Source organism: Cellulomonas chitinilytica, from assembly GCF_016862675.1.
GTDB classification, from domain to species: Bacteria; Actinomycetota; Actinomycetes; order Actinomycetales; family Cellulomonadaceae; genus Cellulomonas; species Cellulomonas chitinilytica.
The window spans coordinates 1-54546 of the sequence record NZ_BONK01000013.1; the positions used below are offsets into that span (position 1 = coordinate 1).

Here is a 54546-nt window from a genome sequence, read left to right on the forward strand (position 1 = left end):
CCGCCCTCTCCGAGCGGGACGGGCAGGCCGTCCGTGACCTGCAGCGGCGGTACGTCGAGGTGTGGGTCGACGTGCTGTCCCGCCTCAGCCCGGCCGTCGACCGCGCCGAGCTCCGGCTGCGCGCCCAGGCGACGTTCGGCCTGATGAACTCGACCCCGCACTCCGCCCGGTCCCTGACCGCAGCGCGCACCCGGACGGTGCTGGAGGACATGGCGCTCGCGGCCCTCGGCCGCTGAGGCTGCGCCGGGCATCGCCGGACCTTGACCGTGCACGGCGGCACGAGGAACGTCGAACGGGACGGCGCGGTCGAGCTCGCAGTGACTCACAGGGGGCCATCTCCTCGCGCCGGTCCCGGGCTGGAGCAGACCATGACGATGCGTCACCTCTCCCGCGCGCTGGTGCTCGGCACCGCGCTCCTCCTCGCGACGGGCCCCGTCGCCGGGTCCGCCCAGGCGCAGACCCGACCGGACGGCCGACGACCGTCGCCGTCGGTCGACTGGGTGCCGTGCCCAGGGTCGGACGTCGCCCTCTGCGGGACCCTTGCCGTGCCCCTCGACTGGTCCAGGCCGCGCGGCGAGCGCATCTCGCTGGCCGTCGCGCGGCGGCCGGCCGACGACCCGCAGCACCGCGTCGGCACGCTCTTCTACAACCCCGGCGGACCGGGGGACGGCGGGGTGGCGTACGTCGTCGCCGCGGAGCAGATCTTCTCGGCGACGCTGCGCGCACGGTTCGACATCGTCGCGATGGACCCCCGGGGCGTCGGCGAGAGCACGCCCGTCTCCTGCGCCGAGCCGGTGGTCACCCCCGAGTTCACGCTCTGGCCGCGCACCGAGCAGCAGTTCGACGACCTCGTGGCGCACAGCCGCGCCGTCGGCGAGAGCTGCCTGCAGGACGTGGGCCCCCTGCTGGGTCACCTCGACACGGTGAGCGTCGCGCGCGACCACGAGGCCCTGCGGCAGGCGCTGCGGGTGCGACAGGTGAGCTGGCTCGGCATCTCGTACGGCACCCAGCTCGCCCCGAACTACGCCGAGCTGTTCCCGCGGCGGACGCGCGCGATGGTCCTGGACGCGGCGCTGGAGCACAGCCTGCCCGAGGTCCTGCAGGTCGCCGGGGAGATCCGGACCGTCGAAGACTCGTTCAACCGCTTCGCCCGGTGGTGCGACACGGATGCGACGTGCGCGCTGCAGGGCCAGGACGTCGGTGCCGTGTTCGACGCGCTCGTGGCGGCGGCCGACGAGTCGCCCCTCCCCGTCGAGGGGGCGGTGCGCGCCGTCACCGGCGAGGACATCCGGATGGGCACGATCGGTCGGCTCACGTTCCCGGAGCCCTCGATCTACGGGCCGGACGTGTCCTGGGCAGGACTCTCCCGAGCGCTCCAGGCCGCCCTCGCCGGGGACGCCGCAGCGTTCGCCTTCCCGGCCGGCGTGCCGCAGAGCGGGCTCCAGGCGCGGGCCGGGATCGGGTGCATGGAGTACGTGCCGCAGGTGCGCACGTGGGAGCAGATGCGCCAGCGCATCGAGATGGGCCGGCAGCTCGCCCCGCACCTCCAGGGTGCCTCGGAGACGTGGTGGGTCAACGCGTGCATCGGCTGGCCGCTCGAGGCGGCGAACCCGCCGCGGCTCCTCGACGTGCGGGACGTGCCGGCGCTCGTCGTGCACGCGACGCACGACCCGTCGCTGCCGTACGAGTGGGCGCACAGCCTGGCCGCCCAGATCCAGGGCAGCCATGTGCTGACCCGCGAGGGCGACGGGCACACGTCGTACTACACGTCGCAGTGCGCCCGCGAGGCGATCGACGCGTTCCTCGTGGACCTCGTCGTCCCGCAGCAGGAGGTCTGCGGCTGAGGTGCGTGCACCGAGGTCGCAACGGGCGTCTGACGTGCCATGATGCACGGCCAGACCGAAGGAGCGACCTGTGCCGGACCTGATGCCGCTGCTGCTCGAACGGCTCCGCGCGGCGGGGATCACCGACGCCGTCGACGTGGAGCCCGCGACCGGGGGCCTCGCCGCGACCGCGGGCCTCGCGCGCCGCGGCGACGGCTCGACGGTGTTCGTGAAGGCGTTCGACGACGCACCCTCGGACGACGCCTTCGCCGCCGAGGCGGAAGGGCTGGCCGCGCTGCGGACGCTCGGCGGAATCGCGACACCGGAGGTGGTCGTGGCGAGCCCGGAGCTGCTCGTCCTCGAGGTGCTGCACCCCCGGCCGCGCGACGAGACCTTCTGGGAGCAGCTCGCCCACGTGCTGGCCCACCTGCACACGACCACGACCCACCCCCGGTTCGGGTGGCACCGCGACAACTGGCTCGGCCGCCGCCGGCAGGTCAACACCTGGGAGGACGACGGGTTCGAGTTCTTCGCGCGGCACCGCCTGCTGCGCTGGCTGGACGAGCCCCGCGTCGAGGCCGCGCTCGACCCCGCGGACCGCGCGGCGCTCGAACGGCTCTGCTCCCGGCTCCCGGACCTCCTGCCGGACCGACCGGCCTGCCTCGCGCACGGCGACCTGTGGGCGCAGAACGTCCTGGCCACCGCCGACGGGCGGCCCGCGCTGATCGACCCCGCCGTGTCGTACACCTGGGCGGAGGTCGACCTCGCGCACCTGTGGACCACGGCGCCACCGCCGGAGGCGCGCACGTTCTTCGACCTGTACGCCGAGCTCACCGGCCTCGACGACGGCTGGCGCGAGCGGATGCCGGTCGTGCAGCTGCGCCAGCACCTGGCCGTGATCGCCCAGTTCGACGACGACTGGGGCGCCGCCGAGCTGGTGCGCGCCACGCTCGCCCCGTTCCGTCAGCGGTCCTGAGCCCACCGCGCCGCACGGGTCGTAGGGTCGGCACGTGAGCGTGAACGACACGGACAGCGTGGTCGACGTCGACGTCTTCGAGTCGCTCCGGCCCCGGCTCGGTGCCATCGCCTACCGCCTGCTCGGCTCCGCGCAGGAGGCCGAGGACGTCGTCCAGGAGGCCTACCTGCGGTGGCAGGCCGCGGACCGCGAGCAGGTCCGGGTGCCGGCGGCGTGGCTGACCAGGGTGGTGACGAACCTCTGCCTGACGCAGCTCGGGTCCGCCCGGGCGCGTCGCGAGGTCTACGTCGGCGAGTGGCTCCCGGAGCCGCTGCTCGACGGCGACCCGATGCTCGGTCCGGCGGACACGGCCGAGCAGCGTGAGTCGGTCTCGATGGCCGTCCTGGTGCTGATGGAGCGCCTCACCCCGAGCGAGCGGGCGGTCTACGTGCTGCGGGAGGCGTTCTCGTACTCGCACGCGGAGATCGCCGAGCTGCTGGACGTCACCGAGGCGGGCAGCCAGCAGATCCTGCACCGGGCCAAGCAGCACCTCGCCGTGCCGAAGGCCCGGACCGACGTGGACCGGCGGGCCGCCCGCGAGGTCGTCCAGGAGTTCCTGGCGGCGGCGACGAGCGGTCGCACCGAGCCGCTGCTGCGCCTGCTCACCGCCGACGCGATGGGCGTGGGCGACGGCGGCGGCCACGTCCCGGCGCGCGCGAAGCCGTTCTTCGGCGCCCCGGCGGTCGCGCAGTTCCTGCGCGGCCTGTTCCGGCCCGCGGCCGCGAAGCGCGCGCTCGTCGGCGGCAGCCCCGACTTCTACGCCGGGACCGCGAACGGCAGCCCGGCCCTCCTGGCGGTGGTGGGGGACCGGCTCGTGGGCGTCATGAGCCTCGAGGTCACCGACGACGGGATCGCTGCCGTCCGCTCGCAGGTCAACCCGGACAAGCTCGGCCGCGCCGCACGCCGGTGGACGGCCTCGGACCAAGGGGAGCCGCTGCTCCGCGGCTGGTGAGTGATCGAGGTCACACCTCGCGACCGTCAGGGATCGGGGAGCCGTCCGGTTCAGGAGGCACCACCGATCCACGACAGGAGCGAGCCATGAAGCACCGCATCGTCATCCTCGGAGCCGGGTACGCCGGGGCGTCCGCCGCCGGGCGTCTGGCGCGACGCCTGCACACCGACGACGTCGACGTCACGCTCGTCAACGCCGAGCCCGACTTCGTCGAGCGGGTCCGGATGCACCAGCTCGCGACGGGCCAGGAGCTCGAGCCGCGGCCGCTCGAGGAGATGCTGGCAGGGACGGGTGCCGCGTCTCCGGGTGGGGCGGGTCGTCTCGCTCGACGTCGACCGCAAGACCGTCGCGCTCGCGGACGGCGACGAGCTGCCGTACGACACGCTCGTCTACGCCCTGGGCAGCGCACGGGACGACCACGGCGTGCCCGGAGTGCGCGAGCACGCGGAGGAGGTCGCGAGCCGGGACGGCGCGCTCCGCCTGCGCGACCGGCTGCGTGCGCTCGCCCCCGGTGGGCGCGTGGTCGTCGTCGGCGGAGGGCTGACCGGGATCGAGGCGGCCACCGAGATCGCCGAGTCGTTCCCGCACCTCGACGTCGCGAGCGCCGTGCGCGGCGGCCTCGGCGACTGGCTCTCCCCGGCGGGCCGGCGACACCTGCGCGGCACGTTCGAGCGTCTCGGCATCACCGTGCACGAGCGCACCGCGGTCGTGAGCGTCGGCGCGACGGAGGTCCGCACGGAGGCCGGCACCGACCTGGCGGCCGACGTGACCGTGTGGGCCGGTGGGTTCGCCGTCCACCCGATCGCGGCGGCGACCTCCCTCGCCGTGACCGACCGCGGGCAGATCCTCGTCGACGAGACGATGCGGTCCGTGTCGCACCCCGACGTCTACGCGGTGGGTGACGCGGCGCTCGCCCACGGCCCGGTCGGCAACTCGCTGCGGATGTCGTGCGCGTCCGGCATGCCGATGGCCTGGCAGGCCGCCGACTCCCTCGTCGCACGGCTGACCGGTGGCAGGCTCCCGCACACGCCGCTCGGCTACGTGCACCAGTGCATCAGCCTGGGGCGGCGCGACGGCCTCATCCAGCTGGTCACGACCGACGACCGTGCCCGGTCGTTCGCACCGGGCGGACGGCTGGCCGCCCGGTACAAGGAGCTCGTCTGCGCGGGTGCGGCGTTCATGGTCGCCCACCCCGTCCCGTACCCGGCGCGGCGGCGGCACGTCCGCACCGGCTCGCGGGTGGAGGCGGCCCAGGCGCGGGCGTGAAGGTGAGCGCCCGGCGGTCTGCCCCGCCGGGCACGTCCCTCTCGACCGGCCCGGCGCCCGGACCAGGGCTGTCCGGCGGAAATCCGGTGGGCTCGAGTCCACCGGATCGGGAAGCCTGACGACCGTGCGCGCCGAGATGATCGACCCCCGAGATGCCACCGAGGAGGTCGATCGACCGACCTACCGCGCGATCTTCTACGCCTGTGCCACCGCCGAGGAGTGGCGGCTCTCGGACGCCGGCTCGGTGCTCGAGGCCCTCGCGTGGGTCCAGCAGCACGCGCGTGGACGGGGGCACGGGCTCTGGGCCGAGTACCCGGCGTCCCACGGTGGTGTCGGCCTCGCGCTCCTGGCGGGGCAGGACCCGTTCCTCCGGTCGGGCGACGTCGAGGCGCCGGTCGCAGGTTCCTAGACCATCCGCAGCACCGACCCCGGGTTGGCGAGGATCGCACCGAGGTCCGTGAGGAAGTGCGCAGCCTCCGCGCCGTCGACCAGGCGGTGGTCGAACGACAGGCTGAGCGTCATCACGTCACGCAGCGCGATCTCGTCCCGGTACTCCCACGGCCTGCGTCGCACGGCCCCCGTCGCGAGGATCGCGGCCTGGCCCGGCACGAGGATCGGGGTCCCGCTGTCGACGCCGAGGACGCCGATGTTGGTGATCGTGATGGTGCCCCCGGCCAGGTCGGACGGGGTCGTCGTGCCCTCGCGGGCGGCCGACGTCAGTGCGCTGATCGCGTCCGCCAGGTCGGCGAGCCCGAGCCGGTCGGCGTCCTTGATCGTCGGCACGAGCAGTCCGCGCGGGGTGGCGGCGGCGAGGCCGAGGTTCACGTAGCGGTGCTCGACGATCTCGCCGGCGTCCTCGTCCCAGCGGGCGTTGAGCGACGGGTTGCGACCGACGGCGATCGTGAGGGCCTTCGCGACGATCGCGAGCAAGGTGATCCGGTGCCCGTCGAGCGCCCGGTCCGACCGGAACTGCTCCAGCAGCTCCGTCGTCGGCGTGACGTCGACGGTCAGGGACGTCGACGCGTGCGGTGCCGTGAACGCGCTGGTCACCATCGCGGCCGCGGTCTGCTTGCGGACCCCGGCGACGGGGATGCGGACCTCGCGGGGATCCGTGGGGGTGGGCGTCGGCCGGCGTCGGTCGCCCGCAGCAGGCGCCAGGCGGGCGTGCGTCGGCGCCGAGTCCGGGCGGTGGACGGCCGGAGGGAAACCGTGCGACGGGCGCAGGGGCGCCGCGGCGGGCCGGTGCGCACCCGGGGCGGGGGCGGTGCTCGACACGACGTGCAGGACGTCCTCCCGCGTGATCGTCCCGTCGTGCCCGGTGCCCTCGACGCGGTTGAGGTCGACGCCGAGGTCGTGCGCGAGCTTGCGGACGGGTGGGAGCACCCGCGGCCCGACGGGGTGGGCGGCGAGCCCGATGCCGGAGGCGCGCGCCGCGCCGGCCTCGTGCTCGGCCACCACGTGGGCCGCGACCCACTCGGGCGACCGGGACCGCCGCTTCGGCCGGTCCGACCCCTCGACCAGCGGGCCGTACCCGACCAGCACCGACGTGCGCTCGGGCACCACGGGGACCTCACGGTCGACGGGGGCAGACGGCGCCGAGTGCTGGGGGGCGGGCTCGGCGCCGCTGCGGTCCTCGACGGCGATCGTCATGATCGGTGCCCCGACGGCGACGGTGGTGCCGGGCTCGACCTCGAGCGAGGACACGACCCCGGCGAACGGGCAGGGCAGCTGGACGAGCGCCTTCGCCGTCTCGACCTCCGCGACGACCTGGTTGAGCGTCACGGTGTCGCCGACGGCGACGGTCCACTCGACGAGGTCGGACTCGGTGAGTCCCTCGCCGAGATCGGGCATGGTCACCTGCTTGTCGACGGTCATCACGCGCTCCATCCGGTCAGGGAGTGCTGGCGGCCCAGGACCTGGTCGACGGCGTCGAGCAGCCGGTCGAGGTCGGGCAGGAAGTGCTCCTCGAGCTTCGCGGGCGGGTACGGCGTGTCGAAGCCGGTGACCCGCACGGGCGCCGCGCTCAGCACGGGGAAGCAGCGTTCGGTGATGCCCGCGGCGATCTCCGCGCCGAGGCCGCCGCTGCGCTGCGCCTCGTGGGTCACGACGAGCCGGCCGGTCTTGCGCACCGACTGCTCCACCGTGGACAGGTCCAGCGGCGACAGGGAGCGCAGGTCGACGACCTCGACGGACACCCCGTCGTCGGCTGCGGCGAGCGCCGCGTCGCGAGCGGTGACGACGAGCGGCCCGTACGCGACGAGCGTCACGTCGGTGCCCTCGACGACGACGCGCGCCCGGTCGAGCGGCAGCGCGTCGTCGAGGGCGACGTCGTCCACGTCGCCCTTGGTCCAGTACCGCCGTTTCGGCTCGAAGAACACCACGGGGTCGTCGCACGCGATCGCCTGACGGATCATCGTGTGCGCGTCCTGCGGGCTCGCGCAGGTGACCACCCGCAGGCCGGGGGTGTGCGCGAAGTACGCCTCGGGCGACTCCGAGTGGTGCTCGACGGCGCCGATGCCGCCCCCGTACGGGATGCGGATCGTGATCGGCATCCGCACCGTGCCGCCCGTCCGGTAGTGCAGGCGTCCGACCTGCGTGACCATCTGGTCGAGCGCCGGGTAGACGAAGCCGTCGAACTGGATCTCCACGACGGGCCGGAACCCGCGGTAGGCGAGCCCGACGGCGACGCCCATGATCCCCGCCTCGGCGAGCGGGGTGTCCATCACGCGGTCGAGCCCGAAGTCGCGCTGCAGCCCGTCGGTCACGCGGAACACCCCGCCGAGCCGGCCGATGTCCTCGCCGAGCAGCACGACCCGCGGGTCGTCCTCCAGCGCGCGGCGCAGCCCGGAGCCGAGCGCGGCCGCCATCGTCGTCGTGGCCATCAGCCCTCGCCCCCGAACATCGCGAGGTACGCGGCGTACTGGCTGCGCTGCCGTTCGAGCTCGGCCGACGGCTCCACGAGGACGTGGTCGAACACGGTCAGCGGTTCGGGTGCCGTCATGCCGTAGGTGGCCTCGCGCATCTGCATCGCGAACGCCTCGGCCTTCTCCTTGACCTCCTGGGTGCGCTCCTCGGACAGCGCCCCGCGCGCGTGCAGGTGCTGCTCGACGCGCACGATCGGGTCCTTCGCCGCCCACTGCGCACGGACCTCGGGGTCGGCGTAGCGGGTCGGGTCGTCGGACGTGGTGTGGGGGCCCATCCGGTACGTCACGGCCTCGACGAACGTCGGGCCCTCGCCACGCCGCGCCCGGTCCAGGGCGACGCGGGTCGCGGCCATGACGGCCAGCACGTCGTTCCCGTCGACGCGTACGCTCGGGATGCCGTACCCGGGTGCCCGGTCCGCGAGCGGGCGGTGCGCCTGCAGCCCGACGGGCTCGGAGATGGCCCACTGGTTGTTCTGGCAGAAGAACACCACGGGGGCGGCGAAGGTCGCGGCGAACACCATCGCCTCGTGCACGTCGCCCTTGCTCGTGGCTCCGTCGCCGAAGTACGCGACGGCCACCGAGTCGACGCCGTCCCGGACGCAGCCGAGCGCGTACCCGGTGGCGTGCAACGTCTGGGCGCCGATCATCACTTGCGGGGTCGCCATGCCGATCGCCCGCGGGTCCCAGCCGGCCAGGGCGTTGCCGCGCCACACGCGCACGAGGTCGACCGGGGACGCGCCGCGGCAGTAGGCGACACCGTTCTCGCGGTAGCTGGTGAAGACGAAGTCGTCGGGCCGCAGCGTGCGGGCGGAGCCGATCTGCGCGGCCTCCTGGCCCAGCAGCGGCGGCCACAGCCCGAGCTGCCCCTGACGCTGGAGCGCGACCGCCTCCACGTCGAACCGGCGCGACACGACCATGTCCTCGTAGAGGGCGAGGAGGGCGTCGTCGTCGACGTCCTCGACCCACGGGTCGTAGACGGGGTCGGGGTGGCGGGTGCCGTCGGGGGACAGCAGCTGGAGCATCTCGCCCCAGTCGGGCGCCGGGAGGGGGTCGTGCGGCGCCGGGTCGTGCTCCCGCACAGGGGCGCGGCCGTTCGACACATCTGAACGCAACATGTTTCGCTCCGTCGGTCGGCGGAGCCCGTCGCTCTCGTGAAGCTGAGGCCCCATTGCCTGATGTCCCGCCAATGTAAGTCCGCGAGGGACCTTGTGCCCATGCGCCCCCCGGGTGAGTCGTGCACACGGCGCCCCTTGACCGGTCGGCGCACAATGACCTCGTCGACAGGAGGCAGACGATGGACAAGGTTGTCCGTTCCGCCGTCGAGGCGGTCTCCGACATCCCCGACGGGGCGACCCTCGCGGTCGGTGGATTCGGTCTGTGCGGTATCCCGAGCGTGCTGATCCGCGCTCTGCTCGACTCCGGGGTCAAGGACCTGGAGGTGGTCAGCAACAACTGCGGCGTGGACGACTGGGGGCTCGGCCTGCTGCTGCAGGAGCGCCGGGTCCGGCGTGTCGTCGCGTCGTACGTGGGCGAGAACAAGGAGTTCGCCCGGCAGTACCTGGCCGGTGAGCTCGAGGTCGAGCTGACGCCGCAGGGCACGCTCGCCGAGCGGCTCCGTGCAGGTGGGAGCGGCATCGCCGCGTTCTACACGCGGACCGGTGTGGGCACCCAGGTCGCGGAGGGCGGCCTGCCGTGGCGGTACGACGCCGACGGGGGAGTCGCGGTCGCGTCACCGCCGAAGCCGGTCGAGACGTTCGTGATCCGGGGCGAGCCGCAGGAGTTCGTCCGCGAGGAGGCGATCACCGCCGACTTCTCGCTCGTGCGCGCCGCCGTGGGCGACCGTGCGGGCAACCTCGTGTTCCGCTCGTCGGCCCGGAACTTCAACCCGCTGTGCGCGGCGGCCGGTCGGGTCGCGGTCGCGGAGGTCGAGCGTCTCTTGGACGTCGGCGACCTGGACCCCGACGCGATCCACCTGCCCGGGATCTTCGTCGACCGGGTCGTCGAGCTGACGCCCGAGCAGGCCGCGGAGAAGCGCATCGAACGCCGCACGCTGCGGGTGGGGAGCGCGTCATGACCCTGACCCGTGAGCAGATGGCGGCCCGCGCCGCCCAGGAGCTGCCCGACGGCTCCTACGTCAACCTCGGCATCGGCCTGCCGACCCTCGTGCCGAACTACCTGCCGCCCGGCGTCGAGCTGGTGCTGCAGTCGGAGAACGGCGTGCTCGGCGTCGGCCCGTACCCGGACGACGAGGAGGTCGACCCCGACCTCATCAACGCCGGCAAGGAGACGATCACCGTCGGCCCCGGGGCGTCGTACTTCGACTCCGCCACGAGCTTCGCGATGATCCGCGGCGGCAAGGTCGACGTCGCCGTCCTCGGCGCCATGCAGGTCTCCGCCGGCGGGGACATCGCGAACTGGATGATCCCCGGGAAGATGGTCAAGGGCATGGGCGGCGCGATGGACCTCGTGCACGGCGCCCGCCGGATCGTCGTGCTCATGGAGCACGTCGCGCGCGACGGGTCCGCGAAGGTGCTGCCCGAGTGCACGCTGCCGCTGACCGGCAAGGGCGTCGTGCACCGCATCATCACGGACCTCGCGGTGATCGACGTGACCGGCGACGGGCTCGTGCTGCGCGAACGCGCGCCGGGGGTCACGGTCGACGAGATCGTGGCGGCGACGCCGGTCCCGCTCGGTGCGGGCGACGTGCCGGAGATGGTGCTCTCATGACCGAGCGCGAGGTGGTGCTGCTGTCCTTCGCCCGGACGCCGATGGCGCGGCTCAACGGCGCCCTGTCCGGCCTGCGGGCCGCCGAGCTGGGGGCCGCCGCGATCCGCGAGGCGCTCGTCCGCGCCGACGTGCCCGCCGGCCTGGTCGACCAGGTGGTCATGGGCCAGGTCGTGCAGGCCGGCGCCGGGCAGAACCCCGCCCGGCAGGCCGCGCACCTGGCCGGCCTGCCGTGGACGGTCCCGGCGACGACCGTCAACAAGGTGTGCCTCAGCGGCCTGACCGCGATCGTCGACGCCGCCCGGCTGATCCGCACCGGCGAGGCGGACGTCGTGGTCGCCGGCGGGCAGGAGTCGATGAGCCAGGCGCCGCACCTGCTGCCCGGCTCGCGCCGCGGCTGGACGTACGGCGACCTGCAGGCCGTCGACTCCCTCGCGTGGGACGGGCTCACCGACGCGTTCGACCACGAGTCGATGGGGGCGTCGACCGAGCGCGGCAACGCGTCGCTGGGGATCGGTCGGCGCGCGCAGGACGAGGTCGCCGTGGCGAGCCACCGGCGCGCGGCCGCCGCCGTCGCCTCCGGGGTGTTCGCCGCCGAGATCGTCGCCGTCGACGTGCCGCAGCGACGCGGCTCGCCGGTCCGGGTCGACGCCGACGAGGGGATCCGGCCCGACACGTCCGTCGAGTCGCTCGCGGCGCTGCGGCCGGCGTTCACGGCCGACGGGACCCTCACCGCGGGCAACGCGTCGCCGCTCACCGACGGGGCCGCGGCCGTCGTCGTCGCCGCCCGGGACGTCGCCGAGTCGCGCGGCCTGCCGTGGCTCGCCTCCGTGGGGGCGTCAGGACAGGTCGCCGGCCCGGACACCTCGCTGCACTCGCAGCCGTCCGCCGCGATCACCGCCGCCCTCAAGCGGGCGGGATGGTCGCTGTCGGACGTCGACCTCCTGGAGATCAACGAGGCGTTCGGGTCCGTCGTCGTGCAGTCCCTCGCCGACCTCGACTACCCGCTCGACCGGACGAACATCCACGGCGGAGCGATCGCCCTCGGGCACCCCATCGGGGCGTCCGGGGCCCGTCTGGCCGGGCACGCCGCCACGGAGCTCGCCCGGCGCGGGCACGGGCGGGCCGCCGTCGCGCTGTGCGGCGGGGGAGGGCAGGGCGAGGCGCTGCTGCTCTGGCGGGACGCCGACTGACGGGTGCGCGACGAACGGCGTCAGCGCTCCCGGGCATGGAGGCCGACGTCGTCGAGCGCCGACAGGGCCAGCGAGCCGTACGCCCGGCCCACGAGGCCCCGCCCCCGGGCGTCCGCGTCCGGCGCGGGGAGCGCGTCGGTCGGCAGCGCCCGGTCCCGCGCGACACGTCCGGCCATGCCCCCGGGCGTGACGAAGGCGAAGAACGGCACCCGCGGCGTCCGTCCGGCGAGCAGCTCGAGCTCGACGGCGATCCCGTCCATCCCCCCGACGAAGAACGCCGCGGCGAGGTCGTGAGCCCCGATCATCGCGGCCCGCATCGAGCCGAGGCTCGCGTCCCGACCGTCCTCGCCCGCGACCATGTGCAGGTGGGCACGGTGCTCCGTGACCAGGCGACGGACCTCGTCGGTGATGCTGGACGCGAAGACCTCGGACTGCCACACGTGCACCTGCTCCCCAGCGTCGAGCAGCGCCGCGAGCTGCAGCACGACCGGGCTGATCGTCGGGTGCCCGCCGAAGACGAGGTCGGCGCCGCTGCGCAGGACGGCCTCGACGGTGGACGAGGTCGCGGCGAGGATGTCGCCCGGGTAGAACGGGCGGACGGCGTCGCCGCGCGCGTCGGCGCTCGGGATGCCGGCGGAGAGCAGGACGGCGCTCATCCCCGCAGCCTCTTGGACAGCAGCATCACGGGCGTCGACCGCACCGCACGATGCCGGCTGAGCCACCGCATCAGCCGGGCGCGTTCCTCGTCGGCGTCCTTCGTCGGGTGGACCACCCAGCCACGGGGCCTGGCGCCCGTGGGCCCCGCGTGACGACGCCGGAGCAGGTCGGCGGTGCGCAGGTCGGCCGGCAGCGGCGCGCGTGGCGTCACGAGGAGGGCCTCGCGCTGCGTGCCACGCTCCGCGAGCAGGGACCACTCGTCCGCCGCCGAGACACGGAACCCGAGGTCGTGGAGCTGGTCCGACACGTCGACCATGGTGCTCTCCCGGCGCAGGCGGGTCGCGGCGGCGTGACGTCGCTCGATCTCCGACAGGACCGCCTGCAGGGCCGGTCCGGTGAGCCGGGCGTCGTGGCCGGTCCCCGTGAGCTCGTCGGGCCGCAGCCTCCGGCGGAACGCGTCGTGCAGCGCAGGGAACAGCCCGCTCGCCGGGGTGCCCGGGAACGCGAGGCCCATCAGCCCGTAGCGGTGGCGCAGCGCGAACGCGATCTCGTGCTCGACCCACGCGCTGGTCGTCGCGTCGGGCGACTCCAGGAGCAGCACGAACGCCTTGTCGGCGAGCTCGAGGTCCACCCGACGCTGGACGTCCTCCGCCGGCGGGATGCTGTACCTGTCGAGGAACACGTCCCACCTGTCGTCGTCGAGCGCCCGGCGGACCTGCTCGGCGATCGTGGTGGCGTCGGTCCGGCGGTAGGAGACGAACACCCGGCGGTCCTTCTCGGACAGGCCGACGAGCCGCAGGACGGCGTCCGCCAGCGGGCCGGCGGGGTCGCCGCTGCGCCACTCGTACCCGTTGAGCTCGTGCAACGCCTCCGGTGCCTGCTCATGGAACACGGTGCTGTCGGAGACCACCGGCAGGAGCGCGACGTAGCGGGCACGTGAGGGTGCGACGGCCGCCGCGATCCCCGGGTCGTGCGCCGTCGCCGGACCGCCGCCGAGCACCACGGCGACCGTCGGCGGGTCCGCGGGGTCCGCGGGGCGGGTCAGCAGACCGCTGTCCGTGGTCACGTCGAGCGTCGTGCGACGGTTGCCCGCGACGAGCGCGCTCTCGCGGAGCGCCGCCTCGAGCGGGCCGACGTCGTCGTGACGGTCCGCCGTGAGGATCACGACCCGGTAGGTCGCCGCAGGCGACGGCATCAGTCGTCCCGGGCCGGAGCGGCGTCGACCACCATGCGTGCCCCCGTCCCCGACGCGCGTCGCGCCGCCAGCGGCTACGCGTCGTGCCGCTCGACCAGTCCCAGGTCGCGCCGGAACCAGTCCTCCACCTGCGTCTGGACCGAGCCCGGCACGTCGTAGGCGTCGAACTCACGCGTCAGCCGGTGCCGCAGGACGGTCGGGAGTGCCGGTCGTCGGTGCTCCACCAGGATGAGGCAGCGACGACCCGAGCTCAACGCGAAGCCGAGCTCGACCATGACGTTCGCGTCGCACCGGCCGTCGATCTCCTCGAGCACGGCGACGACGAGGTCGCTGTTGTGCAGGCACAGCGCGACGTTGGCCCACAGCTCGCCGGTGTAGTCACGGTCGTCCGCCCGGACCACGTCCCGGCCGAACCTCGCCCCGGCGGACCGCACGCCGGCGTCGATCCCCCGGAGCACCGCGGAGCCCCCGAACCGCATGAGCAGGAGGACGGTCGGCTCGGGATGGTGCGCCCGGTAGGCGGCGTCCGCGTGCTCGCGCGGCGTCTCCCCGAGGAGCCTGACGCTGCTCGGGGACGTCCCCCCGGGGTTCTCGTTCTCCCTGTCCACGACGTCGCGAGTCTGCCGTGGATGCGGGCGCGGCGGGCTGCGACGCACCGGCGGCTCAGGCAGGTCGTGCGGCACGGAGGTCGGCGACGAGCTCGAGCACCCAGCCCGCGTCCTCGCCGCGCGCGACCATGGCGTCCGCGACCCATCCGAGGTCCCTCGCCGTCGTCTCCGGCTCGAACTCGTCGCGGACCACCGCGAGGGCGTGCTCCAGCGCCCGCTCGGCCCGCTCCCGGTCACCGGCGAGCACGGCGAGGCCCAGGTCGCTCGCGTGGTCCCAGTAGTCCGGGTCGCGGTCCGAGCCGTCGAGCCGTCGCTCGGCGGCGAACCGGACCACGGGCAGGAACCGGTCCAGGCGGGGGTCGACCGGGTCCGTGAGGGACATGAGGGTGACGGCGTTGATGCCGGGGTACGGGTCGCGCCAGTCCACCTCGAAGCCCCGCACGTACGCGTCGATCGCCTGCGAGAGGAGACCCGCGCGGCGCCGGCTCGACGTCTCGCGGCTCCACCGGTCCTTGTAGACGCGTCCGAGCAGCCCGTACGTCTCGCTGCTGGGTCGCTCCCGCAGGAGGGTCTGCAGCACGTGCTCGGCGTCGGCGTCCCTGCCGACGCGGTTGAGGGCGAGGCCGAGCTGCTCCTGGACCAGGCGGGTGGCCCGCGCGGGCTGCGACAGGCTCTCGACGAGGCGGACCATGTCGTCCCACGCCGAGCACGACCGGTAGGCGACCAGGAGCGCCACGGCGGTCGAGACGTCGAGGTCACGGCCCTGCCCGAGCTCCTCCTCGACGGACCTCACCGCGGCGCCGCCGATCCGCGCGGCGTGGTCCAGCCGCCTGCGCAGGTCCTCGTCCCGGTCGGCGTGCTCGCGGAACGCGTCGATCCGTTCGTGGTCCACCTCGGGCACGGCGAGCCCGGTGACGAGCTGGTGGACGGGGCTGTCGGTCCTCGCCTCGCGTGCGGTGACGAGCCGGGCGGTGAGCAGGTCCGTCGTCGCAGCGACGTCCGTCGGCGTCCCGTCGCGGTCGACGGGGTACTGGAGCGCCGAGATCGGTGCGACGTCCAGCGGCAGGCTCCAGCCCTTCCGGAAGACGGGCACGGTGCTGTACGGCCGCAGCCCGTGCCGGACCCCGAGCTCGTAGTACACGTTCGGGTTCCCCGTCGAGAGGTCCGCCACGGCGAACTCGCACAGGACGAGCTGCTCGAACATCGTCTTGTGGAAGATGCCGCCGGTGAGGTCCTCGTCGGCCCGCACGGGGCTCATCCCGGCGGCCTCGATCGCGGGGATGATGAGCTGCCGGTACACGGCGGCGAAGTCGACGAGCTGGCCGTCGCTGTCCCGCGTCGCGCGGAACGGCATCAGCACGAAGCACAGCGGTCGCCTCATCGTCGGGTCAGGACGACGGGGTTGCCCACAGCGCCTCCATGGAGCCCTCAGGACCGGATGACGCGAGGATCCCGCATCCGGCTGCGCGCTGCATCTCCGGCCTGACGGGCGGCCGGCGGCCGGGCTGTCGGACGACCGGTCTACCCTCGGGGTCCATGAGCTTCCTCTACGAGGAACGCACATCGTCGTCGCCCTACGTGGACGTCGTCTGGCAGACGCGTGACGTCAGCGACGGCACGTACCTCGCGTCCGCGGACGCCTGCTGGGACATGATCTTCACGGTCGGCCCCGACGGCTCGCGGCGCGCGCTGCTGTGCGGCCCGGCGTCCCGCCCGGTCGAGGTCCCGTACGTGGCGGGCAACCTCAACGTCGGGGTCAGGTTCGCGCCCGGGGCCTTCTTCACGCACGTACCGGCCCGCACGCTGTGCGACCGCACCGTCCTCCTGCCGATGCCCGACGCGGGGCACTTCGAGCTCGCCGGTGCCGGCTGGCCGTTCCCGGGCTACGGCGACGTCGACGACCTCGCCGACGCGTTCGGGCGGCACGGTCTGCTCCGGCTCGACGAGGTCGTCGGCGCCGCGCTCGACGGCGGTGCGCCGCACCTGTCCGCCCGCACCGTGGAACGCCACTTCACGCACGCCACCGGCCTCAGCCCAGGGCACGTCCGGCAGATCACTCGGGCCCGCGCCGCCGTCGCGCGGCTCCAGCAGGGCCGCGCGATCGCGGACGTCGCGCACGACCTCGGGTACGCCGACCAGTCCCACCTCACGCGCGACCTCAAGCGCCTCACCGGGTACACGCCGGGCCAGTCGCAGGGGCGGTCCGAACCCGTCTGACGACTGTCGCGCAGGTTCAAGACGGCGCGCGACGGGACCGGTTCGCTGGTGGCCGAGACCCGTGAGCACCTGCGTGAGAGAGGACCGGCCCGATGGACATCCGCCCCTACGAGATCGCCGTCCCGCAGGACGACCTCGACGACCTGCACGACCGGCTCGCCCGGACGCGCTGGCCTGCCGCGCTGACCGGCGGCTGGGAGCGTGGCACCCCCGTCGACTACGCCCGTGACCTGGCCGAGCGCTGGCGCACGGCGTACGACTGGCGTGCCCACGAGCGGCGCCTGAACGCCATGCCGCAGTTCCTCGCCGACGTCGACGGCCAGCCCCTGCACGGCCTGCACGTGCGCGCCGAGCGCGGCGACGCCACCCCGCTCCTGCTGTGCCACGGCTACCCCTCGAACCTCGTCGAGTTCGCCCGCCTCGCCCCGCTGCTCGCCGCGCCGCCCGACGGCACACCGGCGTTCCACGTCGTCGTCCCGTCCATCCCCGGCTTCGGGCTGTCCACCCCGCTCACCGGGCACGGCTGGGACATCGCCCGGACCGCCGACGCGTTCGACCGGCTCATGCGCGAGCTCGGCTACGAGCGGTACACGGTGTTCGGCGAGGACGTCGGCGCGGGCGTGGTCGACCAGCTCTGCCTCGACGCCGGTGAGCGCGTCGTCGCGGCGCTGTGCGCGACGGACCCGGGCGCGATCGCGACCCAGTACACCCCGCCGACCGACCACCTCAGCGACGAGGAACGCGCGGAGCACGACCGCCTGAAGGCGGCCCGGTCGGAGGACTTCGGCTACCTGGCCGTGCAGACGACGCGGCCCCTGAGCGTCGCCTACGGCCTCACCGACTCGCCGGCGATGCAGCTCACGTGGATCGTCGAGAAGTTCCAGGAGTGGACGGACCCGACACGCACCTCGCCCGACGACGCCGTCGACGTCGACGACCTGCTGACCCTCGTGACGGTGTCCTGGTTCGGGCGGGCCGGCGACGGTGCCGCGAACATGCTGTACGAGGCGGCGCACGCGGCCGCCGCGTGGGGTCGGACCCACGACCGGCCGCTCGGCATGGCCGCGTTCGGCGAGGAGCCGCTCATGCGGCGCATCCTCGACCCCGGTGGACGGCTCGCGTACTGGGGCGAGCACCCGCGCGGCGGTCACTTCCCGGCGATGGAGGTCGTCGACGACCTCGCGCAGGACATCCGGGCGTTCCTGGGGGAGCGCAGGCTCGCGGCCGTGTGACCCCGCCGGAGCGGGCGCGCACCTCGTCGGACCGCCCGCCGCGTGACGTCGGTCTCATCGGCGTCTCGCGGTGCCGGGCGGGAAGATTCGTCTGCCTACCCTGTGTTGCGATGGGCGGCCGTCACGGACGGTCGCACCACACCGACCCTGGGAGCCGCACCACGTGAGCACGTGGAACCTGACCGAGCGCCGTGCCGTCGACCTCCGCCGGGTCGCCAGCGCGCTCTGTCGGCCTGACCCGGGTCGCTGACCCCGCCGGACACCGTTCCGGACCCGGCCGCGTCCGCCGGCCACGCCCGACCTCGCCCGACGTGGTGGGGCGGCACCCCACCGACGTCACGACGTCGTGTCCCCCCTGTGCACCAGACCCTCGGCGCGCCCCGGCGCGCCCCGAAAGGCCTCTCCGTGTCTGACACCACCACCACGAAGCCCCAGCGTCGGCTGTGGCTTCCCTCGTTCTCCGTCCAGGTCCTGCTCGGCCTCGGGCTCGGCGTGCTGCTCGGCTGGGTCGCCCTCCAGATGGGCGACACCGCCGCCGGCGACGCGAACTGGCTCGCCACCACGCTCGACACCATCGGCTCCTCGTTCGTCACGCTGCTCAAGGCGATCGTCCCGCCGCTGGTGTTCCTCGCGATCGTCACGTCGATCGCGAACCTCCAGAAGGTCACGAACGCCGCCCGGCTCGCCTGGCAGACGCTCCTGTGGTTCGCCATCACCGCGGCGATCTCCGTCGCGGTCGGCATCGGCCTCGGGCTCCTGTTCAACCCCGGCGCGAACTCCACGCTGAGCACCGAAGGGGCCGAGGCGGTCGGCACGACCGGTTCGTGGCTCGACTTCCTCAACGGGCTCATCCCCGGCAACTTCCTCGGCCTCGGCGCCGGCACCCAGGTGTCCGCCGACGCCGGCGGGGGCCTCGCCGCGAAGACGTCCGTCTCGTTCAGCGTGCTGCAGATCGTCGTCATCGCGATCGTCGTCGGCATCGCCGCGCTGCGCTCCGGCAAGGCCGCGGAGCCGTTCCTCGCCGTCACCCGCTCCGCGCTCACCATCGTGCAGAAGGTCCTGTGGTGGGTCATCCGCCTCGCGCCACTCGGCACGCTCGGCCTCATCGGGCACGCCGTCGCGACGTACGGCTGGGACCTGCTCGCTCCGCTCGGGTCGTTCGCCGTCGCGATCTACACCGGCCTCGCCGTCGTCCTGTTCGTGGTCTACCCCGTGATCCTGCGGACCAACGGCCTGCGGATCGGGTCGTTCTTCCGGGGTGCCTGGCCCGCGATCCAGCTCGCCTTCGTGTCCCGGTCGTCCGTCGGCACGCTGCCCCTCACCGAGCGGGTCGTCGAGCGCAACCTCGGCGTGCCGCGGTCGTACGCGTCGTTCGCCGTGCCGCTCGCCGCGACGACGAAGATGGACGGCTGCGCCTCGATCTACCCGGCGATCTCGGCGATCTTCGTCGCGCAGATCTTCGGCATCGACCTGTCGTTCACCGACTACCTGCTCATCGCGTTCGTCTCCGTCGTCGGGTCGGCCGCGACCGCCGGCCTCACCGGTGCCGTCGTGATGCTGACCCTCACGCTGTCGACGCTCGGCCTGCCGCTCGCCGGCGTCGGGCTGCTCCTCGCGATCGACCCGATCCTCGACATGGGCCGCACCGCGGTGAACGTCGCCGGTCAGGCGCTCGTGCCGACCGTCGTCGCGAAGCGCGAGGGGATCCTCGACGTGCAGCAGTACGACTCGGCCTCCGCCGAGGACCTGTTCCGCGACGACGTCGAGGACACCGACGAGGACACCGGCCCCGACGCCCTCCGGGCGGGCGCCGGCTCCGACGCCGCCGCGGCCGACCGACGGGAGCCGGTCGCCGTCTCCTGACGCCGGTCCGACGCCCGGGTCGCTGCTCGCTGCACGGTGCGAGCCGCGACCCGGACGTCTGCCGGCGGTCAGTCCGGCAGCTGCGGGACGGCGAACCCCTCGCCGGCCCGCAGCAGGCTGCCGCGCACGAGGGCGCCCTTGCCGAACCGCGACGACACCGCGTCCATGGCCGCGTCGAGCTGCCCGAGGTCCGGCCCGTCGAGCGGCAGCACCGGCTGGACGACCGCGTCGGACCCCAGCCGGGTCAGCGCGATCCCGACGAGCGTGACGCCGCGCTCGCGGATCAACAGCTCCGCCGAGTCCAGGAGGGCGACGGCCGCTGCGGCCACGTCGGCGCCGGACGTCGTGTTGTGCAGGAACGACCGGGACCTCGTCGCGCGCGTGTAGTCGTCGAACCGCAGGCGCAGCACGACCGTCCCCGCGGTCCGGTGGGCCTTGCGCATCCGCCTGCACACCCGGTCGACCAGCCCCAGCAGCGCGGCCCGGACGAACTCGGGGGAGTGCGGCCCGCGGCCGATCGCCCGCTGCGCCCCGATGGAGCCGCGCGCCCGGCCGGTGACGACGCGCTCCGGCGTCCGGCCGTGCACGACCGCGAACAGGTGCCGCCCGGCCGCCCGCCCCAGCGCACCGGCGAGGACCTGCTCGGGCAGCGAGGCCACGTCGCCCGCGGTCACGAGGCCGTAGCCGTGCAGCTTGCGGGCCGTCACGTCGCCGACCCCCCAGAGCTGCTCGAGGGGGAGCGGGTGCAGGAACGCCTCCTCGCCGTCCGGCGGCACGAGCAGGAGGCCGTCGGGCTTCGCGACCCGGCTCGCGACCTTCGCCAGGAACGGTGTGCGCGCCACGCCGACCGTGATCGGCAGCCCGACCTCGTCGCGCACCTGGGCGCGCAGGCGTGCGGCGATGTCCACCGGCGGCACGTCGATGCGGTGCAGACCGGCGACGTCGAGGAACGCCTCGTCGATCGAGACGCCCTGCACCTGCGGCGTCGTGCGGTGGAACAGGTCGAACACCGCGCGGCTGGCCTCGACGTACGCGTCGAACCGGGGACGGACCTCGATGAGGTCCGGGCACAGCATCCGCGCCTCGCGGCCGCTCATCGCGGTCTTCACCCCGCAGCGCTTCGCCTCGTACGACGCGGCGAGCACGACCCCGCCGCCGACGGCGATCGGACGGTGGCGCAGGCGGGGGTCGTCGCGCTGCTCCACGGAGGCGTAGAACGCGTCGAGGTCGGCGTGCAGGATGGCGGCGGTGCGGGGTGCGTCGGACACGAACACATGTTCGACCCGACCTCCGACATCGGCGCGCGGACGGGTGACGCCGTCAGCCCCAGCAGAGGCAGAACGGGTGCCCGGCAGGGTCCGCGTAGACCTGGAACCCCTCGGTGGCGGTCGGGTCGGAGGCGGCCTGCAGCAGCCGTGCGCCGAGCGCGGTCGCCTCGTCGTGGGCCGGTCCGAGGTCCTCGACGTACAGGTCGAGGTGGATCTGCTGCTGCTCGCCGTGCGGCCAGTCGGGCTGCACGTGGTTCGGTGCGAGCTGGAAGCCGAGCCGCGGGGCGCCGTCGACGTAGACGGTGTGCCAGTCGTCCTCCGCCTCGACGGTGCCCCCGAGGAGCCCGGCCCAGAAGGTGCTCTCCGCGGCGAGGTCGGCGGCGTCGAACACGGTGACCTGCTTCGTGATCTTCATGCGGGGATGCTTCCAGCGACCACCGACACCCGCCCGTCAGTCGCCGGACACCTGCACGAGCGAACCCGTCACCGCCGGCCGGCCGGCGTCGTCGTCGGGCGTGGCCGGCGCGATCCGGGGGCTGACGAACACGAAGGCGGCGTGGTCGCCGAAACGCTGGGCGAGCGAGCAGGTGCGCGCGGCCAGCGGCTCCGCGTCGACGCGACCGACCGGGGTGGCGAAGCACGACTGCTCGGCCGCCCGTCCTGAGGTGCGCTCCCAGGATGCCTGCAGCGCCGCGACGACGTCGTCGACGGGCTGGTCGGACTCCCAGCACGCGACGGTGCCGTCGCCGTGGCAGTTGTGGGACGTGACCGCGCCCTCCGGTGCGGGCACGGCGTGCGCCGCGGCGAGCGCCCGCTCGCGGCGAGCGTCGTCCACCCGGGCGACGACACCCGAGGCCGCGAGCGCGACGACCGCGGCGACGACGACGGCCACGAGCGCCACGAGGAACGACGGCCGGACACGACTCATGCCGACGTATCGGCATGAGCGCAGGCAGTGTTGAGCGGCGCCGCGCCGGGCTCGACGGCGAGCCCGCGGACCGTCGCCCCAGGTCGTGGCCCTGTCGTCACTCCGCAGTGGTTGCCGATGCCCGATTGTTCCGATACGGATGGTCCCGTCATCCCGCCCCACGACCCCGAGGACTCCTCATGAGCGACAAGCCCACCATCGTGCTCGTCCACGGCGCCTTCGCCGACGCCTCCGGCTGGGGCGGTGTGATCAGCCGCCTGCAGGCGCAGGACTTCCCGGTCTACGCCCCGGCCAACCCCCTGCGCGGCATCGCGGCCGACGCCGCGTACGTCCGCGACTTCCTCGGCACCGTCGAGGGGCCTGTCGTCCTCGTCGGCCACTCCTACGGCGGTGCGGTCATCACGAACGCCGCCGTCGGTGCCGACAACGTCCGTGCGCTCGTCTACGTCGCGGCGTTCGCGCTCGACGAGGGCGAGTCGGTCGCCGAGGCGCTCGCGCTCGGCGGTGACCCGGTGGACCTCGGCCCGGTGATCGTGGCCCGGCCGTTCCCGGGTGCGGGGGAGGGCAACGCGGACGGGTACATCAACCCGGCGGTCTTCTCGCAGGCGTTCTGCCAGGACCTCCCGGCCGACGTGGCCGCCGTCATGGCCGTGTCGCAGCGACCCGCGGCGCTGTCGGGCCTCGGGGAGCCGTCGGGCACACCCGCGTGGAAGACGCTGCCGAGCTGGTACCTCGTCGGGGTCGCCGACCACCTCATCCCGGCCGCCTCCGCCCGGGTCATGGCCGCGCGCGCCGGGGCGACGACCGTCGAGGTCGACAGCTCGCACGTCGCGATGATCAGCCACCCGGACGAGACGACGGCGCTGATCCTCGCCGCGGTGGACGCCACGGCCTGACGACCACGGACGCCGCCGCCCTGCCCTCACGGAGGGAGCAGGGCGGCGGCGTCCGACGCGTCACGCCGGAGCGAGCTCCCGCTCTCGGGCAGCGGCCACCGGGTCGGTGCCCTCGAAGGACACCCGCGGCAGGATCCGGTCGAGCCAGCCGGGCAGCCACCAGTTCGCACGGCCGAGCAGCGTCATCGTCGCGGGCACGAGCACCATCCGGACCAGGGTGGCGTCGAGGAAGATCGCGGTGGCCAGCCCGATGCCGAACATCTTGGTGGCCGCGTCCTCGCCGAGCACGAAGGCGAAGAACACGGCGACCATGATGAGCGCCGCCGACGTGATGACCCGGCCGGTGCGTGCGACGCCGTGCACGACGGAGCCGGTGGGCGACCCGGTGGCGGCGTACTCCTCGCGGACGCGGGACAGCAGGAACACCTCGTAGTCCATGGACAGCCCGAACAGGATCGCGAACATGAACATCGGGATGAACGACACGATCGGCACGGTCGCCTCGAGCCCGATGAGGTCGGCGCCCCAGCCCCACTGGAACACCATCACCATGACGCCGTAGGCGGCGGCGACGCCCAGAAGGTTGAGCACCACGGCCTTGAGCGGCACGAGCACCGACCGGAACACGAGCACGAGCAGCACGAACGACATCGCGAGCACCGCCCCGACGAACGCGGGCAGGCGGTCGTTGACGCGTTCGCCGACGTCGGCGAAGTTCGCGGCCTGGCCGCCGACGTGCGCCTCGGCGGTGGTGCCGGCGAGCGCCGCGGGGAACACCGTCGACCGCAGCCGGTCGATGGTCCCGGTGGTCGCCGCGTCCTGCGGTCCGGTGGTGGGGACGGCGACGACGGTGGCGATGCCCGTGCCGTCGTCGACCGTCGGGGTGCCGACGGAGGCGACGCCCGGGTCGGCCGCGATCGCGTCCACGAGCGGACCCACCGCGGCGTCGTCGCCGTGCAGCTCGACGGCGACCACGAGCGGGCCGTTCGTGCCGGGGCCGAAGCCGTCCGCGAGCAGGTCGTACGCCTGGCGCTGCGTCCAGTCGGGCGGCAGCGCGCCGTCGTCGGGGATGCCGACGCGCAGCGCGGTGACGGGCGCCGCGAGCCCGACGAGCAGCGCGGTCGCGCCGACCGCGTAGGCGCCCGGGTGCCGGGTCACGTGGCCGACCCACCGCTGCCAGCCGGGTCCCTCCTGGGAGATGGTGCGACGGCCGAGGACACGCCGCCCCGCGAGCGACAGCAGCGCGGGCAGCAGCGTGACGGACGCGGCGACCATGACGAGGACGACGACGGCGATCGCGATGCCGCCCGCGGTCATGAACGGCACGTCGGCGACGGCCAGGCCGAGGATCGAGACCACGACGATGCCGCCCGCGAACACGACGGGCTGCCCCGCGGTCGCCAGGGCGCGGCTCACCGAGTCCTCGACGGGCAGGCCGTGCTGCAGGTGGTCGCGGTGCCGGGTGAGGACGAACAGCGCGTAGTCGATGCCGACCCCGAGCCCGACCATCGCGCCGAGCACCGGGGCGTAGCTGGGGATCTCGACGAGGTGGTTGATCAGCGGCATCGCCCCGAGCCCGACCGCGATGCCGAGCAGCGCCATGCCGATCGGGATCGTCGCGGCGACGAACGAGCCGAACGCAAACAGCAGGATGACGAGCGCGACGAGCACGCCGACGAGCTCCCCGACGCCGGCGGGCGCCTCCTCGAACGCGAAGAACAGGTCGCCGCCCATCTCGACGCGCAGTACGGAGTCGTCCACGTCCGCGCCGACGGCCGTCAGCCGGTCCAGGTCGGCGGCCGAGAGGTCCTCGAGGAGCGGGTACTGGACGCGCAGGAGCGCGACGCGCCCGTCGGGCGACACGACGCCGGCCGACGCGCCCGGCGGTGCGCCGTCGGTGAGCGCACCGGCCGGGTCGGTCGTGCCGAGCACGTGCGGGAGCGCCGCGACGGACTGCTGCAGGTCGGCGAGCGCGTCGCGGGCCGCGGGGTCGTCCGCGAACGTGGTGCCGGGGTCGGCCGGGGTGACGACGACCTGCGCGGTGAGGCCGGCCTGGTGCGACCCGGTCGCGGCGAGGAGGTCGTTCGCCCGCTGCGAGTCGAGGTCCGGCACCCGGAACGAGTCCTGCAGGGTCGTGCCGTAGGCGTTCGAGAGGCCGACGACGACGGCGGCGAGGACGAGCCACGCGCCGATCACGGTCCAGCGGTGCCGGGCGGCGGTGCGCCCGAGTCGAGACAGCGCGTGCGACAGCATGGGGTCCTCCCGGTGGGCGAAGGCGCCGGGACGACCGGCGCCAGACCATCGTCGCGACGCGTCGTCCCTGGTCACATCGGCCCCGGAGCCGGGGGAGGACCGGCCGGACGGGTGGTCGGGCGCTGGCCCTTTCGGCCGATCCGCGCCCGCGGCACCGGTCCCTACGCTGGGCCCGTGATCATGCAGGTGGCCCGGCGGCTCTGGGCGGAACCACGTGCCCCGCACGCCCCGGTGCGGGTGTGGCGGGACTGGGCGCTGCTCGTGCTCGTCGTCGCGGGGGCCGTGACCGAGGGGGTGCTGCGGGCCGACGTGCCGTGGCGGCCCGTGGCGATCGTGCTCGCGGTCGGGCTGGCACCCGCGTTGATGTGGCGGCGCACGCACCCGCTGGCGGTGACGACCGTCGTGTTCGGGACGCTCGTCGTCTCCGACCTCGCCTCGATCGTGGGCGGCACCGCCGAGTCGATCGGCCTGGGGACCATGGGGTACGTCCTCGTGATCGTCTACGCGCTGTACCGCTGGGGCGCCGGGCGGGAGGTGCTGCTCGGGTCGGCGGTCGCGGCGGTGGCGTTCGGCATCGGGACCGTGCGCGACTACACGAACCTCGGCGAGGCGGTGTTCGGGTTTGTCGTCGTCGCGTTCGCGGCCGCCCTCGGGTCGACCGTGCGGCTCGTGCGGACGTCCCGGCTGCGGGAGCTCGACCAGGTGCGGCTCCGCGAGCGCGAGCAGCTCGCCCGCGAGCTGCACGACACCGTCGCGCACCACGTGTCGGCGATGGTCGTCCGGGCGCAGGCGGGTCGGGTCGTCGCGGCGACGCGGCCGGAGGCGGCGACCGAGGCGCTCGCCGTCATCGAGGCGGAGGGGGCGCGGACGCTCACCGAGATGCGCGCGATGGTGGGGGCGCTGCGCGGGTCCGACGACGCGGAGCTCGCGCCCGCGCGGGGCATCGCCGACATCGAGCCGCTCGCCCGGTCGCTGGGCGGTGACCCGCCCGTCGCGGTGCAGCTCACGGGGGCGCTGGACGACGTCGGGCCGGCCGTGGGGGCGGCCGTGTTCCGGATCGTGCAGGAGTCGCTCACCAACGCGCTGCGGCACGCGCGGCACGCCACCCGCATCGACGTGCGGGTCGTCGGCGATGATCGTCAGGTGCGGTTCACGGTGACGGACGACGGCGATCCCGGGGCGTCCCGCGTGCCCGGGTACGGGGTGGTGGGGATGACGGAGCGGGCGGCGCTGCTCGGCGGCACCGTCTCGATCGGTCCGGGACCGGACCGGGGGTGGGTCGTCGACGGGATCCTGCCGCGGGTCCGGGCGACCGCGTGAGCATCCGGGTGCTGGTCGCGGACGACCAGGAGATCGTCCGCACGGGGCTGCGGCTGATCCTGGACGCGCAGCCGGGCATCGAGGTGGTCGCGGAGGCGCGCGACGGCCGTGAGGCGGTCCGGCTGGCGCGTGAGGTGCGACCCGACGTGTGCCTGCTCGACATCCGCATGCCCGAGGTCAACGGCCTGGAGGCGACCCGGCTCATCGTGGGCTCCGGCGACGACGCGCCCGCGGTCGTCGTCATCACGACGTTCGACCTCGACGAGTACGTGCACGGTGCGCTGCGCGCCGGGGCTCGCGGGTTCCTGCTCAAGGACGCCGGGCCGGAGCTGCTGGCGCAGGCGGTCCGCGCGGCTGCGGACGGTGAGGCGCTGATCGCCCCGAACGTCACGGTGCGGCTGCTCGCGGCGTTCGCGGGCAGCGCGCCGGCCCGGGTGCCGCAGCAGCCGGTGGACCCGCTGACGGCCCGCGAGGAGGAGGTCCTGCTCACGGTGGCCCGCGGGCTGACGAACGCGGAGATCGCCGAGGAGCTGCACATCAGCCTGAGCACCGTGAAGACGCACCTCGGCAGCCTCATGGCCAAGCTCGGGGTCCGGAACCGGGTGGAGATCGCGATGTGGGCGTACGAGACGAGGCGCGTCACGCCGTGACGGCCGCCCGCACGGGGCATCGATCCCCGCGCGAGCGACCGCGTCAGAGAGACTCCGCGATCCGCTTCACCTCGGCGAGGCGGCGGTCCCACTCGGCGCCGATCGCGTCGAGCGCGCGTGCGGTCTCGTCGAGCCGCGACCCGAGGGGCCGGTACCGGATCTCGCGCCCAACGCGCACGGGCTCGACGAGCCCGGCCTCCGCGAGCACGGCGAGGTGCTTCGCGATGGCCTGACGGGTCACGGGGAGCCGGCCGGCGAGCGCCGACGCGGACGCGTCGCCGCGACCGAGCTCGGTGAGGACGCGCCACCGGGTCTCGTCCGCGAGCGCCGCGAACACGGGCACGAGGGTGTCGCCGGCGGCCGCGATCATGCGGACCTCACGACATCCTGCTCGAGGTAGGCGACGAGCTCGTCGAGCTCGGAGGTCCAGCCCTGGCGGTTGTCCTCGAGCGCGGTGCGCGGGTCGCGCGAGGTGAGCGAGCCGAAGCCGGTCTCGGTGACGGTGAGGCGCGTGCCGTCGTCCTCGGGGGCGAGCGTGAAACGGACGAGCGTGGACGTCCCGTCGGCGAGCGGCTCGGGGTCGCCGGGGTGCGCGCCCCACGTGTACGCGAAGACGCGGTGCTCGTCGACCTCCTCGACGCGGATGACGAAGTCGCCGTACCCCTCGAACCCGATGTGCCCCTCGGCGCCGACGTGCACCTCGGGCAGCGAGGCGCGGGCCCCGAACCAGCGGGTCATGTGCTCCTCGTGGGTGAGGGCCTGCCAGACGCGGTCGACGGGTGCGGCGACGTGCACCGTGCGGGTGACGGTGAAGGTCTCGGCGTCCGCGACGGCGGGCGGCTGCGGGGTGCTGGTCATGGTCCGGGTCCTCCTGGGTCGGCGTCGTCGATCGATGCAACTCAAAGGTTGCATCAATTCCCGTAGATGGCAACCCGCGAGTTGCACATCGTCAGCAGGCACCCCGGTAGTCGTCGGGCATCCGCGGGTACACCTCCGTCCGGTACCGCTGGGCCAGGGCGGCCGCCTCGTCCTGCGAGGCCCCGAGCGCGATCGCCGTCTCGGCGTCACGTCCCATGGCGGCGCACTCCGCGAGCGCCTCGTCCGTGGTCCCCGTCATGTGCATCACTTCATGGGTGAGCACGTGCACCGCGACGACCTGGTCCAGGGTCGGGTGCGCCTTCGACGACCCCAGCCACGCCCGCAGGTCCCCGCACACGTGCGACTTGATGAGGGTCGAACGCTCCGGGACGCCGTCCTCGCCCCACCGCACGTAGCCGAGCTCGCTGCCGACGTCGACGAACGCCTCACCGACCGTCTGGCAGTGCACCCGCACGGGCTCCCCGGCGACCGTGCTCGCGGCCCGCTCGAGACGGTGCTCCAGCCGCGCGTGCACGACGAGCGGCACCGCGCAGCCCAGCACGATCGCGAGGCACAGCCCGACGCTGATGCGGGGGAACGGGGCGACCCGGCCCAGCGCGTCGACCCGGGTGAGCACCCAGCGGATGGTGACGACCGCCGCCAGGGCGAGGAATCCGATGAGCACGCAGGTCAGCATCACGTCTCGGTCATCGGCACCGCCGGGCCCGAACTGCAGGCCGACGGCGCAGACGGGGGCGAGCGCCGTGGCGGTCGCCCCCGTCCGTCGTGCCGCTCAGGCCACGCGCGGCGCCGCCGCTGGGCGGACCCCGGTGGGCAGCTTCAGGTACTGCTGCTCGCTGCCCGCCACCGCGACGACGTGCGCCGACCGCTCACGCTCCGGGCCCCCGTCGACGGTGATCGCCGCGACGTACATCGGGGCCAGGAGCGCCTGTGCCCGGCGCCGGCCGAGGCTGAGGTAGCCGAACGCGAACGACTGCGCGTCCAGGACCACGTCCTCCTCCTGGCCGCCCAGCATCTTCGAGACCCGCGCGGCGATGTCCGCGGCGGCCTCCTCCGGCCTGCGGGAGCGCGCCTTGTCGATGGTCTGGCCGCCGCCGTCGCCCGCGAACCGGCGCAGCGTGACCGTCAGCGCCGACAGGGCGCCGCTGCCCGTGACCTCGACGCTGGCCGACGCCCGGCCCAGCACCGGCAGGTCGCGGACCGACTGGCGGTACGCGCCGACGGCCCGGGTGAGCACCGGGTCGCTCAGCTTGCCCTCCCGGTCGGCACCGGCCGCCTTGAGCTTCCACAGCCGCTCGAACGCGAGCGCGTCCTCCTTGTCGACCAACCCGGTCAGCCCGAGCTTGTCGGCGACGGAGTCGACGGCCTTGCGCAGGACGTCGTCCGGCTCGACCTGCGCGAACAGGTCCTCCAGCGGGTCGACGCCCGAGCACAGCGTGAACGCGCCCGACGCGTGGAACGTGACCGCGCGGCCGCCGTCCTCGCCCCGGTACACCGTGCGCTCCTTGAGCTGCTCGCCGCCCTTCGCGACGTCGAGCGTGATGCCGGCCGTGCCGGCGAGGTCCGCGAGCACCTTCTCGTTGCGTCGCAGCACCGCCTCGGGCCGCAGGGCGGCCAGCTCGACCACCTCGGTCACGTCCGGCACGTCCCCGACCAGCTCCGTGAGCCTCGCGGTGAGCTCCTTCGTCGATGTCATCGTCCCTCTCCTCTCAGCCCTCGGCCCAGCGCCACAGCAGGCAGCCCTGCTGCGACGGGGACAGGTCGGCGGTCACGGAGCCCTCGCCCCACAGGTGGTCCCGGTTGTGCGTGCTGAGCGGCCAGATCACGTTGCCGCCGTTCCAGGTCTGGCTCGTCGACGGGCCCACGACCACCGGGTGGTTGTCGAAGTACCAGTCGGAGACGCCGTCGATCCACGCCGACGACACCGTGTCGCCGTCCGTGAGGTTGTCGGCGACGTCCTCACCGCACTCGTCGGTGGTGATGCCGTCCCACATCTCCTCGAAGGCCCCGCAGTACAGGTGGAGCCGGTTGAAGATGTTCCACAGCCCGGTCAGGGTGCCGAGCGGTGCCGTGTCGCACGAGTAGGCCATGACCCACTCGGCGTTCCAGTTCTCGCCGAGCTCCCACGTGCCCGAGAACGTCCGCCACTGGTCCTGCGGTGTGTCGTAGAGCAGGCGCGCCTGCCCGTCGGCCGTGTGGTTCCCGTGCGTCTCGATCCAGAACAGGTCGACCGTGTCGACCCACGTGGCGTCGTCACCGCCCCCGCTGGAGTCCTGGATGTCGTTCTCCCAACAGTCCTGCTCCGACCAGTACCAGGCACGGTTGTGGCCCGCGTCCCGGAGCTCCTCGTCGAACCCGTTGCTGCGGTTGAACGTGTACGTCAGGTCCGCGGCCGTGGAGATGCCGTTCGCCCGGGCGTTCCCGAAGTGCCGGATGGCCTCCACGCCGAACGTCGCTGCCATGATTCCCCCTCCTCATCGAGTGCCCGCCCCGGCAGTGCAGGCGTCCGAGAGGAGCGGACGGCGAACGGAGGGGATACCTCGGGACGAGGTGATCCCTTCGTGGCTAGGCCTCCGGCACGTCCCGCCGCTCAGGCCCGGTGTACTTGCTGAGCGGCCGGATCAGGGCGTTCGACGCGAGCTGCTCCATGACGTGCGCGGTCCACCCGGTGACGCGGCTCGCGACGAACAGGGGTGTGAACGTCGGGGTGTCGAACCCCATGAGGTGGTACGCGGGGCCGGTGGGGTAGTCGAGGTTCGGCTGGATGTCCTTGCGCTCGGCCATCGCCGTCTCGAGCGCCTCGTACAGGGCGAGCAGGTCCGGGCGGTCGTAGTGGGCGACGAGCTCGTCGAGCGAGGCCCGCATGGTGGGGACGCGGGAGTCGCCGTGCTTGTAGACACGGTGGCCGAAGCCCATGATCTTGCGCTTGTGCGCCAGGGCGTCGTCGAGCCAGGCGGCGGCCCGGTCGGCGGAGCCGATCTCGGCGAACGTCGCCATGACGGCCTCGTTGGCGCCGCCGTGCAGCGGTCCCTTCAAGGCGCCGATGGCGCCGACCACGGCGGAATGGAGGTCGGACAGCGTCGAGGCGATGACGCGGGCCGTGAAGGTCGAGGCGTTGAACGAGTGCTCGGCGTACAGCACCATCGACACCTCGAACGCCTTGACGACGACGGGGTCGGGCAGCTCGCCGAACGTGACCCACAGGAAGTTCTCGGCGAACCCGAGGTCGTCGCGCGGGGCGATCGTGTCCTGGCCGCGGCGGCGGCGCTGGTCGAGCGCGACGATGCCCGGGAGCTGGGCGAGCAGGCGCACCGACTTGGCGAGGTTCGCCTCGGGGGAGGCGTCGCCGGCCGTCGGGTCGTGCGCGCCGATCACGCTCACGGCGGTCCGGACGACGTCCATCGGATGGCAGGACTCCGGGAGCGCCAGGACGGCCGCCACCACGTGCTCGTCGAGCACCCGGTGCCAGCGCTCGGCCTTCTGCAGGTCGGCGAGCTGCGCAGCGGACGGCAGCTCCCCGTGCCACAGGAGGTACGCGACCTCCTCGAACGAGCAGCGGGCGGCGAGCTGCTGCACGGGGTAGCCGCGGTAGAGCAGGGAGTTGCTCGCCGCGTCGACCGACGACACCTGGGTGGTGTCGACGACGACGCCGGCCAGACCCTTGTGGATCTGGGTCTCGGGGGTTTCGGTCACGTGGGCCTCCATCGTCGTTGATGGTGAAACGGGAAAGGGGTCAGAGCCGGAAGTTGAAGACGTCCGCGTCGAAGTGGTTGTACGACGCGTAGTCGAGCAGGTCGTAGAGCTCGGCGCGGGTCTGCATCCTGTCGAGCAGACCGGCCTGCGTGCCCTCGGCCGTGATCTCGTCGAGCCCGGCCATCGCGGCGCCCATCGCGAGGCGCAGCAGCGTGACCGGGTAGATGACGATGTTCATGCCGAGGTCGGTGAGCTGCTGCGCGGTGAGCAGCTCGCCCTTGCCGAACTCCGTCATGTTCGCGAGCAGCGGCACGTCGACGGCTTCGCGGATCGCCTCGAACTCCGACGCGCTGGCCATCGCCTCGGGGAAGATCGCGTCGGCCCCCGCGTCGACGAGGGCCTTCGCCCGGTCGACCGCGGCGGCGAGCCCGTCGACCGCCCGGATGTCGGTGCGCGCCATGACGAGGAAGTTCGGGTCCCGTCGTCCGTCGACCGCCGCGCGGATCCGCTGCAGCGCGGTCTCCTCGTCGACGACGGACTTGCCGTCGAGGTGGCCGCACCGCTTGGGGTTGACCTGGTCCTCGATGTGGCAGCCGGCCAGTCCGGCGTCCTCGAGGCCCTGGACCGTGCGCGCGACGTTCATCGGCTCGCCGAAGCCGGTGTCGGCGTCGACGATCGCGGGCAGGTTCGTCATCCGGGCGATCTGGCCGGCGCGCTGCGTGACCTCGGTGGCGGTGGTGAGGCCGATGTCCGGCAGGCCGAGGTCCGCGGACAGGACGGCACCCGAGATGTAGACGCCGTCGAAGCCCTTGGCCTCGATGAGCCGTGCCGACAGCGGGTTGAACGCGCCGGGGAACCGCAGCAGCCGCCCGCTCGCGAGCTCGGCGCGCAGGGTCGCCCGGCGGTCGGCCGCGGTGGTCGTCGTGTAGAGCATCAGAACAGTCCCTCCGGGGTACGGACGGCGTCGAGGACCTCCCGCGGTGCGACGACCGTCAGGCCGCCGAGCTCGTCGGGCCGCAGGTCGGGCAGCCGCTGCGCGACGTCGAGGAAGCGCTCGACCTCGTCGTCGGGCAGGACGCCCGCGGCCAGCGTGCGGAACTTCTCCACGTACTGCGCGCGGGCGAACGGCCGGGCGCCGAGCGGGTGGGCGTCGGCCACCGCGATCTCCTCGACGACGACCTCGCCGGACGTCGTCGTGATCTCGACGCGGCCGCCGAAGGCCTTCTCGGCCGGGTCCGTCGAGTGGTACCGCGCGGTCCACGACGGGTCCTCTGTCGTCGTGACCTTCTGCCACAGGGCCACCGTGTCCGGACGGTTCGCCCGTGCGGGGGCGTACGAGTCGACGTGGTGCCAGCCGCCGTCCTGCAGCGCGACCGCGAAGATGTACGGGATCGAGTGGTCGAGGGTCTCCCTCGACGCCGACGGGTCGTACTTCTGCGGGTCGTTCGCGCCCGAGCCGATCACGTAGTGCGTGTGGTGCGACGTGTGGATCACGATCGTCGCCACGTTCGCCGGGTCCGCGAGGTCCGGGCGTTCCCGGTGGAGGCGCCGCGCCAGGTCGATGAGCGCCTGCGACTGGTACTCCGCCGAGTGCTCCTTCGTGTACGTGTCGAGGATCGCCGTCTTCGCCTCGCCGGGACCGGGCAGCGGGACGACGTAGCGGGCGTCCGGGCCGTCGAGGAGCCAGGCGATCACGCCGTCCTCGCCCTCGTAGATCGGCGTCGGGGACGTCTCGCCGCGCATCGCCCGGTCCACGGCCTCGATCGCGACCTTCCCGGCGAACGCCGGGGCGTAGGCCTTCCACGACGAGATCTCGCCCTTGCGGGACTGCCGCGTCGCCGTGGTGGTGTGCAGCGCCTGGCCGACGGCGTGGAACACGACGTCCGTCGGCAGGCCGAGCAGCGTGCCGAGCCCCGCGGCGACCGACGGGCCGAGGTGCGCGACGTGGTCGATCTTGTGCGCGTGCAGGCTGATCGCCCGCACGAGGTCCACCTGGATCTCGTACCCGGTGGCGATCGCGCGGACCAGGTCGGCGCCCGAGCGGCCCGTGTGCTGGGCGACGGCGACGATCGGCGGGATGTTGTCGCCCGGGTGCGAGTAGTCCGCGGCGAGGAACGTGTCGTGGTAGTCGAGCTCACGCACCGCGACCCCGTTGGCCCACGCCGCCCACTCGGGCGTCACGCGCGTCGTCGGGGCCACACCCGAGACGGTCGCGCCGTGCCGCGTCGACCCGGCGGCGAGCGGGTGGGTCAGGGCCTGGGCCCGGGCGGCGACGGCCGGACGACGCGTCAGGGAGGCCACGGTGACGGCGGCGTTGTCGATGACCCGGTTGACGATCATGTCCGTCACGTCGTCCGGCACCGCGACCGGGTCGACGGCGACCTCGGCGATCTTCCACGCGAGCTGGTCGGTGCGGGCCAGGCGGTCGGCGCTCGGGTGGACGCGCACGTCGTGCTGCTGGGTCATCGCTGCTGTCTGCCTCTCGTGACGGCTGGGCCCCTGGTGACAGCGGGCCGGGCACGACCAACGGTCCACGCACCTCGTCGAGCGTGCGACCTCGGCCCCGAGGTTACTGCCCGGTACGGGCTACGTGGTCCGTGCGATCACGGGTCAGCGAGCCGTCCGTCGTCCCCGCTCTGACCAGGGAATCCGCTTGTGCGTTCAACTATGAGACGGCCGTCTCACATCTTGAATACCCTATCGCTCTGGTCGGCTTACTCTGGTTTGGTTCTCGCACCGAGAGCACCGCTTCCTACCCCCGAGGGAACGAGAGACATGACTGCGAAGACCACCCACCCCCGCGCTGCCGCCCGCCGTTGGGCCGCGGTCGCGTGCCTGACGGCCACTGCGTTGACCGTCGCGGGGTGCTCCTCGCAGGCCGACGCGGACGACTCCGGTGCCAGCTCGAGCGCCGCCCCCGCCGCGGGCGGCAAGGTCAGCATCGTCGCGTTCTCGGTCCCGAAGCCCGCGTACGACGACCTCGAGACGGCGTTCCAGAAGACGGACGACGGCAAGGGCGTCGAGTTCTCCGCGTCCTACGGCCCCAGCGGCTCGCAGAGCAAGGCCGTCGCCGCCGGTCAGCCCGCGGACTACGTCGGCTTCTCGGTCGGCGGCGACCTCACGCGGCTGGTCCCGGACCAGGTCGCCGAGGGCTGGGACGCCGACGCGAACAAGGGCATCGTGTCGAGCTCGGTCGTCGTGCTCGTGGTCCGCAAGGGCAACCCGAAGCACATCACCGGCTGGGACGACCTCACCAAGGAGGGCGTCGAGATCGTGACGCCCGACCCCGCGACGTCCGGCTCGGCGAAGTGGAACATCCTCGCCGCCTACCAGCACGTCATCGCCAACGGCGGGACGCCCGAGGACGCGAACGCCTACCTCACGGACTTCTTCACGCACATCGTGAGCAAGCCGGACAGCGGCGCCGACGCGACGACCACGTTCACGCAGGGCACCGGCGACGTGCTCGTCTCCTACGAGAACGAGGCCATCGCGGCCCGGCAGAAGGGCGCCGACGTCGACTACGTCGTCCCGGACGAGAGCTTCCTCATCGAGAACCCGGGTGCCGTCACGGTCGGGTCCTCGGACGCCGCGAAGAAGTTCCTCGCGTTCGTGACGAGCGACGACGGCCAGAAGGTCTTCGCCTCGCACGGCTTCCGCCCGGTGCAGGACGCGGTCGAGCCCGGCACGGTCAAGGGTGCGACCGACCCCGAGAAGCCGTTCCCGGCCGTCAAGAAGCTCACCACCATCGAGGACCTCGGCGGCTGGGAGAAGGTCGACAAGGAGTACTTCGACAAGACCGACGGTCTCGTGACGAAGATCGAGGCGTCGGTCGGGTGACCACGACCCTCGTCGAGACGCCTGTGGGCGCGACCGCTGCGGCGGCCGCGCCCACAGGCGCACGTGCGCAGCGGACCGGCGCGCCCCTCGGGCGGGCGTCGGGCCTCACGCTCGGCGTCGTCCTGCTGGCGCTGAGCCTCCTCGTCCTCATCCCGCTCGCTGCCGTCGCGGCCGAGGCGGGCAGCACCGGCTGGTCGGGGTTCTGGGCCGCCGTCACCGCACCCGCCGCGGTCGACGCCCTGGTCCTCACCGTCACGAGCTCGTTCGTCGTCACCGCGATCAACGCGGTGATGGGCACGCTCCTCGCGTGGGTCCTCGTGCGGGACGACTTCCCCGGCAAGCGGTGGGTCGAGCTCGTCATCGACGTCCCGTTCGCGCTGCCGACGATCGTCGCAGGCCTCGTCATCCTCAGCGTGTACGGGCGCAACAGCCCCGTCGGCATCGACCTGTTCGGCACCCGGTGGGGCGTCATGGTCGCGCTGCTGTTCGTCACGCTCCCGTTCGTCGCCCGCACCGTGCAGCCGACGCTCATGGCGTTCGACCGGGACACCGAGCGCGCCGCCGCGACGCTCGGCGCCCGCCCGGCCACCGTGTTCCGTCGCATCGTGCTGCCGCCGCTCGTACCCGCCATCGCCGCCGGCGCCGCCCTCGCGTTCGCACGGGCGATGGGGGAGTACGGGTCGGTGCTGCTCATCTCGGGCGGGCTCGACAAGACGCAGGTGTCGTCGATGTACGCGTTCAGCCTCTACGAGAGCTACGACTTCCCGGGGGCCGCCGCGACCGCGACCGTGCTGCTCGTCGTCTCGCTCGTCGTGCTCGTGGGGTTCGAGATCGTCTCCCACCGGGCAGGTCGCCGTGGCTGACACCCTCGCCCCCGCACGTCCCTCGGCGATCCGCCCCGCGCGCAGCGCCGGCCGGATCGCGCTGCGCACCGTCGGCCTCGCCTACGTCGGCGTGCTCGTGCTCGTCCCGCTGGGGATCATCACCTGGCGTGCCCTCAGCCCCGGCATGCCGGCGTTCTGGGCGGCGATCAGCTCCGAGCAGGCCGTCACCGCGTTCCGGCTGACCGCCGAGGTCGCGTTCGCGTCCGTGCTGCTCGGCACCACGTTCGGCGTGGCCCTGGGGATCCTGCTCACGCGGTACCACTTCGTCGGGCGGCGGCTCCTCGGCGTCCTCGCGGACCTGCCGATGGCGGTGTCCCCGATCGTCGCGGGCCTCGCCCTCGTTCTCGTCTACGGGCGCAACGGCTGGTTCGGCGGCCCCCTCGAGGCGGCCGGCATCAGCATCATCTACGCCGTCCCGGGCATGATCCTCGCCACCACGTTCGTGTCCCTGCCGCTCGTGCTGCGCGAGGTCGTGCCCGTCCTCCAGGAGATCGGCACCGACCAGGAGCAGGCCGCCCGGGTGCTCGGCGCGGGCGGGTGGCACACGTTCTGGCGCATCACGGTCCCGACCATCAGGCCGGCGCTCACGTACGGCGTGGTCCTCGCCCTCGCCCGGTGCGTCGGGGAGTTCGGGGCCGTCGCCGTGGTGTCCGGCAACGTCAGCGGCACCGGTCAGACCCAGACGACGACGCTCGTCATCGCCGAACGGGTCCAGCAGATGGAACCGGGGGCGTACCAGCTGGCGTTCGTCCTCATCGTCACCACGGTTGCCGCCCTGCTGGTCGCCGCCAACATCCGCCGGAAGGACGAGCTCTCATGAGCATCCAGGCCAACGGCGTCACCAAGCGCTTCGGCGCGTTCGTGGCGCTCGACGACGTCGACCTCGACGTGCACGCGGGCGCGCTCACCGCGCTGCTCGGCCCGAGCGGCGGCGGCAAGTCGACCCTGCTGCGCGTCATCGGCGGGCTCGAGACGCCCGACGCGGGCGAGGTCTCGATCGCGGGTCGCGACATGACCCGCGTCCCCGCGCACGAGCGGAACGTCGGCTTCGTCTTCCAGCACTACGCCGCGTTCCAGCACCTGTCGGTGTTCCGGAACGTGGCGTTCGGCCTGGAGATCCGGCGCCGGCCCAAGGCGGAGGTGCGCCGCCGGGTCAACGAGCTGCTCGAGCTCGTGCACCTCGAGGAGCTCGCCGACCGCAAGCCCGCCCAGCTCTCCGGGGGCCAGCGCCAGCGCATGGCCCTGGCGCGGGCGCTCGCGGCCGAGCCGTCCGTGCTGCTGCTCGACGAGCCGTTCGGGGCGCTCGACACGAAGGTGCGCCGCGAGCTGCGCGGCTGGCTGCGGGCCCTGCACGACGAGGTCCACGTGACGACCGTGTTCGTCACGCACGACCAGGAGGAGGCCCTCGAGGTCGCCGACGAGATCGTCGTCGTCAACAACGGCAAGGTCGAGCAGGTCGGGTCGCCGTCGGACCTGTACGACAAGCCCGCGAACGACTTCGTCATGGAGTTCATGGGCCCGGTCACGCGGCTCGGCGGCCGGCTGGTGCGCCCGCACGACGTGCAGGTCACCGCGGCGCACGTCGACGGCGCGGTGCCCGGCCGGGTCGCCCGGCTGCAGCGGATCGGGTTCGAGGTCCGGGCCGACGTGACGACCGCGGACGGCGACCTGTGGGTCCAGCTCACCCGCGGCCAGGCGGACACGCTCGAGCTGACCCCGGGCTCGGACGTCTGGCTGCGCGCCGTGGTCTGACGCCGCCCACCGGCACCGGCGGTGGGCCTCGTGCTCAGGACAGGCCGGGCGGACGGGCCTGCGTGGCGGCGGGGCGGCCGCTGAGCTCGGCCCGGCCGAGGGCCCCGATCAGGCGCACGAGCCCACCGTCCAGGTGCGCCGCGTGGCCGACGTCGGGGACCGTCCCCACCGGGACGTCGAGGAACGCCGACAACGCCGCCACGGACCGGTGGCGGATCGCGGGGGATCGGCCGCCGACCGTCACCGCCACGTGGCCGACGCTCCCGGTCAGAGGGGCGGGTTCGAACGCGGAGAACATGGCCAGCTCCGCGCGCACGGTGGCGAGGGAGGCCCTCGTCATCCGCGTCGTCCACGACGGCCCGTACAGCGCGTGCCCGAACCCGGGCACCCCGTCGGCGTCGAGCCCCGCCACCACGTGGGCGAGCAGGCCGGGGACCAGCGACCCCGCGGCGGGCTCGTGCAGCACCACGCCGGCCATCTCGACCCCGCGCGCGGCCAGCTCGAGCCCGAGCGTCGCGCCGCCGCTGACACCGACGACGTACGCGCCGGCGCACAGGGGGGCGAGGAACTCGACCTCGGTGTCGAGGTCGCCCGACTGAGGCCGGGTCGGGGTGTGGAGGTCCACGCCGTGCGCCTGCAGGTCCGCCAGCAGCGTCGCGGCGCGGGCGCCGTGGCGGCCGGCCGTCCAGATGCGCCCGTCCGTCGCGGTGCCGTGCACGAGCACGAGCCGGGAGCCCGGGTGCAGCAGCGGCCCGGGCAGGTGCGCAGGTGGGGGCGCCGGCGAGACCGTTGCAGAGCCGACCCCCGGCGGAAACGACGCCGCAATGTCCGGTTCGTACCGTTCCGTCATGTCCCACCGTCCGCGAGACCCGCAGGCGTACGGCCTGCGCCGGTATACAGGCCGGTATGCGGTGCTGGACCCCGCTCGCCTGGCGGGCCGGTGACCACCGACGCGGCACCCGTGCCGCTCCTCGAGGTGCAGGGCCTGACCAAGCGCTTCGGCTCCCTCGTCGCCAACGACGACGTCACGTTCACGGTGCGGGCGGGGGAGGTGCACGGGCTGCTCGGCGAGAACGGCGCCGGCAAGAGCACCCTCGTGAAGTCGCTGTACGGCATCCACCAGCCCGACGCGGGGCGGGTCGTGGTGGACGGGCGGGACGAGCGCATCGCGTCGCCGTCGCACGCCCGCGACCTGGGCATCGGCATGGTGTTCCAGGACATGCGCCTCATCCCCGCCCTCACCGTCTGGGAGAACATCGCGCTCCAGCTCCGCGACACGCCCCGGGTCCTCAAGCCCCGGGACGCGCAACGGGCCATCACCGACGCGAGTGCACACTACGGCCTCGACGTGGACCCGAGCGCCCTCGTGCGGGACCTGTCCATCGGCGAGTGGCAGCGCGCGGAGCTGCTGAAGGTGCTGCTGGCCGGTGCGCGCGTGCTGATCCTCGACGAGCCGACGAGCGTCCTGACCCCCCAGGAGGCGGACGCGCTGTTCGACGTCCTGCGGCGGCTGACCGCCGACGGCGTCGGGGTGATCCTCATCGCGCACAAGATCCGCGAGGTCCGGCAGATCGCCGACCGGGTGACCGTGCTGCGCGGGGGCCGCACGGTCCTGGCGGACACCGACCCGCACGAGCTCACCGACGCGGAGCTCGTCCGGGCGATGGTGGGCACGAGCGTCAAGCCCGTCTCGCGCCGGCCGGAGCCGACCGACGAGACCGCCGACGCCCCGGTCGTGGTCAGCCTCCGCGGCGCGAGCGTGCTGCGGCCCACCGGCGTCCTCGGGCTCGACGGCGTGGACCTCGACATCCGGGCGGGACGCATCCTCGGCGTCGCCGGGATCGCGGGCAGTGGGCAGGGCGAGCTCGCCGACCTGCTCGTCGGGGTCGCGCCGCTGCGGTCCGGCTCGATGGAGCTGCCCGGCCTCGACGCCCGCGGCACCACGACCGGCGACCTGCGCGTCGCCGGCGTCGTCGACGTCGTCGCGAACCCCGTGCACGACTACGTGGTGCGCGGCATGACGATCAGCGACCACGTCGCCCTGTGGGAGGCCACGACGGCCGGGCGGCGCCGCTTCGACGTCCGCGGCGCTGCCACGACCTTCGCCCGTCGCGACGAGCGCGCCGGCCTGCGCGCCGCCGACCCGTCCCGCCGCCTCGACCAGCTCTCGGGCGGGAACATCCAGCGCGTCCTGCTCACCTTGGCGCTCACGCAGGACGCGAGGCTCGTCATCGCGTCGTACCCGACACGCGGGCTGGACGTGCTCACCACCGAGCGGACCCACGCCCTGCTCCTGGAGGCGCGCGACCGCGGCGAGGCGGTCGTGCTCGTCTCCGAGGACCTCGACGAGCTGCTCGCCCTGTCCGACGAGGTCGTCGTCCTGCACCACGGCCGGGTCGCGGGCACCGTCCCCGCCGTCGACGCCGACCGCGACCGGCTGGGCCTGCTGATGACGGAGGGTGCGGCATGAGCGTGCTGGAGAAGGACCCCCCGAAGGTCGTGGAGCCGGCCCGTGCGACGGCGTCCGGCCAGCCGTTCTGGCGACGGCTGCTGTTCGTGGTCGCCGCCTACCTGCTGTGCCTCGCGGTCTTCGCCGCGTTCGCCGCGACGCAGGGCGCCGACCCGGCGTCGATCTTCACGACAATGCTGCAGTCCTCGGTCCTCGACTGGGGCACCCTGCAGCAGACGCTCGTGCGGTCGGTGCCGATCGTGCTCGCCGCCCTCGCCTGCACGATCCCCGCCCGGGCCGGCCTCGTGAACGTCGGTGGCGAGGGGCAGATCATCATGGGGTCGGTCGCCGCCGTCGGCGTCGGGCTCGCGCTCGGCCAGGCCGTCGGAGGTCCGGTCGCGTGGCTCGCGATCGTGGCGGGCGCGGCCGTCGCGGGGGCCGTGTGGTGCGGGATCTGCGGGTTCCTGCGGGTCCGGCTCAACGCGAGCGAGTCCGTCACGACGCTGTTCTTCAACTTCATCGCGGCCGACGTCATGCTCTACGTCATCTACCAGGTGTGGCGCGAGGGGGACGCGACGTCGCTGCCGCAGAGCGAGCCGCTCACCTCCGACCAGCTGCTGCCCGCCGTCGGGGGGCTGCAGCTCACGCTCGCGGTGCCGTTCATGGTGCTCGTCGTGGTCGGCGTGTGGGCGCTCCTGAAGTACACGAGCTGGGGCTTCCGCCTCACGGTCGCGGGCGGCAACCCGACGGCTGCCCTGCGGTCCGGGCTGCCCGTGCGACGGATCCTGCTCGGCTCGATGCTCGCGGGCGGAGCGCTCGCCGGCATCGGCGGGGCGCTCAACGTCATGGGCGCCGAAGGGGCTCTGCGACCGGGGATGACGGCCACGTTCGGGTACGTCGCGTTCCTCGCGAACTTCCTCGGCGGCAGCCGGCCGTTCCCGGTCCTCGGCGCCGCGGTGCTGTTCAGCGCCATCGCGAACAGCGGCAACGGGCTCCAGCTGTCCGAAGGGCTCAACGGCAGCGCCGTCAACGTGCTGCTCGGGCTGATCGTCCTCACCATGCTCGTGGTGAGCGGCCGCACGAAGGAGGCCTTCTCGTGAGCGGAGCGGTCCAGGAGCTGGTCACGGGGGCGGTCGCCACCGGCACGGTGCTGCTGTACCCGGCGGTCGGGGAGCTGATCGGCGAGCGCAGCGGCATCATCAACCTCGGCACGGAGGGCGGCATGCTCGCCGGGGCCATGACCGGCATCGGCGTGACGATCGGCACCGGGGACCCGTGGCTGGGCGCGCTCGCCGGGGTCGTCGCGGGGGCGCTGTGCGGGGCCCTGCACGCGGTCGCGGTCGTGCGGTGGAAGGCCAACCAGCTCGCCAGCGGCCTCGTCGTCTGGTTCCTCGTGCTGGGCGTCACGTCGGTGCTCGGCGCCGGCTTCTACGGGCAGGTCGTCGAGCCCCTCGGGCCCGTCGAGATCCCGCTGCTGTCCGCGATCCCCGTGGTCGGTCCGGCGCTGTTCGCCCAGAACGTGCTCGTGTACGTCGGCTACCTGGTGGTGCCGCTGGTGTGGTGGTGGGTCCTGCGCACCCGCTCGGGGCTGACGCTGCGGGCCACCGGCGAACGTCCTGCGGTGGTCGTGGCCGCCGGTCACCACCCGGCGCGCGTGCGGCTCGTCGCCGTCACCGTCGGCGGGGCGTTCGCCGGGCTCGGCGGCGTGATGCTCACCGTCGGGATGGTCGGCAACTGGAGCGACGGCATGACCAACGGCTACGGGTTCGTCGCCGTCGCGATCGTCGCGTTCGCCCGGTGGAACCCGTTCGGCGTGATGGCCGGCGCGTACATGTTCGGGCTCGCGCTCGCGGCGGCCACCGTCTCCCAGGCGCACGGCCTGGCCGTCAACCAGTACGTGCTCGACGTCGTCCCGTACGTGCTCACCGTCGTCGTCCTCGTCCTGACGTCGGCCCGTGGCCGGTCGGCCGGCCCGGAGTCCCTGCGCAACGCGATCGGGGCCGTCACCTAGGTCCCCACCTCCTGTCCAGGGGACGTCCCCCGCGTCCCCGGGTTCCGCACTGCCAACGAACGGAAGGTGAGGAACGACATGCCACAGCACATGCGCGTGCGCGTCGCGGCGGCCGCCGGTCTCGTCGTGAGCCTGTCCCTGCTCGGCGCGTGCGCCGGCGGCAGCCAGGCGGGCTCCGACGACGCGTCCCCGGGCGCGCCGACCGTCGGGTTCGTCATGGTCGGCTCGAAGAAGGACGCCGGGTACAACCAGGCGGTCGACGTGGCCGCGGCCACCGTCGGCAAGGAGCTCGGCGTCAAGGTCCTCACCGCGGACCAGATCCCCGAGAACAACAACGTCACGCAGACCATGCAGGCGATGGTCGACAAGGGCGCGACGGTCATCTTCGCGACGAGCTACGGGTACCTGCCGTACGCGCAGAAGTTCGCCGAGTCCCACCCCGACGTCGTCGTGCTGCACCAGGGCGGCTACGTCGAGGACGCGTTCCCCGCGAACTTCGGCACCTACTGGGGCGAGTCCTACGACCCGGTGAGCCTCGGCGGCATCGCGGCGGGCGGCACGACGAAGACCGACAAGCTGGGGTTCATCTACGCGTTCCCGATCTCCCAGACCATCGCGAACATCAACGCGTTCGCGCTCGGCGCGCAGAAGGTCAACCCCGACGCCGAGACGTACGTGGTGAACACCTCCGCGTGGTGCGACCCGATCAAGCAGAAGCAGGCGGTGAGCACGCTGCTCGCCGAGGGCGTCGACGTGTTCTCCGACCACCAGGACTGCCAGGCGACGATCGTGCAGGCCGTGAAGTCCGCCGGGAAGTACTTCGTCGGCTACCACTACGACGCGAACGAGCTCATCCCGGGCGGGTGGCTCACCGGGTCGGCCTGGAACTGGGCCCCGCTGTACTCGCGGATCATCGAGACCGTCGAGTCCGGCGGGTTCGCGGGCAGCGAGTTCAACGCGAACTGGATCGGCTCGTTCGCGACGGGGGACAACCCGATCGAGCTCGCGTCGTTCGGGTCCGCCGTGGACGGCGACCTCCAGGCCGAGATCACGGCCGCGGAGGACGACCTGAAGAAGCCGGACGCGTCGACGTTCGTCGGACCGATCTACTGCCAGGACGGCACCGTCCTGGTCCCCGAGGGCGAGGTCGCGACGTACGAGGACGTGAACACGACGTTCACGTGCCTGGTCAAGGGCGTGGTGGGGACGCTCCCGGCCATGGGCTGACGGCCCGACCGGCAGCGGCGCCGGGCACCCCGCCGGACCGGTGGGGTGCCCGGCGCCGGGACGACGGACGCGAGGAGGACGGACATGCACGTGGCCGGGAGCGAGCCGTACCCCTGGCCCTGGGACGGGGCGGGACCCGACGACTGGGCGGTGCTCGTCGTCGACTGCGCGATGCCCGCGCCGGCGGGCCTCCGGTCGCGGCTGCGCCCGTGGCTCGAGCGCACCGAGCGCGCGGGCGCCCCGACGTTCCGGGTGACCGTCGGGGCGCGGCACGACCGGGTGCCCCCCGAGGACTGGCTGGGCGGCGCCGTCGACGAGAGCGTCGTCGCGCCGGGCTGGAACGGGTTCTCGTCGAGCCCGCTCGACGACCTGCTGCGCGCCGCCGGCCGCAGCACGCTGCTGCTCGCCGGGTACTGGCTCGAGGTCGGTGTCCACTCGACGCTGCGGGCCGCGAACGACATCGGCTACGAGTGCGCGGTCGTCGCCGACCTGTGCACGCCGTGGGACACCGCCCTCGCCCCCGGGGCCCTGTCCACGATCCGGTTCTCGGGGGGCATCTTCGGTGCGGTCGTGACGTCGGGCGCCGTGGCGGACGAGCTCGCCACCCGTGCCCTGACGTCCGCCGCGGGGACCCACGGAGGGCAGCGATGACGACGGAGGAGACACGCGTGACGTACGCACCTGTGATGGCGGAGCCGTACAACTGGCCGTACGACGGCGTCATCGACCCGGCGCGCACCGCGCTGGTCAACATCGACTGGCAGGTCGACTTCTGCGGCCCCGGCGGGTACGTCGACACGATGGGCTACGACCTGGCGCTCACCCGGGCACCGCTGGGCCCGGCGGCCGAGGTGCTCGCGGCGAGCCGCGACGCCGGGTTCCTGGTCGTGCACACCCGTGAGGGGCACCGCCCGGACCTCGCCGACCTGCCGCCGAACAAGCTGTGGCGCTCGGAACGGATCGGCGCGGCGATCGGCTCGACCGGTCCGTGCGGCCGGATCCTCGTGCGCGGGGAGCCGGGCTGGGAGATCGTCCCCGAGATGGCGCCGGAGCCGGGCGAGCTGGTCGTCGACAAGCCCGGCAAGGGCGCGTTCTACGCCACCGACCTCGACCTGCTGCTGCGCACCCACGGCATCACCCACCTCGTCTTCACCGGCATCACCACCGACGTGTGCGTGCACACCACGATGCGCGACGCGAACGACCGCGGGTACGAGTGCCTCGTGCTGAGCGACTGCACGGGCGCGACCGACCGGGGCAACCACGAGGCCGCGCTCAAGATGGTGACGATGCAGGGCGGGGTGTTCGGGGCGGTCGCGGACTCCTCAGCCCTGCTCGCGTCGCTGACGAGCGGGATCTGACGTCACACCGGCACGTGCCGCACGAAGTCCCACCCGGCCGTCACGGGCGTCCCGGCGCTGCCGTCGCTGCGCTGCGGCAGGTAGGAGAACGTCAGCGTGCGGAACGTGAGGGAGAACGCGTCGACCGGCTCGCCGGCTCCGACGTCGTCGCACAGGCCGTACGACGCGACCGTCACGTCCTGCAGCTGCCAGCGCAGCACGACCGCGGGCCGGCCGCCGGCGTGCACGAGCTCGAGCGTCGCCGTCGGGACGTGGCCGCCGCGGGCGCAGGCGAGGAACAGCAGCGGTGAGGCGACGCCCAGCGACGACGTCAGCTCGACGGGCCGTGCGTCGACCTTCCCCGTACCCGCGCCGGTCCCCGCCAGGACGGTGCCGCTCTGGCTCTCGGACCACTGGACGCTGCGGACGTCGATCCAGTCGCGATGGCTGCGGTCCACCGAGCCGCCCGGGATGGAGTCGAGCCTGAGGAACGCGTTCGCCATGGCCGTCAGCTTTCGCAGGAGCAGGGACGATGCCCGGAGTCTGGCACCGTCGAGGAGCGCCCACCAGGGGTCCGGCGCGCCGGGCGGCGAGGGCGCCGGTAGCGTCGTGCGCGACCTGCAGCCGCCCCGACCGGGCGGGACGACGGGACGGGGGGCCAACGGATGGACGTCGCAGCGCTGCTGGTCGAGCAGTACGGCCGGATCGGGCCGATCCTGCACCGGGCGGTCCGTGGGCTGGACAGCCGGGGCCTGACGTTCCGGCCGGACGCGGACGCGAACACGCTCGCCTGGCTCGTGTGGCACGCGGGCCGGGTGCAGGACGCGCAGGTCGCCGACGTCGCGGGGATCGGCCAGGTGTGGGTCGTGCAGGGCTGGGCGCAGCGGTTCGGCCTGCCGTTCGCGGCGTCCGCGACCGGCTACGGGCAGTCGTCCGACGAGGTGGCCCTCGTGGACGCGCCCGCCGACCTGCTGCTCGACTACTACGACGCCGTGGCCGAGCAGACCCTCGAGTTCCTGCGGCGGCTGCATCCGGCGGACCTCGACGAGGTCGTCGACGAGTCCTGGGACCCGCCCGTCACCCTCGGTGTCCGGCTGGTGAGCATCGTCGCCGACGACCTGCAGCACGCCGGGCAGGCGTCCTACGTGCGGGGGCTGCTGGACCGTTCCGGCAGGTGAGTCCGCCGTCGCGGTCCGGCGGTCGAGATCCGGCCCGTACGCTCGTCCGATGGACGTGCTCCGACGCAACGACGTGCAGGTGACCGGCACGCCCGGTGCACCTCCGATGGTCTTCGCCCACGGCTTCGGCTGCGACAAGAGCATGTGGCGGTGGGTGGCGCCCGCGTTCGAGCGGTCGCACCGCGTCGTCCTGTTCGACCACGTCGGGGCGGGCGGGTCCGACCTCACCGCGTACGACGAACGCCGGCACGGCTCGCTCGACGGGTACGCCCAGGACGTCGTGGAGATCCTCGACGCGCTCGACCTCGGGCCCGCCGTGCTCGTCGGGCACTCCGTGAGCGCCGTGATCGGGACGCTCGCCGCCATCAGCGCCCCGGAGCTGTTCGACCGGCTCGTGCTCGTCGGCCCGAGCCCGCGGTACATCGACGACGACGGCTACCGCGGCGGGTTCAGCGCGGACGAGATCGACGAGCTGCTCGACACGATGGACGACAACTACCTCGGCTGGTCGGCGTTCATCGCCCCCGTGATCATGGGCAACGCGGACCGCCCCGAGCTCGGCGAGGAGCTGACCAACTCCTTCTGCCGGACCGACCCGGCGATCGCACGACGGTTCGCCCGCACCACGTTCCTGTCGGACAACCGCGACGACCTGCCGAAGGTCACCACCCCGTCGCTCGTCGTGCAGTGCCGGGACGACGTGATCGCCCCGCTCGAGGTGGGCCGCTACGTCCACGAGCACCTGCGGGACAGCGAGCTCGTGGTCGTCGACGCGGTCGGGCACTGCCCGCACATGAGCGCCCCCGACGCGCTGGTCGCCGCGATGACGGAGTACCTCGCCCGGTGAGCGGTCCAGTGGGCGCCTGATGAGCGCCGCCGAGCGCGGCCGGGCGTGGCAGGAGTCGCCGGCGGCGCTGCTCGTGCTCGACCGGGACGGCGGTGTCGTCGACGCCAACGCGACGTTCCTGCGCTGGTCCGGCCGCTCCGCCGCACAGGTGACCGGGCGGGCGCGGCTCAGCGAGCTGCTCTCGGTGGGTGGACGCATCTACTGGGAGACGCACGTCGCGCCGCTGCTGCACATGCAGGGCCGGGTCGACGAGCTCGCCGTGGAGCTGCGCGGCCCCGACGGCCGCAGGCCCGTGCTGCTGTCCGCGGTGGTGCGGCCCGGCGGCGAGATCGACGTCGTGCTCTCCGGGGCGCAGGAGCGGTCCCGGTACGAGCGCGAGCTGCTCGCGGCACGCCGTGCCGCCGAGTCCTCGACGCAACGCGTACGCGCGCTGCAGCGGACGACCGCCGCCTTCTCGCGGGCGTCGGACGTGGGCGGCGTCGTGGAGGCGCTGCTCGCCACGTCGGTCGAGCACCTGGGTGCGGCCGTCGCTCGCGTCTGGCTCGTCGGGCCGGACGGCCGCCTCGCCGGGGCCGGCTCGACGACGGGACCCGGGACCGCACCGGCCCGGGCCCCCGACAGCCCTGACGCGGGCGTGGCCACGGACGGCACCGCCGTCGTCGCGCTGCGTGGTGCGTCCCGGTGGCACGGCGTCGCGCAGCTGTGGCCGCGCACGGGCCCGACGGTCGACCCGTGGGACCTGGCGGTGCTCACGGCCGTCGGCCAGCAGGCGGGCCAGGCGCTCGACCGGGCGCGGCTGTTCGACGAGAGCGCGACCGTCGCGCACGAGCTGCAGCGTGCCCTCCTGACCACGAACGTGCCGTCCGACCCGCGCCTGTCCATCGCGACGGAGTACCGCCCCGCCGTGCAGTCCCTGGAGGTGGGCGGCGACTGGTACGACGCGTTCACGGTCGGGGACGTCGTCGCCGTCGTGGTCGGTGACGTCGTCGGGCGTGGTCTGCAGGCGGCGGTGTCGATGGGGCAGCTGCGCAGCGCCGTGCGTGCCGCCGCCGGGCCCGGGGTCGGTCCGGCCGCGGTGCTCTCGCACGTCGACCGGTTCGTCGAGCGGGCCGGCGTGGGTTTCATGGCGACGATGGTGTACGCCGAGGTGGAGCCCGCGACGGGACGCGTGCGGTACGCCGCCGCCGGGCATCCGCCACCGCTGCGGCTCACGGTCGACGGCACGGCCGAGTTCCTGTGGGACGGGCGCTCGACACCGCTCGGCGCGCCCGTCGCGGCACGTCCTCGGACCGACGCGGTCGTCGACCTCGTCGCCGGCGACCGGCTCCTGCTCTACACGGACGGCCTCGTGGAACGCCGCGACCGCCCGCTCGCCGACGGGCTCGACGACCTCGCCGGGTCCGCGCGCGGGCTGCTCGGCCCGTCCGGCTCCGCGGCGGGGCTCGTCGACGCCGCCGCGGTGCGCCGGGGCGACGACCGGGACGACATCTGCGTGCTGCTGGCCACCTGGTCGGGACCGGCCGCCCCGTGAGACGGCCGGCCTGAGCCGGAATGAGGCCGCGTCCCTCGGAATTGAGAGGGACAGAGCGGACGCGAGTGTGTCGAAATGGCGGTTCGCGCTTCGACCAGAGGGTGAGACCCGCCCCGGCCACCGACCCGTGAGGACATCCCCGTGACCGACACCACCGCCACCCTCCCGTCCGCACCGACGGCGTCACCCGACACGTCCGGCCGCGACCGCCTCGCGGTCCGCCTGCTGCTGATCTCGACGTTCGTCGTCATCCTCAACGAGACCGTCATGGGCGTGGCGCTGCCGCACCTCATGTCGGACCTCGCGATCCCCGCGAGCACCGCCCAGTGGGTGACGACGGCGTTCATGCTGACGATGGCCGTCGTCATCCCCGTGACCGGCTTCCTCATCCAGCGCCTCACCACCCGGACCACGTTCCTGACGGCGATGGGCCTGTTCAGCCTCGGCACGCTGATCTGCGCGCTCGCGCCCGGGTTCGAGGTGCTGATCGTCGGCCGCGTGGTGCAGGCCAGCGGCACGGCGATCATGCTGCCGCTGCTCATGACCACCGTGATGACGGTGACGCCGCCTGCGAGCCGCGGCCGGACGATGGGCAACATCTCGATCGTCATCTCGGTCGCGCCCGCGCTCGGTCCGACGATCTCCGGGCTGGTGCTGAGCGTGCTGCCGTGGCGCTGGCTGTTCGTGCTGGTGCTCCCCGTGGCGCTGGCCGCGCTGGCCCTCGGCGCGGCACGGATGCCGAACCTCACCGACCCGCGCACGGCCCGGGTGGACGTCTTCTCGGTCGTGCTGTCGGCGTTCGCGTTCGGCGGTCTGGTCTACGGGCTGAGCGGGCTCGGCGCGGCGGCGACGACCGGCGTCGCCACGTCCACGTGGGTGTCGCTCGGGGTCGGCGTGGTCGGGCTCGTGGTGTTCGTGGCCCGGCAGCTGCGGCTGCAGCGGGTCGACGACGCGCTGCTCGACCTGCGGACCTTCTCGACGCCCGCCTTCGCGGTGTCGGTCGGGGTCATGGCGATCACGATGATGTCGCTGTTCGGCACCCTCATCCTGGTGCCGCTGTTCGCGCAGGTCGTGCTGGGCCTCGACGCGTTGCAGACCGGCCTGCTGCTCCTGCCGGGCGGGCTCCTCATGGGCCTGCTGGCCCCGAGCGTCGGCCGGGCGTACGACCGTTTCGGTCCGCGGGTGCTGCTCGTCCCGGGCGCCGTGGTGGTGAGCGCCGGTGCGTGGGCGTTCACGCTGCTGACCGCGACGAGCTCGCCGTGGCTGCTGCTCGTGGCGCACGTGGTGCTGAGCGCCGGGCTCGCGCTGATGTTCACGCCGCTGTTCACGTCGGCCCTCGGGTCGCTGCCGGGGCGGCTGTACTCGCACGGCAGCGCCGTGGTGGGCACCGTGCAGCAGGTCGCGGGTGCGGCCGGCACGGCGCTGTTCGTCACCGTGCTCACCGCGCAGGCGGCGACGCTGGCGCGCGGGGGTGCGGGTGTCGTCGAGTCGACGGCCGGGGGAGCGCACGTCGCGTTCCTGGTGGGGGCGGCGATCTCGCTGCTCGCGATCCCGGCGGCGTTCGCGGTGCGTGGCGCGCCCGGCGGGCACGACGGCCACGGGGTGCCGGACGGTGCGGCCGACGAGGTGTCCGACGGCGTGCCGAGCGACGCGGTCGCGACCGTCTGACCGCCCGCGCCGCACGCAAGGCCGGCGACCCGCACGGGTCGCCGGCCTTCCTGCTGCCCGCCCCTTGACGGGGCCGTCGGCCGGTCCTACGGTGAAGAAGTTCCTTAATTAAGGAGTCACTTACATGACCGACCGGGACCTGCTGAGCACCGTGTTCGCGGCCCTGGCCGACCCCACGAGGCGCGCGATCCTCACGCACCTCGCCCAGGGACCCACCACGGTGGGCCAGATCGCGGAGCCGTTCGCGATGAGCCGTCCGGCCATCTCCCAGCACCTGCGCGTGCTGGAGGCCGCCGGCCTCATCGAGCGGACCGTCACGGCGCAGTGGCGCACCTGCACGCTGCGCACCGAGCCCCTCGACGAGATCGCGTCGTGGGTCGACCGGCACCGCCGGTACTGGGACGAGCGCTTCGACCTGCTGGAGGACCGCCTCCGTGCTGGGCGCGACGCTCCGACCACCCCACGGCCGCAGGAGGAGAACCGATGAGCGAGAGCAGGACCATGGAGAAGACGTTCACGATCACGCGCGTGCTCGACGCGCCCCGGTCCGCCGTCTGGCAGGCCTGGACCGACCCCGACGAGATGGCGCACTGGTTCCATCCGCGCGGGCTCACGACGCCGCGCGACTCGGTCGCGGTCGACCTGCGGGCCGGCGGGGAGTACCGCTACACGATGGTCGCCCCCGACGAGACCGCCTACCCGACCGGAGGCGTGTACCAGGAGGTCGTCGAGCCCGAGCGTCTCGTGTTCACGTGGGGCGACCCCGGTGCGGAGGGGGCCGCGCTCGCCACGGTGACGCTGGACGACCTCGGCGAGCAGACCCGCCTCACGTTCCGCCTCGACGGCCTGGTGGGCGCACCCGGCGACGGCAGCTTCTACGACGGCTGGGTGTCGGCCCTCGACGTCCTGGCCGAGCACGTCTCCTGACCCACGTCGGACGCGCGAGAACGGGACGTCGGGGTGAGAACGGCACGTCAGAGTGCCGTTCTCACCCCGAGGTCACGCGCTCGGCCGAGCCGGGGACCGCGTCAGGGCGCCGGGTTCGCGTGGTGCACGAGCTCGAGCGCCATCTGCGGGAACCACGCCCCTGCCGCCGGGTCGGCGTAGCCGCGGACCGGGTCGATGCCGCCGGCCGGGTCCCACCGCGTGCACTGGCCGTCGGACTCGCCGGGGATCTTGACCCAGAGGTACGCGTCGAGCATCGGGACGCCCGTGCTCGTCGTCGGGCGCAGGCCGAGGCCGCGGTCCGGCGGGTTGCACCAGTCCTGCGGGTCGCCGGCCGGGTGGTCGGCGGGCGGAACCCACGGACCCTGCCCGTTGCGGCTGGTGTCGATCACGAAGCCCGCGAGGACGTCCGGTCCGCTCGGCGGGTTGGCCGCGTTCGTCACGTTGTCCGTGTACCACTGGTCGGTCAGGCCCCACGTGCTGAAGTCGTTCGGGTCCGCCGGGTAGTACTGGCTGCCGCACCAGTCGAAGTGGCCGAGCCGCCAGCCGCCCTCGGCGTCGTTCGTGCCGAACCAGAGGCACTGCGAGATCCAGCTGCCGAACTTCTGCAGCTTCTCGGTGGCCTGGAAGTTCGACACGTTGAGGAAGAAGCCGTCGGTCCGCTCGACACCGGCCTTGTGCAGCCGGTCGGCGGCGTCGCCGGACCCGAGCCAGCCGGAGTGGGTGGCGTCGAGGTACACGGACACGTTCGGCAGGGCGGCGAGCCGGTCGACCGCGCCGTTGAGCTGCGTGAAGCGGTCGGCCGCAGCGGTCGCCGGGTCGGCGTCGGCGGGCTGGCACCACTCCTGGGCGCCGTTGATCGAGGTGTACCAGGGGATGATCCCGAGGCCGTCGGGCTCGACGAGCACGATCGCCGTGCCGTCGCCGATGCCCTTCACGAACCCGTCGATCCACGCCAGGTACGACTCCGTGTCGGCGGCGCCGCCCGCCGAGTACTGGGCGCAGTCCCGGTACGGCAGGTCGTACGCGACGAGCACTGGGACCGAGCGGGTGAGCCGGGCCTGCTTCATCGTCTTCTCGACGGCCTTGCGCACCTCCTTCGGCGTCCCGGACGTGAACCAGACGGCCTGCGGGGTGGCCGCCATCCTGGTGAGCAGCGCGGCGTCGGACCACTGGTGCTGCTTGACGAGCTGCTTGATCTGGGCGACCGCGCCGTCGTCCGGGGGCGGGGTGAACAGGCGGGTCACGGGGGGCTTCGGGTGGTGCGGGGGAGTGCCGTGGGCCGACGCCGGGAGGGCGGCGGCGAGTGGGAGCGCTACCACGGCGACCGTGGCGAGCAGGGTCGTGCGAAGACGGGACAGGGATCTGGCCACGGGGGTTCTCCTACGTCGTTGTCGGATGAACGTGCCGCGCAGGTGTGGCGGACAGGTGCCCGGCACGAGCCGAGCATGACGATCCGGACGATCCACCGCAAGAGGCCCAGGGTCGCGTGCGCCACCTCGGCGACCTGACCGCCTCGTCCCGACGGAGGCGGGTGCGCGCCCGCCGGCCCCGTGGCAGCGTGGCCGCATGGGGACGACCCGGCGCCGGATCGTGGTCCGCGGCATGGTCCAGGGCGTGGGCTACCGCTGGTCCATGGCGCGCGAGGCCGACCGGCGCGGCGCCCGCGGCTGGGTCCGCAACCGGGAGGACGGCGCGGTCGAGGCCGTTGTGGAGGGCGACGAGGAGACCGTCGACGCGCTCGTCGCCTGGGCACGCCGAGGCCCCGCCGGCGCCGTGGTCAGCGACGTCGACGTGCAGGACGCCCCTCCCGGGCGGCTCGGCGCGTTCGAGATCCGCCCCTGACGCCTTGACTTCGAGCGCACTCGAAGCGGCACCCTGCCGCTGACCCCTCCCGGAAGGACCACCCATGCGCGTCGGCATCCACCTCATGCGGTTCGACTCCGTCGAGCCCGCCCGGCTGCGGCAGGAGCTCGCCGACACGGCGGGGGCCGCCGAGGCCGCGGGCGTCTCCTGGATCTCCGTCATGGACCACTTCTTCCAGATGGAGCCCGCCGGGTTCCCCGCCGAGGACCCGATGCTCGAGGCGTACACGACCCTCGGGTACCTCGCGGGCGTCACCACGACGGCGCAGCTCGGCGTGCTCGTCACCGGCGTCACCTACCGGTACCCGGGCCTGCTCGCGAAGACCGTCGCGACCCTCGACGTGCTCTCGGGAGGCCGCGCGACCCTCGGCATCGGTGCCGCCTGGTACGACCGCGAGCACCGCGCCCTCGGCGTGCCGTTCCCGCCGCTCGCCGAGCGGTTCGAACGGCTCGAGGAGGCGCTGCAGATCGCCGGGCAGATGTGGGATCCCGGCCACGAGGGGCCGTACGAGGGGAAGCACTACCAGCTCGCCGAGACGCTGTGCCGCCCGCTCCCGCTGAAGCGGCCCGAGATCCTGGTCGGCGGTGGCGGCGAGCGCAAGACGCTGCGGCTCGTCGCGCAGTACGCCGACGCGTGCAACCTGTTCGCGAGCTCGCCGGACGAGATCGCGCACAAGCTCGACGTGCTGCGCGCGCACTGCGCCGACGTCGGCCGCGACCCCGCCGAGGTCCGGGTGACCATGCTGCACGGCAGCGACGCGCTCATCGCCGGGGACGTCGACCGGTTCGTCGAGCAGCTGCGGCCCTACGCGGCCCTCGAGGTCGAGACCGTCATCCTGCGCCCGCCGGCGACCAGCCTCGCCGCGTGGGTGCGCGACGCGGTGACGCGGGAGGCCGTCGACCGGCTGGCTGAGCTCTGAGCCGCCGCGCGGGTCCGCTCAGCTCGTCGCCCGTGCGGCGAGCGCGGCGACCTGTGCGCACTCGTCGGCGGACGTCAGGTGCTCGAGCCGCACGCCCGTGACGAGGTAGCAGCCACCCGGCGCCTGGACACCGCCGGGATGCACCGTCACCGTGTCGCCGCGGTCGGCCGCGTGCTGGACGACCGCCGCGACGCCGCCCCGCTCGAACGCGTCGGCGTACCCGGCGGCGACGTCGCGCTCGTGCACACCCCAGGAGACGACGGCGGCGGTGAGGACCAGGAGCCCGAGCAGCACCCACCTCACCGACCCGAGCCGGAGGGGGATCGTGCCCTGGACCCGCGTGCCTGGCGTCGTGGACGACATCGTCGCTCCTGTGCTGGTGCCCGACGGATCGAGGGACCGCCGACCGGCGTCCCTGCCGAGCGGACGGGCCGGCGCTACGCCACCAAGGTAGCCGGTCCCCTCGAGCGACCGCAGCACCTCGACCGGGACGGCCGCAGAGCGGACAAAACGGGTCGAAACGGTTGTGAACG

57 protein-coding genes and 2 pseudogenes are annotated in these 54546 nt (G+C 73.6%); 35 read left to right on the forward strand and 24 right to left on the reverse strand.

The window, feature by feature from the left end:
- The 4 genes and pseudogenes from Cch01nite_RS17205 to sigJ form a co-directional block, all read left to right on the forward strand.
- Window positions 1-236, forward strand: a pseudogene (locus Cch01nite_RS17205) (TetR/AcrR family transcriptional regulator); the annotation flags it as partial.
- Between the two features lie 132 nt (window positions 237-368).
- On the forward strand, window positions 369-1844 hold the full coding sequence (locus tag Cch01nite_RS17210) for an alpha/beta hydrolase (RefSeq protein WP_203757717.1): 1476 nt from the start codon (window positions 369-371) through the stop codon (window positions 1842-1844).
- Between the two features lie 70 nt (window positions 1845-1914).
- Window positions 1915-2799 carry a fructosamine kinase family protein gene (locus tag Cch01nite_RS17215; protein ID WP_239070857.1) on the forward strand — a complete coding sequence of 295 codons (885 nt, stop codon included), beginning with the start codon at window positions 1915-1917 and terminating at the stop codon, window positions 2797-2799.
- 34 nt (window positions 2800-2833) lie between these two features.
- Window positions 2834-3790 carry an RNA polymerase sigma factor SigJ gene (gene sigJ, locus Cch01nite_RS17220; protein ID WP_239070859.1) on the forward strand — a complete coding sequence of 319 codons (957 nt, stop codon included), beginning with the start codon at window positions 2834-2836 and terminating at the stop codon, window positions 3788-3790.
- Window positions 3791-3840: 50 nt separating this feature from the next.
- On the opposite strand, the gene Cch01nite_RS22775 is transcribed toward sigJ, so the two are convergent.
- Window positions 3841-4020: a hypothetical protein gene (locus tag Cch01nite_RS22775; RefSeq protein WP_239070861.1), complete on the reverse strand. Its 180-nt coding sequence runs from the start codon at window positions 4018-4020 to the stop codon at window positions 3841-3843.
- Between the two features lie 61 nt (window positions 4021-4081).
- Here Cch01nite_RS22775 and Cch01nite_RS17225 point away from each other — a divergent pair, with 61 nt between their 5' ends.
- Together Cch01nite_RS17225 and Cch01nite_RS17230 are read left to right on the forward strand one after the other, a co-directional pair.
- A complete protein-coding gene (locus Cch01nite_RS17225) occupies window positions 4082-5056 on the forward strand; it encodes an NAD(P)/FAD-dependent oxidoreductase (protein WP_239070863.1) in 975 nt (324 codons plus the stop codon).
- Between the two features lie 124 nt (window positions 5057-5180).
- Window positions 5181-5465, forward strand: coding sequence for a hypothetical protein (locus Cch01nite_RS17230; RefSeq protein WP_203757718.1), 285 nt, complete (start codon window positions 5181-5183; stop codon window positions 5463-5465).
- Here the strand turns inward: Cch01nite_RS17230 and Cch01nite_RS17235 are convergent.
- From Cch01nite_RS17235 to pdhA, 3 genes are read right to left on the reverse strand one after another with little or no spacing between them, the layout of a single operon-like run.
- On the reverse strand, window positions 5462-6931 hold the full coding sequence (locus Cch01nite_RS17235) for a dihydrolipoamide acetyltransferase family protein (protein WP_203757720.1): 1470 nt from the start codon (window positions 6929-6931) through the stop codon (window positions 5462-5464). The two genes, Cch01nite_RS17230 and Cch01nite_RS17235, sit on opposite strands and share 4 nt — an antisense overlap.
- Entirely contained in the window at window positions 6931-7938 is a 1008-nt protein-coding gene (locus Cch01nite_RS17240; RefSeq protein ID WP_203757722.1) for an alpha-ketoacid dehydrogenase subunit beta, read from the reverse strand. The genes Cch01nite_RS17235 and Cch01nite_RS17240 overlap by 1 nt, the downstream gene beginning before the upstream one ends.
- On the reverse strand, window positions 7938-9095 hold the full coding sequence (gene pdhA, locus Cch01nite_RS17245; protein WP_203757723.1) for a pyruvate dehydrogenase (acetyl-transferring) E1 component subunit alpha: 1158 nt from the start codon (window positions 9093-9095) through the stop codon (window positions 7938-7940). Before pdhA ends, Cch01nite_RS17240 begins: the two co-directional genes overlap by 1 nt.
- A gap of 179 nt (window positions 9096-9274) precedes the next feature.
- Between pdhA and Cch01nite_RS17250 the strand changes: the two genes are divergently transcribed.
- The 3 genes from Cch01nite_RS17250 to Cch01nite_RS17260 are packed head-to-tail and all read left to right on the forward strand — an operon-like array spanning window position 9275 to window position 11897.
- Window positions 9275-10054, forward strand: coding sequence for a CoA transferase subunit A (locus tag Cch01nite_RS17250; RefSeq protein WP_203757724.1), 780 nt, complete (start codon window positions 9275-9277; stop codon window positions 10052-10054).
- Entirely contained in the window at window positions 10051-10707 is a 657-nt protein-coding gene (locus tag Cch01nite_RS17255; protein WP_203757725.1) for a CoA transferase subunit B, read from the forward strand. The genes Cch01nite_RS17250 and Cch01nite_RS17255 overlap by 4 nt, the downstream gene beginning before the upstream one ends.
- Window positions 10704-11897 (forward strand): acetyl-CoA C-acetyltransferase, encoded by a 1194-nt coding sequence (locus Cch01nite_RS17260; protein ID WP_203757726.1) that lies wholly within the window; start codon window positions 10704-10706, stop codon window positions 11895-11897. The genes Cch01nite_RS17255 and Cch01nite_RS17260 overlap by 4 nt, the downstream gene beginning before the upstream one ends.
- A 20-nt stretch (window positions 11898-11917) precedes the next feature.
- On the opposite strand, the gene thcA is transcribed toward Cch01nite_RS17260, so the two are convergent.
- The 4 genes from thcA to Cch01nite_RS17280 all read right to left on the reverse strand — a co-directional run bounded on the left by thcA (window position 11918) and on the right by Cch01nite_RS17280 (window position 15738).
- Entirely contained in the window at window positions 11918-12553 is a 636-nt protein-coding gene (gene thcA / locus Cch01nite_RS17265) for a Thoeris type III anti-phage system protein ThcA (protein WP_203757727.1), read from the reverse strand.
- Complete coding sequence (gene thcB4, locus Cch01nite_RS17270; protein WP_203757728.1) at window positions 12550-13749, reverse strand: Thoeris type III anti-phage system protein ThcB4; 1200 nt, start codon at window positions 13747-13749, stop codon at window positions 12550-12552. Before thcB4 ends, thcA begins: the two co-directional genes overlap by 4 nt.
- 74 nt (window positions 13750-13823) lie before the next feature.
- Window positions 13824-14357 carry a TIR domain-containing protein gene (locus tag Cch01nite_RS17275; RefSeq protein ID WP_203757729.1) on the reverse strand — a complete coding sequence of 178 codons (534 nt, stop codon included), beginning with the start codon at window positions 14355-14357 and terminating at the stop codon, window positions 13824-13826.
- Window positions 14358-14412: 55 nt separating this feature from the next.
- Entirely contained in the window at window positions 14413-15738 is a 1326-nt protein-coding gene (locus tag Cch01nite_RS17280; protein ID WP_203757731.1) for a TRAFs-binding domain-containing protein, read from the reverse strand.
- A gap of 155 nt (window positions 15739-15893) precedes the next feature.
- Between Cch01nite_RS17280 and Cch01nite_RS17285 the strand changes: the two genes are divergently transcribed.
- The 4 genes from Cch01nite_RS17285 to Cch01nite_RS17295 all read left to right on the forward strand — a co-directional run bounded on the left by Cch01nite_RS17285 (window position 15894) and on the right by Cch01nite_RS17295 (window position 19669).
- Window positions 15894-16574, forward strand: coding sequence for a helix-turn-helix domain-containing protein (locus tag Cch01nite_RS17285; RefSeq protein WP_239070870.1), 681 nt, complete (start codon window positions 15894-15896; stop codon window positions 16572-16574).
- A 92-nt stretch (window positions 16575-16666) separates the two neighbouring features.
- Complete coding sequence (locus Cch01nite_RS17290; RefSeq protein ID WP_203757735.1) at window positions 16667-17806, forward strand: epoxide hydrolase family protein; 1140 nt, start codon at window positions 16667-16669, stop codon at window positions 17804-17806.
- A gap of 163 nt (window positions 17807-17969) precedes the next feature.
- A complete protein-coding gene (locus Cch01nite_RS23065) occupies window positions 17970-18056 on the forward strand; it encodes a putative leader peptide (protein WP_373309959.1) in 87 nt (28 codons plus the stop codon).
- A gap of 155 nt (window positions 18057-18211) precedes the next feature.
- Window positions 18212-19669: a dicarboxylate/amino acid:cation symporter gene (locus Cch01nite_RS17295; protein ID WP_203757737.1), complete on the forward strand. Its 1458-nt coding sequence runs from the start codon at window positions 18212-18214 to the stop codon at window positions 19667-19669.
- 68 nt (window positions 19670-19737) lie between these two features.
- On the opposite strand, the gene dinB is transcribed toward Cch01nite_RS17295, so the two are convergent.
- The 3 genes from dinB to Cch01nite_RS17310 are packed head-to-tail and all read right to left on the reverse strand — an operon-like array spanning window position 19738 to window position 21865.
- On the reverse strand, window positions 19738-20937 hold the full coding sequence (dinB, locus tag Cch01nite_RS17300; protein WP_239070874.1) for a DNA polymerase IV: 1200 nt from the start codon (window positions 20935-20937) through the stop codon (window positions 19738-19740).
- A gap of 52 nt (window positions 20938-20989) precedes the next feature.
- Entirely contained in the window at window positions 20990-21352 is a 363-nt protein-coding gene (locus Cch01nite_RS17305; protein ID WP_203757740.1) for a VOC family protein, read from the reverse strand.
- Window positions 21353-21388: 36 nt separating this feature from the next.
- Window positions 21389-21865: a hypothetical protein gene (locus Cch01nite_RS17310; protein ID WP_203757741.1), complete on the reverse strand. Its 477-nt coding sequence runs from the start codon at window positions 21863-21865 to the stop codon at window positions 21389-21391.
- Between the two features lie 179 nt (window positions 21866-22044).
- Here Cch01nite_RS17310 and Cch01nite_RS17315 point away from each other — a divergent pair, with 179 nt between their 5' ends.
- Window positions 22045-22761 carry an alpha/beta fold hydrolase gene (locus tag Cch01nite_RS17315; RefSeq protein WP_203757742.1) on the forward strand — a complete coding sequence of 239 codons (717 nt, stop codon included), beginning with the start codon at window positions 22045-22047 and terminating at the stop codon, window positions 22759-22761.
- Window positions 22762-22821: 60 nt separating this feature from the next.
- On the opposite strand, the gene Cch01nite_RS17320 is transcribed toward Cch01nite_RS17315, so the two are convergent.
- Entirely contained in the window at window positions 22822-25014 is a 2193-nt protein-coding gene (locus Cch01nite_RS17320) for an MMPL family transporter (RefSeq protein ID WP_203757743.1), read from the reverse strand.
- A gap of 180 nt (window positions 25015-25194) precedes the next feature.
- Between Cch01nite_RS17320 and Cch01nite_RS17325 the strand changes: the two genes are divergently transcribed.
- Window positions 25195-26334 carry a sensor histidine kinase gene (locus tag Cch01nite_RS17325; protein ID WP_239070963.1) on the forward strand — a complete coding sequence of 380 codons (1140 nt, stop codon included), beginning with the start codon at window positions 25195-25197 and terminating at the stop codon, window positions 26332-26334.
- Window positions 26331-26984: a response regulator gene (locus Cch01nite_RS17330; protein ID WP_203757745.1), complete on the forward strand. Its 654-nt coding sequence runs from the start codon at window positions 26331-26333 to the stop codon at window positions 26982-26984. The genes Cch01nite_RS17325 and Cch01nite_RS17330 overlap by 4 nt, the downstream gene beginning before the upstream one ends.
- A gap of 43 nt (window positions 26985-27027) precedes the next feature.
- On the opposite strand, the gene Cch01nite_RS17335 is transcribed toward Cch01nite_RS17330, so the two are convergent.
- The 8 genes from Cch01nite_RS17335 to Cch01nite_RS17370 form a co-directional block, all read right to left on the reverse strand.
- Complete coding sequence (locus Cch01nite_RS17335; protein ID WP_203757746.1) at window positions 27028-27354, reverse strand: ArsR/SmtB family transcription factor; 327 nt, start codon at window positions 27352-27354, stop codon at window positions 27028-27030.
- The gene (locus Cch01nite_RS17340; protein WP_203757747.1) at window positions 27351-27842 is read right to left on the reverse strand and encodes an SRPBCC family protein; all 492 of its coding nucleotides are present in this window, start codon (window positions 27840-27842) and stop codon (window positions 27351-27353) included. Before Cch01nite_RS17340 ends, Cch01nite_RS17335 begins: the two co-directional genes overlap by 4 nt.
- A 91-nt stretch (window positions 27843-27933) precedes the next feature.
- Entirely contained in the window at window positions 27934-28527 is a 594-nt protein-coding gene (locus Cch01nite_RS17345; protein ID WP_203757748.1) for a hypothetical protein, read from the reverse strand.
- A gap of 108 nt (window positions 28528-28635) precedes the next feature.
- Window positions 28636-29559: a hypothetical protein gene (locus Cch01nite_RS17350; RefSeq protein ID WP_203757749.1), complete on the reverse strand. Its 924-nt coding sequence runs from the start codon at window positions 29557-29559 to the stop codon at window positions 28636-28638.
- A 13-nt stretch (window positions 29560-29572) separates the two neighbouring features.
- A complete protein-coding gene (locus Cch01nite_RS17355) occupies window positions 29573-30325 on the reverse strand; it encodes a DUF6345 domain-containing protein (RefSeq protein WP_203757750.1) in 753 nt (250 codons plus the stop codon).
- 103 nt (window positions 30326-30428) lie between these two features.
- Window positions 30429-31556: a bifunctional 2-methylcitrate synthase/citrate synthase gene (locus tag Cch01nite_RS17360; protein WP_239070877.1), complete on the reverse strand. Its 1128-nt coding sequence runs from the start codon at window positions 31554-31556 to the stop codon at window positions 30429-30431.
- Window positions 31557-31596: 40 nt separating this feature from the next.
- Entirely contained in the window at window positions 31597-32490 is an 894-nt protein-coding gene (prpB, locus tag Cch01nite_RS17365; RefSeq protein ID WP_203757752.1) for a methylisocitrate lyase, read from the reverse strand.
- Window positions 32490-34022 (reverse strand): MmgE/PrpD family protein, encoded by a 1533-nt coding sequence (locus tag Cch01nite_RS17370; protein WP_203757753.1) that lies wholly within the window; start codon window positions 34020-34022, stop codon window positions 32490-32492. Before Cch01nite_RS17370 ends, prpB begins: the two co-directional genes overlap by 1 nt.
- Window positions 34023-34331: 309 nt before the next feature.
- On the opposite strand from Cch01nite_RS17370, the gene Cch01nite_RS17375 reads away from it, so the two are divergent.
- The 5 genes and pseudogenes from Cch01nite_RS17375 (at window position 34332) to Cch01nite_RS23080 (ending at window position 38032) form a co-directional block, all read left to right on the forward strand.
- Window positions 34332-35396: an extracellular solute-binding protein gene (locus tag Cch01nite_RS17375; protein ID WP_203757754.1), complete on the forward strand. Its 1065-nt coding sequence runs from the start codon at window positions 34332-34334 to the stop codon at window positions 35394-35396.
- Window positions 35393-36259, forward strand: a complete 867-nt coding sequence (cysT, locus tag Cch01nite_RS17380) for a sulfate ABC transporter permease subunit CysT (protein ID WP_203757755.1) — start codon at window positions 35393-35395, stop codon at window positions 36257-36259. The genes Cch01nite_RS17375 and cysT overlap by 4 nt, the downstream gene beginning before the upstream one ends.
- Complete coding sequence (locus Cch01nite_RS17385) at window positions 36252-37100, forward strand: sulfate ABC transporter permease subunit (protein ID WP_239070879.1); 849 nt, start codon at window positions 36252-36254, stop codon at window positions 37098-37100. Before cysT ends, Cch01nite_RS17385 begins: the two co-directional genes overlap by 8 nt.
- Window positions 37097-37753, forward strand: a pseudogene (locus Cch01nite_RS17390) (sulfate/molybdate ABC transporter ATP-binding protein); the annotation flags it as partial. The gene Cch01nite_RS17385 and the pseudogene Cch01nite_RS17390, both read left to right, overlap by 4 nt.
- A 39-nt stretch (window positions 37754-37792) precedes the next feature.
- Window positions 37793-38032, forward strand: coding sequence for a TOBE-like domain-containing protein (locus Cch01nite_RS23080; protein WP_444542249.1), 240 nt, complete (start codon window positions 37793-37795; stop codon window positions 38030-38032).
- 34 nt (window positions 38033-38066) lie between these two features.
- Here the strand turns inward: Cch01nite_RS23080 and Cch01nite_RS17395 are convergent, their stop codons facing one another.
- On the reverse strand, window positions 38067-38882 hold the full coding sequence (locus Cch01nite_RS17395; protein ID WP_203757757.1) for an alpha/beta hydrolase: 816 nt from the start codon (window positions 38880-38882) through the stop codon (window positions 38067-38069).
- A 90-nt stretch (window positions 38883-38972) separates the two neighbouring features.
- On the opposite strand from Cch01nite_RS17395, the gene Cch01nite_RS17400 reads away from it, so the two are divergent.
- The 6 genes from Cch01nite_RS17400 (at window position 38973) to biuH (ending at window position 45080) form a co-directional block, all read left to right on the forward strand.
- Window positions 38973-40502, forward strand: a complete 1530-nt coding sequence (locus Cch01nite_RS17400) for an ABC transporter ATP-binding protein (protein ID WP_203757758.1) — start codon at window positions 38973-38975, stop codon at window positions 40500-40502.
- Window positions 40499-41581: an ABC transporter permease gene (locus tag Cch01nite_RS17405; RefSeq protein WP_203757759.1), complete on the forward strand. Its 1083-nt coding sequence runs from the start codon at window positions 40499-40501 to the stop codon at window positions 41579-41581. Before Cch01nite_RS17400 ends, Cch01nite_RS17405 begins: the two co-directional genes overlap by 4 nt.
- The gene (locus tag Cch01nite_RS17410) at window positions 41578-42492 is read left to right on the forward strand and encodes an ABC transporter permease (protein ID WP_203757760.1); all 915 of its coding nucleotides are present in this window, start codon (window positions 41578-41580) and stop codon (window positions 42490-42492) included. The genes Cch01nite_RS17405 and Cch01nite_RS17410 overlap by 4 nt, the downstream gene beginning before the upstream one ends.
- Before the next feature lie 78 nt (window positions 42493-42570).
- A complete protein-coding gene (locus tag Cch01nite_RS17415) occupies window positions 42571-43719 on the forward strand; it encodes a BMP family ABC transporter substrate-binding protein (protein WP_203757761.1) in 1149 nt (382 codons plus the stop codon).
- A gap of 84 nt (window positions 43720-43803) precedes the next feature.
- Window positions 43804-44370 (forward strand): cysteine hydrolase family protein, encoded by a 567-nt coding sequence (locus tag Cch01nite_RS17420; protein ID WP_203757762.1) that lies wholly within the window; start codon window positions 43804-43806, stop codon window positions 44368-44370.
- A 17-nt stretch (window positions 44371-44387) separates the two neighbouring features.
- Window positions 44388-45080: a biuret amidohydrolase gene (biuH, locus tag Cch01nite_RS17425; RefSeq protein WP_239070880.1), complete on the forward strand. Its 693-nt coding sequence runs from the start codon at window positions 44388-44390 to the stop codon at window positions 45078-45080.
- Between the two features lie 2 nt (window positions 45081-45082).
- Here biuH and Cch01nite_RS17430 read toward each other — a convergent pair whose 3' ends face one another.
- On the reverse strand, window positions 45083-45562 hold the full coding sequence (locus tag Cch01nite_RS17430; protein ID WP_203757764.1) for an Hcp family type VI secretion system effector: 480 nt from the start codon (window positions 45560-45562) through the stop codon (window positions 45083-45085).
- A gap of 162 nt (window positions 45563-45724) precedes the next feature.
- Here Cch01nite_RS17430 and Cch01nite_RS17435 point away from each other — a divergent pair, with 162 nt between their 5' ends.
- The 6 genes from Cch01nite_RS17435 (at window position 45725) to Cch01nite_RS17460 (ending at window position 51210) form a co-directional block, all read left to right on the forward strand.
- Window positions 45725-46237 (forward strand): mycothiol transferase, encoded by a 513-nt coding sequence (locus Cch01nite_RS17435; RefSeq protein ID WP_203757765.1) that lies wholly within the window; start codon window positions 45725-45727, stop codon window positions 46235-46237.
- Between the two features lie 49 nt (window positions 46238-46286).
- Window positions 46287-47084 carry an alpha/beta fold hydrolase gene (locus Cch01nite_RS17440; RefSeq protein ID WP_203757766.1) on the forward strand — a complete coding sequence of 266 codons (798 nt, stop codon included), beginning with the start codon at window positions 46287-46289 and terminating at the stop codon, window positions 47082-47084.
- 19 nt (window positions 47085-47103) lie between these two features.
- Entirely contained in the window at window positions 47104-48615 is a 1512-nt protein-coding gene (locus Cch01nite_RS17445; RefSeq protein WP_203757767.1) for a SpoIIE family protein phosphatase, read from the forward strand.
- A gap of 141 nt (window positions 48616-48756) precedes the next feature.
- Window positions 48757-50283, forward strand: coding sequence for a DHA2 family efflux MFS transporter permease subunit (locus tag Cch01nite_RS17450; RefSeq protein WP_239070883.1), 1527 nt, complete (start codon window positions 48757-48759; stop codon window positions 50281-50283).
- A 124-nt stretch (window positions 50284-50407) separates the two neighbouring features.
- A complete protein-coding gene (locus Cch01nite_RS17455; RefSeq protein WP_203757768.1) occupies window positions 50408-50770 on the forward strand; it encodes an ArsR/SmtB family transcription factor in 363 nt (120 codons plus the stop codon).
- A complete protein-coding gene (locus Cch01nite_RS17460) occupies window positions 50767-51210 on the forward strand; it encodes an SRPBCC family protein (protein WP_203757769.1) in 444 nt (147 codons plus the stop codon). Before Cch01nite_RS17455 ends, Cch01nite_RS17460 begins: the two co-directional genes overlap by 4 nt.
- A gap of 101 nt (window positions 51211-51311) precedes the next feature.
- Here the strand turns inward: Cch01nite_RS17460 and Cch01nite_RS17465 are convergent, their stop codons facing one another.
- The gene (locus tag Cch01nite_RS17465) at window positions 51312-52475 is read right to left on the reverse strand and encodes a glycoside hydrolase family 6 protein (RefSeq protein ID WP_239070885.1); all 1164 of its coding nucleotides are present in this window, start codon (window positions 52473-52475) and stop codon (window positions 51312-51314) included.
- 322 nt (window positions 52476-52797) lie between these two features.
- On the opposite strand from Cch01nite_RS17465, the gene Cch01nite_RS17470 reads away from it, so the two are divergent.
- Window positions 52798-53073: an acylphosphatase gene (locus tag Cch01nite_RS17470; protein WP_203757771.1), complete on the forward strand. Its 276-nt coding sequence runs from the start codon at window positions 52798-52800 to the stop codon at window positions 53071-53073.
- Window positions 53074-53137: 64 nt separating this feature from the next.
- Entirely contained in the window at window positions 53138-54013 is an 876-nt protein-coding gene (locus Cch01nite_RS17475) for an LLM class F420-dependent oxidoreductase (RefSeq protein WP_203757772.1), read from the forward strand.
- Window positions 54014-54031: 18 nt separating this feature from the next.
- Here the strand turns inward: Cch01nite_RS17475 and Cch01nite_RS17480 are convergent, their stop codons facing one another.
- Window positions 54032-54376 (reverse strand): hypothetical protein, encoded by a 345-nt coding sequence (locus Cch01nite_RS17480; protein ID WP_203757773.1) that lies wholly within the window; start codon window positions 54374-54376, stop codon window positions 54032-54034.
- Between the last annotated feature and the right edge of the window lie 170 nt (window positions 54377-54546).

What these genes read in the sequence shown, in the direction of transcription:
- Cch01nite_RS17475 (WP_203757772.1), top strand. Translation starts at nt 53,138, where the DNA reads ATGCGCGTCGGCATCCACCTCATGCGGTTCGACTCCGTCGAGCCCGCC.
- pdhA (WP_203757723.1), bottom strand. Translation starts at nt 9,095, where the DNA reads ATGTTGCGTTCAGATGTGTCGAACGGCCGCGCCCCTGTGCGGGAGCAC.
- Cch01nite_RS17395 (WP_203757757.1), bottom strand. Translation starts at nt 38,882, where the DNA reads ATGACGGAACGGTACGAACCGGACATTGCGGCGTCGTTTCCGCCGGGG.
- Cch01nite_RS17240 (WP_203757722.1), bottom strand. Translation starts at nt 7,938, where the DNA reads ATGGCCACGACGACGATGGCGGCCGCGCTCGGCTCCGGGCTGCGCCGC.
- prpB (WP_203757752.1), bottom strand. Translation starts at nt 32,490, where the DNA reads ATGCTCTACACGACGACCACCGCGGCCGACCGCCGGGCGACCCTGCGC.
- Cch01nite_RS17350 (WP_203757749.1), bottom strand. Translation starts at nt 29,559, where the DNA reads ATGACATCGACGAAGGAGCTCACCGCGAGGCTCACGGAGCTGGTCGGG.
- Cch01nite_RS17470 (WP_203757771.1), top strand. Translation starts at nt 52,798, where the DNA reads ATGGGGACGACCCGGCGCCGGATCGTGGTCCGCGGCATGGTCCAGGGC.
- Cch01nite_RS17290 (WP_203757735.1), top strand. Translation starts at nt 16,667, where the DNA reads ATGGACATCCGCCCCTACGAGATCGCCGTCCCGCAGGACGACCTCGAC.
- Cch01nite_RS17320 (WP_203757743.1), bottom strand. Translation starts at nt 25,014, where the DNA reads ATGCTGTCGCACGCGCTGTCTCGACTCGGGCGCACCGCCGCCCGGCAC.
- Cch01nite_RS17415 (WP_203757761.1), top strand. Translation starts at nt 42,571, where the DNA reads ATGCCACAGCACATGCGCGTGCGCGTCGCGGCGGCCGCCGGTCTCGTC.
- Cch01nite_RS17435 (WP_203757765.1), top strand. Translation starts at nt 45,725, where the DNA reads ATGGACGTCGCAGCGCTGCTGGTCGAGCAGTACGGCCGGATCGGGCCG.
- Cch01nite_RS17375 (WP_203757754.1), top strand. Translation starts at nt 34,332, where the DNA reads ATGACTGCGAAGACCACCCACCCCCGCGCTGCCGCCCGCCGTTGGGCC.
- Cch01nite_RS17440 (WP_203757766.1), top strand. Translation starts at nt 46,287, where the DNA reads ATGGACGTGCTCCGACGCAACGACGTGCAGGTGACCGGCACGCCCGGT.
- thcB4 (WP_203757728.1), bottom strand. Translation starts at nt 13,749, where the DNA reads ATGCCGTCGCCTGCGGCGACCTACCGGGTCGTGATCCTCACGGCGGAC.
- Cch01nite_RS17310 (WP_203757741.1), bottom strand. Translation starts at nt 21,865, where the DNA reads ATGAGTCGTGTCCGGCCGTCGTTCCTCGTGGCGCTCGTGGCCGTCGTC.
- Cch01nite_RS17455 (WP_203757768.1), top strand. Translation starts at nt 50,408, where the DNA reads ATGACCGACCGGGACCTGCTGAGCACCGTGTTCGCGGCCCTGGCCGAC.
- Cch01nite_RS17280 (WP_203757731.1), bottom strand. Translation starts at nt 15,738, where the DNA reads ATGAGGCGACCGCTGTGCTTCGTGCTGATGCCGTTCCGCGCGACGCGG.
- Cch01nite_RS17460 (WP_203757769.1), top strand. Translation starts at nt 50,767, where the DNA reads ATGAGCGAGAGCAGGACCATGGAGAAGACGTTCACGATCACGCGCGTG.
- Cch01nite_RS17210 (WP_203757717.1), top strand. Translation starts at nt 369, where the DNA reads ATGACGATGCGTCACCTCTCCCGCGCGCTGGTGCTCGGCACCGCGCTC.
- Cch01nite_RS17255 (WP_203757725.1), top strand. Translation starts at nt 10,051, where the DNA reads ATGACCCTGACCCGTGAGCAGATGGCGGCCCGCGCCGCCCAGGAGCTG.
- Cch01nite_RS17260 (WP_203757726.1), top strand. Translation starts at nt 10,704, where the DNA reads ATGACCGAGCGCGAGGTGGTGCTGCTGTCCTTCGCCCGGACGCCGATG.
- Cch01nite_RS17305 (WP_203757740.1), bottom strand. Translation starts at nt 21,352, where the DNA reads ATGAAGATCACGAAGCAGGTCACCGTGTTCGACGCCGCCGACCTCGCC.
- Cch01nite_RS17480 (WP_203757773.1), bottom strand. Translation starts at nt 54,376, where the DNA reads ATGTCGTCCACGACGCCAGGCACGCGGGTCCAGGGCACGATCCCCCTC.
- Cch01nite_RS23080 (WP_444542249.1), top strand. Translation starts at nt 37,793, where the DNA reads ATGGGCCCGGTCACGCGGCTCGGCGGCCGGCTGGTGCGCCCGCACGAC.
- Cch01nite_RS17315 (WP_203757742.1), top strand. Translation starts at nt 22,045, where the DNA reads ATGAGCGACAAGCCCACCATCGTGCTCGTCCACGGCGCCTTCGCCGAC.
- Cch01nite_RS17250 (WP_203757724.1), top strand. Translation starts at nt 9,275, where the DNA reads ATGGACAAGGTTGTCCGTTCCGCCGTCGAGGCGGTCTCCGACATCCCC.
- Cch01nite_RS17445 (WP_203757767.1), top strand. Translation starts at nt 47,104, where the DNA reads ATGAGCGCCGCCGAGCGCGGCCGGGCGTGGCAGGAGTCGCCGGCGGCG.
- Cch01nite_RS17405 (WP_203757759.1), top strand. Translation starts at nt 40,499, where the DNA reads ATGAGCGTGCTGGAGAAGGACCCCCCGAAGGTCGTGGAGCCGGCCCGT.
- Cch01nite_RS17285 (WP_239070870.1), top strand. Translation starts at nt 15,894, where the DNA reads ATGAGCTTCCTCTACGAGGAACGCACATCGTCGTCGCCCTACGTGGAC.
- Cch01nite_RS17355 (WP_203757750.1), bottom strand. Translation starts at nt 30,325, where the DNA reads ATGGCAGCGACGTTCGGCGTGGAGGCCATCCGGCACTTCGGGAACGCC.
- Cch01nite_RS17340 (WP_203757747.1), bottom strand. Translation starts at nt 27,842, where the DNA reads ATGACCAGCACCCCGCAGCCGCCCGCCGTCGCGGACGCCGAGACCTTC.
- Cch01nite_RS17420 (WP_203757762.1), top strand. Translation starts at nt 43,804, where the DNA reads ATGCACGTGGCCGGGAGCGAGCCGTACCCCTGGCCCTGGGACGGGGCG.
- thcA (WP_203757727.1), bottom strand. Translation starts at nt 12,553, where the DNA reads ATGAGCGCCGTCCTGCTCTCCGCCGGCATCCCGAGCGCCGACGCGCGC.
- Cch01nite_RS17335 (WP_203757746.1), bottom strand. Translation starts at nt 27,354, where the DNA reads ATGATCGCGGCCGCCGGCGACACCCTCGTGCCCGTGTTCGCGGCGCTC.
- Cch01nite_RS17370 (WP_203757753.1), bottom strand. Translation starts at nt 34,022, where the DNA reads ATGACCCAGCAGCACGACGTGCGCGTCCACCCGAGCGCCGACCGCCTG.
- Cch01nite_RS17325 (WP_239070963.1), top strand. Translation starts at nt 25,195, where the DNA reads ATGCAGGTGGCCCGGCGGCTCTGGGCGGAACCACGTGCCCCGCACGCC.
- Cch01nite_RS17430 (WP_203757764.1), bottom strand. Translation starts at nt 45,562, where the DNA reads ATGGCGAACGCGTTCCTCAGGCTCGACTCCATCCCGGGCGGCTCGGTG.
- Cch01nite_RS17235 (WP_203757720.1), bottom strand. Translation starts at nt 6,931, where the DNA reads ATGACCGTCGACAAGCAGGTGACCATGCCCGATCTCGGCGAGGGACTC.